The 50,223-nt window shown below is 69.0% G+C and carries 53 protein-coding genes, 2 tRNA genes and 2 pseudogenes; 30 read left to right on the forward strand and 27 right to left on the reverse strand.

Annotated features, from left to right (window positions below):
* Positions 1-186: 186 nt before the first annotated feature.
* From ASG32_RS15620 to ASG32_RS15645, 6 genes are all read right to left on the reverse strand, one after another.
* Entirely contained in the window at positions 187-441 is a 255-nt protein-coding gene (locus tag ASG32_RS15620) for a hypothetical protein (RefSeq protein ID WP_056527810.1), read from the reverse strand.
* Positions 442-452: 11 nt separating this feature from the next.
* Complete coding sequence (locus tag ASG32_RS15625; protein WP_056527813.1) at positions 453-746, reverse strand: hypothetical protein; 294 nt, start codon at positions 744-746, stop codon at positions 453-455.
* A 190-nt stretch (positions 747-936) separates the two neighbouring features.
* On the reverse strand, positions 937-2,211 hold the full coding sequence (locus ASG32_RS15630; RefSeq protein WP_082557909.1) for an AAA family ATPase: 1,275 nt from the start codon (positions 2,209-2,211) through the stop codon (positions 937-939).
* Complete coding sequence (locus ASG32_RS15635; protein WP_157861980.1) at positions 2,211-3,128, reverse strand: toprim domain-containing protein; 918 nt, start codon at positions 3,126-3,128, stop codon at positions 2,211-2,213. Before ASG32_RS15635 ends, ASG32_RS15630 begins: the two co-directional genes overlap by 1 nt.
* Positions 3,122-3,373: a hypothetical protein gene (locus ASG32_RS15640; RefSeq protein ID WP_056527819.1), complete on the reverse strand. Its 252-nt coding sequence runs from the start codon at positions 3,371-3,373 to the stop codon at positions 3,122-3,124. The genes ASG32_RS15635 and ASG32_RS15640 overlap by 7 nt, the downstream gene beginning before the upstream one ends.
* Positions 3,374-3,650: 277 nt before the next feature.
* Positions 3,651-3,965, reverse strand: coding sequence for a hypothetical protein (locus tag ASG32_RS15645; RefSeq protein ID WP_056527822.1), 315 nt, complete (start codon positions 3,963-3,965; stop codon positions 3,651-3,653).
* A 308-nt stretch (positions 3,966-4,273) separates the two neighbouring features.
* On the opposite strand from ASG32_RS15645, the gene ASG32_RS15650 reads away from it, so the two are divergent.
* Genes ASG32_RS15650 through ASG32_RS15670 form a run of 6 tightly spaced genes read left to right on the forward strand, consistent with a single transcriptional unit; the run spans position 4,274 to position 9,225 of the window.
* Positions 4,274-4,687, forward strand: coding sequence for a hypothetical protein (locus ASG32_RS15650; RefSeq protein ID WP_056527825.1), 414 nt, complete (start codon positions 4,274-4,276; stop codon positions 4,685-4,687).
* A gap of 31 nt (positions 4,688-4,718) precedes the next feature.
* Positions 4,719-7,124, forward strand: a complete 2,406-nt coding sequence (locus ASG32_RS15655) for a hypothetical protein (RefSeq protein WP_056527828.1) — start codon at positions 4,719-4,721, stop codon at positions 7,122-7,124.
* A 50-nt stretch (positions 7,125-7,174) separates the two neighbouring features.
* Positions 7,175-7,339 (forward strand): hypothetical protein, encoded by a 165-nt coding sequence (locus ASG32_RS33925; RefSeq protein WP_157861981.1) that lies wholly within the window; start codon positions 7,175-7,177, stop codon positions 7,337-7,339.
* Complete coding sequence (locus tag ASG32_RS15660; protein ID WP_082557910.1) at positions 7,305-8,246, forward strand: hypothetical protein; 942 nt, start codon at positions 7,305-7,307, stop codon at positions 8,244-8,246. The genes ASG32_RS33925 and ASG32_RS15660 overlap by 35 nt, the downstream gene beginning before the upstream one ends.
* The gene (locus tag ASG32_RS15665; RefSeq protein ID WP_157861982.1) at positions 8,239-8,859 is read left to right on the forward strand and encodes a hypothetical protein; all 621 of its coding nucleotides are present in this window, start codon (positions 8,239-8,241) and stop codon (positions 8,857-8,859) included. Before ASG32_RS15660 ends, ASG32_RS15665 begins: the two co-directional genes overlap by 8 nt.
* Positions 8,860-8,913: 54 nt before the next feature.
* Positions 8,914-9,225, forward strand: a complete 312-nt coding sequence (locus ASG32_RS15670) for a hypothetical protein (RefSeq protein WP_056527837.1) — start codon at positions 8,914-8,916, stop codon at positions 9,223-9,225.
* Here ASG32_RS15670 and ASG32_RS15675 read toward each other — a convergent pair.
* The 4 genes from ASG32_RS15675 to ASG32_RS32630 form a co-directional block, all read right to left on the reverse strand.
* Entirely contained in the window at positions 9,193-9,795 is a 603-nt protein-coding gene (locus tag ASG32_RS15675) for a hypothetical protein (RefSeq protein WP_056527840.1), read from the reverse strand. The two genes, ASG32_RS15670 and ASG32_RS15675, sit on opposite strands and share 33 nt — an antisense overlap.
* 96 nt (positions 9,796-9,891) lie before the next feature.
* Positions 9,892-10,179 (reverse strand): hypothetical protein, encoded by a 288-nt coding sequence (locus tag ASG32_RS15680; protein WP_157861983.1) that lies wholly within the window; start codon positions 10,177-10,179, stop codon positions 9,892-9,894.
* Positions 10,180-10,251: 72 nt separating this feature from the next.
* A complete protein-coding gene (locus tag ASG32_RS15685; protein ID WP_157861984.1) occupies positions 10,252-11,112 on the reverse strand; it encodes a hypothetical protein in 861 nt (286 codons plus the stop codon).
* A 107-nt stretch (positions 11,113-11,219) separates the two neighbouring features.
* On the reverse strand, positions 11,220-11,495 hold the full coding sequence (locus tag ASG32_RS32630) for a helix-turn-helix transcriptional regulator (RefSeq protein ID WP_348271893.1): 276 nt from the start codon (positions 11,493-11,495) through the stop codon (positions 11,220-11,222).
* Between the two features lie 92 nt (positions 11,496-11,587).
* Here ASG32_RS32630 and ASG32_RS15690 point away from each other — a divergent pair, with 92 nt between their 5' ends.
* The 5 genes from ASG32_RS15690 (at position 11,588) to ASG32_RS15710 (ending at position 15,414) form a co-directional block, all read left to right on the forward strand.
* Positions 11,588-11,878, forward strand: a complete 291-nt coding sequence (locus ASG32_RS15690; protein WP_056527849.1) for a hypothetical protein — start codon at positions 11,588-11,590, stop codon at positions 11,876-11,878.
* Positions 11,879-11,964: 86 nt separating this feature from the next.
* A complete protein-coding gene (locus ASG32_RS15695; RefSeq protein WP_056527852.1) occupies positions 11,965-12,528 on the forward strand; it encodes a hypothetical protein in 564 nt (187 codons plus the stop codon).
* A gap of 73 nt (positions 12,529-12,601) precedes the next feature.
* On the forward strand, positions 12,602-14,242 hold the full coding sequence (locus ASG32_RS15700) for a hypothetical protein (protein WP_056527854.1): 1,641 nt from the start codon (positions 12,602-12,604) through the stop codon (positions 14,240-14,242).
* Between the two features lie 78 nt (positions 14,243-14,320).
* Complete coding sequence (locus tag ASG32_RS15705) at positions 14,321-15,070, forward strand: hypothetical protein (protein ID WP_157861985.1); 750 nt, start codon at positions 14,321-14,323, stop codon at positions 15,068-15,070.
* A gap of 89 nt (positions 15,071-15,159) precedes the next feature.
* Entirely contained in the window at positions 15,160-15,414 is a 255-nt protein-coding gene (locus ASG32_RS15710; protein ID WP_056527861.1) for a hypothetical protein, read from the forward strand.
* Between the two features lie 313 nt (positions 15,415-15,727).
* Here ASG32_RS15710 and ASG32_RS15715 read toward each other — a convergent pair whose 3' ends face one another.
* The 6 genes from ASG32_RS15715 to ASG32_RS32635 all read right to left on the reverse strand — a co-directional run bounded on the left by ASG32_RS15715 (position 15,728) and on the right by ASG32_RS32635 (position 19,226).
* On the reverse strand, positions 15,728-16,024 hold the full coding sequence (locus ASG32_RS15715) for a hypothetical protein (RefSeq protein ID WP_056527863.1): 297 nt from the start codon (positions 16,022-16,024) through the stop codon (positions 15,728-15,730).
* A gap of 445 nt (positions 16,025-16,469) precedes the next feature.
* Positions 16,470-16,739, reverse strand: a complete 270-nt coding sequence (locus ASG32_RS15725; RefSeq protein ID WP_056527871.1) for a hypothetical protein — start codon at positions 16,737-16,739, stop codon at positions 16,470-16,472.
* Between the two features lie 267 nt (positions 16,740-17,006).
* A complete protein-coding gene (locus ASG32_RS15730) occupies positions 17,007-17,222 on the reverse strand; it encodes a hypothetical protein (protein ID WP_056527874.1) in 216 nt (71 codons plus the stop codon).
* Positions 17,223-17,376: 154 nt separating this feature from the next.
* A complete protein-coding gene (locus ASG32_RS15735) occupies positions 17,377-17,700 on the reverse strand; it encodes a hypothetical protein (protein ID WP_056527877.1) in 324 nt (107 codons plus the stop codon).
* Positions 17,701-17,911: 211 nt separating this feature from the next.
* Positions 17,912-18,115, reverse strand: coding sequence for a hypothetical protein (locus ASG32_RS33930; RefSeq protein ID WP_157861986.1), 204 nt, complete (start codon positions 18,113-18,115; stop codon positions 17,912-17,914).
* 841 nt (positions 18,116-18,956) lie between these two features.
* A complete protein-coding gene (locus ASG32_RS32635; RefSeq protein WP_082557911.1) occupies positions 18,957-19,226 on the reverse strand; it encodes a DUF1488 family protein in 270 nt (89 codons plus the stop codon).
* Positions 19,227-19,998: 772 nt separating this feature from the next.
* Between ASG32_RS32635 and ASG32_RS15745 the strand changes: the two genes are divergently transcribed.
* The 4 genes from ASG32_RS15745 to ASG32_RS15755 all read left to right on the forward strand — a co-directional run bounded on the left by ASG32_RS15745 (position 19,999) and on the right by ASG32_RS15755 (position 22,104).
* Positions 19,999-20,349, forward strand: a complete 351-nt coding sequence (locus ASG32_RS15745) for a hypothetical protein (RefSeq protein WP_056527882.1) — start codon at positions 19,999-20,001, stop codon at positions 20,347-20,349.
* Complete coding sequence (locus ASG32_RS33380) at positions 20,346-20,639, forward strand: hypothetical protein (protein WP_107351958.1); 294 nt, start codon at positions 20,346-20,348, stop codon at positions 20,637-20,639. The genes ASG32_RS15745 and ASG32_RS33380 overlap by 4 nt, the downstream gene beginning before the upstream one ends.
* Positions 20,629-20,886 (forward strand): hypothetical protein, encoded by a 258-nt coding sequence (locus ASG32_RS15750; protein ID WP_107351959.1) that lies wholly within the window; start codon positions 20,629-20,631, stop codon positions 20,884-20,886. The genes ASG32_RS33380 and ASG32_RS15750 overlap by 11 nt, the downstream gene beginning before the upstream one ends.
* 90 nt (positions 20,887-20,976) lie before the next feature.
* Positions 20,977-22,104 (forward strand): integrase, encoded by a 1,128-nt coding sequence (locus tag ASG32_RS15755; protein ID WP_244491992.1) that lies wholly within the window; start codon positions 20,977-20,979, stop codon positions 22,102-22,104.
* Positions 22,105-22,194: 90 nt separating this feature from the next.
* Here ASG32_RS15755 and ASG32_RS15760 read toward each other — a convergent pair.
* Positions 22,195-22,270 (reverse strand) — tRNA-Asn (locus ASG32_RS15760).
* 268 nt (positions 22,271-22,538) lie between these two features.
* Between ASG32_RS15760 and ASG32_RS15765 the strand changes: the two genes are divergently transcribed.
* Together ASG32_RS15765 and ASG32_RS15770 are read left to right on the forward strand one after the other, a co-directional pair.
* Positions 22,539-22,775 carry a hypothetical protein gene (locus ASG32_RS15765; RefSeq protein WP_056527886.1) on the forward strand — a complete coding sequence of 79 codons (237 nt, stop codon included), beginning with the start codon at positions 22,539-22,541 and terminating at the stop codon, positions 22,773-22,775.
* Between the two features lie 318 nt (positions 22,776-23,093).
* Entirely contained in the window at positions 23,094-24,773 is a 1,680-nt protein-coding gene (locus ASG32_RS15770; RefSeq protein ID WP_056527889.1) for a HAMP domain-containing methyl-accepting chemotaxis protein, read from the forward strand.
* A 48-nt stretch (positions 24,774-24,821) separates the two neighbouring features.
* On the opposite strand, the gene ASG32_RS15775 is transcribed toward ASG32_RS15770, so the two are convergent.
* The 3 genes from ASG32_RS15775 to rocF form a co-directional block, all read right to left on the reverse strand.
* Positions 24,822-24,895, reverse strand: a tRNA-Cys gene (locus tag ASG32_RS15775).
* A gap of 117 nt (positions 24,896-25,012) precedes the next feature.
* Positions 25,013-25,873 (reverse strand): urease accessory protein UreD, encoded by an 861-nt coding sequence (locus ASG32_RS15780; protein ID WP_056527892.1) that lies wholly within the window; start codon positions 25,871-25,873, stop codon positions 25,013-25,015.
* A complete protein-coding gene (gene rocF / locus ASG32_RS15785; protein ID WP_056527896.1) occupies positions 25,873-26,841 on the reverse strand; it encodes an arginase in 969 nt (322 codons plus the stop codon). The genes ASG32_RS15780 and rocF overlap by 1 nt, the downstream gene beginning before the upstream one ends.
* 415 nt (positions 26,842-27,256) lie before the next feature.
* Between rocF and ASG32_RS15790 the strand changes: the two genes are divergently transcribed.
* Positions 27,257-29,413: a methyl-accepting chemotaxis protein gene (locus tag ASG32_RS15790; RefSeq protein WP_056527899.1), complete on the forward strand. Its 2,157-nt coding sequence runs from the start codon at positions 27,257-27,259 to the stop codon at positions 29,411-29,413.
* 24 nt (positions 29,414-29,437) lie between these two features.
* On the opposite strand, the gene ASG32_RS15795 is transcribed toward ASG32_RS15790, so the two are convergent.
* Positions 29,438-30,847 carry an ATP-binding protein gene (locus tag ASG32_RS15795; RefSeq protein WP_056527902.1) on the reverse strand — a complete coding sequence of 470 codons (1,410 nt, stop codon included), beginning with the start codon at positions 30,845-30,847 and terminating at the stop codon, positions 29,438-29,440.
* Entirely contained in the window at positions 30,844-31,599 is a 756-nt protein-coding gene (locus ASG32_RS15800; RefSeq protein WP_020092151.1) for a response regulator, read from the reverse strand. The genes ASG32_RS15795 and ASG32_RS15800 overlap by 4 nt, the downstream gene beginning before the upstream one ends.
* Positions 31,600-31,723: 124 nt before the next feature.
* Here ASG32_RS15800 and ASG32_RS15805 point away from each other — a divergent pair, with 124 nt between their 5' ends.
* The 5 genes and pseudogenes from ASG32_RS15805 (at position 31,724) to ASG32_RS15825 (ending at position 37,407) form a co-directional block, all read left to right on the forward strand.
* The gene (locus ASG32_RS15805) at positions 31,724-32,968 is read left to right on the forward strand and encodes an acyl-CoA dehydrogenase family protein (protein ID WP_056527905.1); all 1,245 of its coding nucleotides are present in this window, start codon (positions 31,724-31,726) and stop codon (positions 32,966-32,968) included.
* Between the two features lie 126 nt (positions 32,969-33,094).
* Complete coding sequence (locus ASG32_RS15810; protein WP_056527908.1) at positions 33,095-34,960, forward strand: glycoside hydrolase family 15 protein; 1,866 nt, start codon at positions 33,095-33,097, stop codon at positions 34,958-34,960.
* 130 nt (positions 34,961-35,090) lie between these two features.
* Complete coding sequence (locus ASG32_RS15815; protein WP_082557912.1) at positions 35,091-36,107, forward strand: FAD-binding protein; 1,017 nt, start codon at positions 35,091-35,093, stop codon at positions 36,105-36,107.
* A pseudogene (locus ASG32_RS15820) lies at positions 36,104-36,886 on the forward strand (electron transfer flavoprotein subunit beta). Before ASG32_RS15815 ends, ASG32_RS15820 begins: the two are co-directional and overlap by 4 nt.
* A gap of 8 nt (positions 36,887-36,894) precedes the next feature.
* The gene (locus ASG32_RS15825; protein ID WP_056527911.1) at positions 36,895-37,407 is read left to right on the forward strand and encodes a prolyl-tRNA synthetase associated domain-containing protein; all 513 of its coding nucleotides are present in this window, start codon (positions 36,895-36,897) and stop codon (positions 37,405-37,407) included.
* Between the two features lie 35 nt (positions 37,408-37,442).
* Here the strand turns inward: ASG32_RS15825 and ASG32_RS15830 are convergent, their stop codons facing one another.
* The 3 genes and pseudogenes from ASG32_RS15830 to ASG32_RS15840 all read right to left on the reverse strand — a co-directional run.
* Positions 37,443-38,795 (reverse strand): L-serine ammonia-lyase, encoded by a 1,353-nt coding sequence (locus ASG32_RS15830; protein ID WP_056527914.1) that lies wholly within the window; start codon positions 38,793-38,795, stop codon positions 37,443-37,445.
* Positions 38,792-39,379, reverse strand: coding sequence for a sarcosine oxidase subunit gamma family protein (locus ASG32_RS15835; protein ID WP_056527917.1), 588 nt, complete (start codon positions 39,377-39,379; stop codon positions 38,792-38,794). The genes ASG32_RS15830 and ASG32_RS15835 overlap by 4 nt, the downstream gene beginning before the upstream one ends.
* Positions 39,372-39,833: pseudogene (locus ASG32_RS15840) on the reverse strand (glycine cleavage T C-terminal barrel domain-containing protein); the annotation flags it as partial. The gene ASG32_RS15835 and the pseudogene ASG32_RS15840, both read right to left, overlap by 8 nt.
* Positions 39,834-40,424: 591 nt before the next feature.
* Between ASG32_RS15840 and ASG32_RS15845 the strand changes: the two are divergent.
* Entirely contained in the window at positions 40,425-40,937 is a 513-nt protein-coding gene (locus ASG32_RS15845; protein WP_056527951.1) for a CYTH domain-containing protein, read from the forward strand.
* A gap of 14 nt (positions 40,938-40,951) precedes the next feature.
* Here ASG32_RS15845 and ASG32_RS15850 read toward each other — a convergent pair whose 3' ends face one another.
* Positions 40,952-41,767 carry a dienelactone hydrolase family protein gene (locus tag ASG32_RS15850; RefSeq protein ID WP_244491993.1) on the reverse strand — a complete coding sequence of 272 codons (816 nt, stop codon included), beginning with the start codon at positions 41,765-41,767 and terminating at the stop codon, positions 40,952-40,954.
* Positions 41,768-42,058: 291 nt separating this feature from the next.
* Between ASG32_RS15850 and ASG32_RS15855 the strand changes: the two genes are divergently transcribed.
* Together ASG32_RS15855 and ASG32_RS15860 are read left to right on the forward strand one after the other, a co-directional pair.
* Positions 42,059-44,734 carry an excinuclease ABC subunit UvrA gene (locus tag ASG32_RS15855; protein WP_056527926.1) on the forward strand — a complete coding sequence of 892 codons (2,676 nt, stop codon included), beginning with the start codon at positions 42,059-42,061 and terminating at the stop codon, positions 44,732-44,734.
* Between the two features lie 231 nt (positions 44,735-44,965).
* A complete protein-coding gene (locus tag ASG32_RS15860) occupies positions 44,966-45,259 on the forward strand; it encodes a hypothetical protein (protein ID WP_056527929.1) in 294 nt (97 codons plus the stop codon).
* A 173-nt stretch (positions 45,260-45,432) separates the two neighbouring features.
* Here the strand turns inward: ASG32_RS15860 and ASG32_RS15865 are convergent, their stop codons facing one another.
* Positions 45,433-45,705, reverse strand: a complete 273-nt coding sequence (locus tag ASG32_RS15865) for a hypothetical protein (protein WP_056527932.1) — start codon at positions 45,703-45,705, stop codon at positions 45,433-45,435.
* Positions 45,706-46,217: 512 nt separating this feature from the next.
* Between ASG32_RS15865 and ASG32_RS15870 the strand changes: the two genes are divergently transcribed.
* The 4 genes from ASG32_RS15870 to ASG32_RS35615 all read left to right on the forward strand — a co-directional run bounded on the left by ASG32_RS15870 (position 46,218) and on the right by ASG32_RS35615 (position 50,148).
* Positions 46,218-46,448 carry a hypothetical protein gene (locus ASG32_RS15870; protein ID WP_056527935.1) on the forward strand — a complete coding sequence of 77 codons (231 nt, stop codon included), beginning with the start codon at positions 46,218-46,220 and terminating at the stop codon, positions 46,446-46,448.
* A gap of 55 nt (positions 46,449-46,503) precedes the next feature.
* A complete protein-coding gene (locus tag ASG32_RS33935) occupies positions 46,504-46,737 on the forward strand; it encodes a hypothetical protein (protein WP_056527938.1) in 234 nt (77 codons plus the stop codon).
* A gap of 848 nt (positions 46,738-47,585) precedes the next feature.
* The gene (locus ASG32_RS32640; protein WP_082557913.1) at positions 47,586-48,632 is read left to right on the forward strand and encodes a glycosyltransferase; all 1,047 of its coding nucleotides are present in this window, start codon (positions 47,586-47,588) and stop codon (positions 48,630-48,632) included.
* A gap of 709 nt (positions 48,633-49,341) precedes the next feature.
* Entirely contained in the window at positions 49,342-50,148 is an 807-nt protein-coding gene (locus tag ASG32_RS35615; protein WP_157861987.1) for a hypothetical protein, read from the forward strand.
* Positions 50,149-50,223: the final 75 nt, after the last annotated feature.

Consider the following 50,223-nt stretch of genomic DNA (forward strand, 5'->3'; position numbering starts at 1 on the left):
CAATCTCTTCAGCCGTATGCTTCTTCCGTCCCATGATGACATCCTCCACATGGCTCAAAGCCATACCTTAGGGAGGACCACTTTTCAGGGGGCAGGCCACGTCGGCTCGTCGTCAACGTCGGGACCGAGCCGGTAGGGTTCTGGTGAGCGGCGGGACATGGGTGACCCTCGAAGGGATGGTCAACGTTAGGCGGCGTCGTCCGGATGGGGATGTTCGCCGGTGGGACCGAAGGCGTGCATCGGGAGCAGCATGGCCTTGTCCCGGCGGCTGATCCGGATCACCACGCGGCGAGCATCGTCTCGGGTCGGCATGCAGCTGCGTCTGGTGATGATGCCGTTGACCAAGCGCTCGATGCACCAGCGATCAGCGACGTAGGCGATGCGGACGCCGGAGGCTTGCGGTCGGCGGGACTCGCCGGGGTAGGGGATGACGGTTCCCATCGGGGCTCCTGTCAGTGGTCACGCCGCTGCGACCCAGCCCGGGCCGGCAGCATGGGGCGGTGGACCTGCGCGTAGCTCGCGAGCACGCGCCGGTAGTCGAGCGGTTCGAGGCGGGCGAGCGCCGCCGCCGCGGCCTCCAGGCTGGCGGGATCGGTCTCTGCCTGGCGAAGCAGAGCGCAGAGCGTGTCGCCCCGGGGACCGCAGGATAGACGCGCTATTGCCTGCATCGCGCGGAGCCGGGCGGTGCGCTCGATGGGTGTGATGTCGATGGCCCATGGGCCGAAGGCGTCGGCAGAGGCGATCATCGGGCCGCCCCCGCTGATTTCCCCACCTTGAGGCCGACCCCGCCGGACCCCACCCCACTTCCCCACTCAGCTCCCCCCCTAAAGGGGGGGTAGCTAACTGGGGGTGAGGTGGGGGGCGGGGGTTCCCCCACTTCCCCACTTCTCCCCACTTCGCATTTCAAGGTGGGGAAACCGGTCTGGATGACGGCGATCATGCCCGCGCTCCAACGACGATCAGGGGTTTGGCGCGGCCCTTCGCCTTGTTGTCGACACGGAGGATCTTGAGAGCGCCGCTCTCGATCCAGGTCCTCAGGATGTCCTTGATCCTGGTCTGGCCGCCCTTGGTCTCGGCATCGATCTCGAGGATCTCCGCGATCGCGTAGCCGGCCCAGTCGTTGGCCTGGACGCTCGCGGCCCAGGTCCCAGAGGCGATCTTGTCCTGTACCCGTCGGAGGTCGGCGACCTGCACGTCGTCGAACAGCCCTGGCATCGACCAGGGCGTGACCACGCCGATCTGGTCCTCGGGCATCTCTTGGTCGGCGTTGCCCAGACCGACGCTGACCAGCTCGCGCCATTCCGCCTTCTCAAGCGGCGGTGCCATGTTGGACTTGCCGTCATCGACCCTGAAGAACCGCCGGCGGTCGCTCGCCGAGACCTCAGCCCGCTCGGCCTCCTCGGACAACATCACGTTCAGCACCCGGGCGGAGCGCACGCCGCCGATCAGCGCCGAACCACCGCGGGCGTCCTCGACCGTGTAGGAGGCCTGCCCCGCGTTGGCCTTGCGGACGTGGTGGACGAACTCGAAGCAGCAGTTGCCGGCCTCTGCGATCCCGCCGCACTCCTTCACGATCCGATCAATCGCGCCGTTGTCGTTCTCTGGGACGGCATGGCAGGAGACGAACGGGTCGAGGATCACCACGTCGATCCGGTTGGCCAGGATCTCCGCCGTCATGGCCTCGACCACCGGTCGGTGGACCGTCGTACCCTCACCGAGCTTCTGGGCGATGACGATGGGGGTCTCGCACCCGCTATCGATGAACAGGCGACCGCCGATGTCCTCTGCCGTGACGCCGTAGTGGATGCAGGCGGCCGCGAGGCGGCGCTCAATCTCCTCGCGCGGATCCTCGCCGTTCCAGACCCAGACCCGCAGAGGTTCAGGGACGCGCACGCCGAGGAGTGGCTTGCCGGTCACCATAGCCAGCGCCTCGATGAGGATGAGGCTCGTCTTGCCGAGGCCGCCAGGGGCGACCGTGGCGGTGGTGAAGCGGCGGATGTAGTGGCGACCGTAGAGCCATCGCCGCGGCGGGATGCTGCGTGGGTCACGCCAGACGAAGGGTGTGGCGTGGATGGATGCTGGCGGAGCCGCATCGGTCGCACCTTCCGGTGGAGCGAACTGCCCCTCCTCGGGTCCCGTTTCGCGAGACGAGCGGCGGAACGGGTGGACGGTCGCCACCGTGGCGGGATCAATCGGGCTGGGGCTTTCCATCAGCGCATCGCCTCCCTGATCGCGTCGTTCAGATCGCTCCCGGTCTTCGGCGCGGCAATCAGCACCTCGCGACCAGCATCGCTCCAGCGGGTGCCGACCTGATTGACCGCGGCTTGGCTGGCCTCGCCGGTCTCGGCGCAGATGGTCAGGGCCTCGATGCCGCTCATCAGCGGGAAGGCCGCGATCCCGCCGACGCTGCCGAGGGCCCACATCGGCCGGAAGCCCAGCGCCATGCCGGCCAGTGCGGTCTCGACACCCTCGGCGAGATGCAGGCCCGTCATCACGTCGGCGTCTTGGGTGAGCTTGATCGCTGCCCCGCCGGCCCGGCCGAGCATCTTCCGATCGATCTTCGCCGCAGTCGCCGGGTCGAGACGGGTCCGGTGCAGGCCCACCAGCTCGTCGGTTGCGATGTCGCGGAAGCCGCAGAGCATCATGGGCACGCGCTCGCCCTCCCACGGTCCGGCGGGGTGGAAGCGGATCGCGTGACCGCACACATCGTGGGCGAGATCGAGATGGCGGTGTTCAGCGAGGTAGCGGGCAACGAGCGTCCCGCGTGGATCGCGCTCGGCCTCGTCCCAGATCCGGCGGACCCGGTCGACCTTGATCCTGGCCTCGGCCTCGCGGATGAGACGCTGCTGCTCGCGGGCACGCTCCTGGCGGGCGACCTCGTGCGGATCGGGGCGCCGCTGGCGCTCGTCCCACCGGGGCAGGCCGCACCGCTCGTCCACATAGTCGCGGACCTGGATGGCGTCGTCGCGCGGCGAGAGGCAGGTGATCCGGTAGCCGTTCCGAGCAGAGGGATCGAGCCGCAGGCGACCGGATCCATCGCGCGGGCCGTGGCCCGGCGGCGCGAAGCTGACACCGCCCGAGACCACCTTGCCACGTAGGTCGGCGGCAAATTGCTGGAGGGTCAGCATGCGCGCCGGCCCTCCCATTCCAGCCTGTCGACAATCCTGGCGAGATGGTCGCCCTGTCGGATCGAGAGGTTGCCGTGGAGCTGCGAGACGTTGTTGACGAAGGCGCGCTCCCAGGAGGTCAGGCGCCAGGACGGGCTCAGGCAGAAAGCGGCGCGGGCGCGGTGCTGCGCCTCCTGCCTCGGGGTGTAGGCCCGGCGCCACCGGTAGACGCCGAACTCGGACACCGCTGGCGCCGGTGCCATCATCGCGCGTCCCTCCAAGTCTCGGGGATCGCGTAGGCCAGCGCGGCGATCGCGGCTGCGACGGCCGGGGTCAAACCTCGCTCGACGAGGCGTCGAACTTGAAGGGCACTCGCCGTTGCGGCATATCCATCTGTGTCGACTTCCAGGAAGACACTTTTGGAGAGCCTGCGAGCGCCCGCGTTCGCGGGCTTCTTCATGTCGATGTTCCTGCTGCTGGTGCGCCGGCCGCCTCGGCGCGGGGTGAGCGGCCAGCGGGGCGAACCCCGCCGAGGGCGGGATCTCAGGCCGCCGCGGCCCCTGCCTCGACGCGGCGACGGCCGCGCAGGCGGGTCTTCGGCATGATGGCGTGGCGTCGCGAGACGAGCCACGCGAGCACGTCCCAGCACAGGTAGACCGGCGCGCACCCCCCGTTCGGGCTGAGCACGAAGGCCGGGCCGGTGCCTGCGAAACGGTAGCCGCGGAAGCGCGAGACGGACTCCCGGCAGAAGCGGGCCGCCTCCTCCTCGGTCATCACGACATTCCCGGGCATCGCCAGTCCCGGGGGCAGGCGGAAATCGCTGATCGCGGGAGGCAGGATCTCGTGGGTGGCGTCCATCGGCTCGGCCTCGTCGGTGGGGCTGAGCGGATGGTGGCGGCCGGGTTTTTCCCAATCTACTGGACCAACTTCGGAAATTGGCCGGGCCGGAATTTCCGAAGTTGGTGGGGTAGATCCGGAAACGGCGGCCGTTCAGGCTCGCGGCAAGGCCCCGGCCACTGGGGCGAACGGCCGATCCGAGCCCCGCCCATGGAGACCATCAATTCTCACAACAGCGACGGCATCTCCGCTGTGCAGGCATCTGCACTTGTGCACAGCGAAGTTTTCCACAGCACAAAGCGCCGTCGGCACAGTACTAGGAGAGTCCGGTGAAACTGTCCGAGATGAAGGTCAATTCCAGCGCCATCGAGGATGGCGCCTGGATCCGCGATATCCCCGAGATGGGCTCGCTCGCGCTGAAGGTCCGCGGGATCCAGAACGCGGCCTATCGACAGCTCCAGAACAAGCTGATTGAGGCGATTCCCCGGGCGAAGAAGCCAGGCGGCCGGATTGCTCCGGACGAGATGGACCGGGTGACGAACGAGTGCCTCGCGGCGACGGTCCTGTTGGACTGGTCCGGCCTGGAGGATGACGACGGCGAGCCGCTGCTGTTCACGCGCGAGACCGCGATGGAGCTGCTCAGCAACCCCGAGTTGCGCCGCTTCCGCGAGGCCGCGATCTACGCCGCCAGCATGGTCGGGGACCAGATCGCCTCCGCGGCCCCGACCGCGCCCGCCGCGTAGCCTACCCGTCCATCGAACCTTCGAGGTAGCCATGGCCGAGACCGTCCGCATCGAGAAGACGATCTTCGCCTACGAGTCGACGGGCATTTCCGAGCAAAAGGCGAAGGTCGAACAGCTCGCGGGTGCGCTCGACCGGCTGGCCGGCTCGACCGGGAAGGCGTCGGAGGCTGACAACAAGGCGGCCTCGTCGAACCAGGCAACGACCCGCACCCGGCTCACGGCGGCAGAGGCGATGCAGCGCTTGGAGCGGCAGAACCAGATCGCGATGATGAACGCTGCGGTCACGGCCAACGCCTACGATCAGTCCCTGAGCGCGCTCGCGGATCAGCAGCTCCGCGCCTCGCAGGCTGCGGCGCAGGCCGCGTCGCAACAGCAGCGGGCGGCTAACGACAACGCGGCTTCCCTGGAGAAGCAGAACGAGGCCTTCAAGGCGGCCGGGAAATTCGCCCTCGAACACCCGTTGCTCGTGATTGCCGCCAGCGTCGCGGCGGCCCGCGGGCTCGCGACCCTCGCCACATCGGCGGCTGGCTCGCTCGGCGCCGCGTCAGCCTCGACCGCGGCCTTCGCCGAGGGCGCATCAGCGATGGGACCTACGGTCGTCGCGGCCGCCACGATCGCGGCGCGCGGGCTCGGCCTCGCCTCGACGGCGGCCACGGCGGCAGCCGGCGGTCTAGGGGTCTACGCAGAGAAGGTCGCCGGGATCACCACCGCCACGGGCCTGATGAGCCGTCTGCTCGGCGGCTTGCCGGGTGCAATCGGGCCAGCCGTCGTCGCGTTCCTCGCCTTCGAGACCGCGCGCGCGGCGATCAGCAGCGCCGGTGCCGACCTAGAACGGTTGATCTCGTTGGGCGAGAAGGCCCGCAGCCTCGACCTCGCCGCCCCGTTCGTGAAGTCGTTTGAGGCGCTCGGCCCGAAGATCCAGGCGACCACGGATCAGATGGACCGGGCGCTGCAAACCGCCTCGAATTTCGTGAAGGACCGCTACGGGCAGGCCAACGGCGCGCTCTCGGCCGTGTCGAGCCTCTACACGTCAGGAGCGTTCGGCGCCGAGAAGCCCGCCGCCATGTCGGCGCTGGAGACCGCCACCACGACACAGGAGAGGATCCGCGCGACCCTTGATCTGGTGAAGGAGCTCTACGACCGCGGCCAGGAGGTCGCTGGGCTGGATCTCGCCGAGAAGCTGATGGGGCCCGACGTGGCCGAACGGCTTCGTAACGGTAGTACCAACATCTCGCAAATGGTGGCCGACTTTAATTCTCTCCAGGACAAGGAAATTCTGAAGCAGGATCAGGTTGATCGTGCGCTAGAGCTCAACAAGAACATCGCGGACACGAAACAAGCCATCAGCGATGCGGTGGCTGTGACCTTCGACTTCTCGGGCGCAGCGTTGGCTGCCAACGAGGCGTGGCTCAAGGTCCTCCAGACCGTGTTGCTGGTCATCCAGAAGGTGAACGAGGCCAATCAGGCGAGTTCGGATTTCGTCGGTACTGCCACCACCACGATGATCGATGGGCTGAAGTCGGCTGGCGCCGCGGCCGTGGATCTTGCTGCGAAGTATGGCCTCGTTGCGAAGGCGCAGAAGGAAGCTGAGGTGCAGGGTCCGCCGGAGGTGCAGGGGCCCGAGTTCAAGATCACCGGCCGCTCCTTCCCGTACAACTTCGGGCCGACCCTCGCGGATCTACCAAAGGCAACCTCGGGCGCGAAACAGGCGAAGCAGGCCGCGCAAGAGGCGGCCTCGTCCTACGACCTCCTGATCAAGCGGACCGAGGACCGGATCGACGAGCTGAACCTGGAGGCCGAGAGCGTCGGGAAGACGACGGACGCGGTGATCAAGCTCAAGTTGGCGCACGATCTGGAGCGCGCCGCGCAGAAGGAAGGCACCGAGGTGACCGCGCAGATGCGCGAGGAGTGGGACCGGCTCGGCGATCGGCTGGCCGCCAGCACCTCGCGCCTCGCCGACAACAAGCGGGCGTTCGAGCTGCTGAAGGAGGGCCAGCGCGAATTGGCTGACGGCTTCACCAGCTTCGTCGACGACATCGTGCTCGGCGGCCAGAAGATGGAGCAGGCCTTCGCCTCGCTGTCGAAGTCGCTCGGCAGCAGCACGCTCAAGGCGCTGATCAGCGGAGAAGGACCGCTCGCTGGCATCCTCGGTACGGCCTCCAATGAGCGCGGACAGCTCGGTGGCCTCCTCGGCGGGAAGTTCAACTTCGGCGCCTGCTTGGCGGGGGCTCGAACGAGGCCGGCTCGCCGCTGCCCGGCGCTCAGGGCCCATCCCTGCCGACGGCCAGCATGTTCGGGAGCCTGTTCAACACGGACAAGATCGCGTCCGCCCTCGGCCTGGGCGCCGAGACCGGCCTCGGGAGCGCGGTTTCGGGGTGGCTCAAGGAATCCCGCCAGGGCGGCGGCATCCTCACCTCGCCGCTCGGCCAGGGCTTGACCTCAATCGCGGCCGGCGCCTCGGTTGGCTACTCCTCGCAGAGCCCGCTCATGGGCGGCCTGAGCGGCGCCTTGGCCGGAGCAATGACGGCCAACCCGCTTCTCGCCGTCGCGGGCGGCGTCGCCGGCATCGCTGGCGGCTCCTACGGCCACAAACCCTCACGGAAGAAGGATCGCGACCATGAGCGCCGTCAACGTCATCTGCGGTTCGCGTAGAGCCTGCGTCCTCACCGACGCCAGCCTCTACGACGCGGCCGGGACGATCGTCGGGTTCGAGCTGAAGGCCTTCGCCATCGAGAGCTGGACCGGCGTCATCACCGGCCGTGGCAACTGGTGGGGGCCGACCTTCGTGCGGACCCTGGCCGAGACCTTCGCCAGCTTCGACGAGTTCTTGACCCGCAGTGCGTCGGCGATCGAGCGCGAGCACCGGGCGGCGATGGCGGCGGGCGATCTCGCCGGGCAGACCCTGATTGAGGTGCACGCGGTCGGGTGGAGCGAGCGCCGTGACCGGCCCGAGGCCTACGTGCTGCGCTCGCCCTCGGCCTTCCTCGACGTGGACGAGCTGCCCTACGTCTGGCGCAGCCTGGAGGATGAGGGCGGCACCTTCCACTGCGCACACCTGAACGCGGGGGAGCTGTGGAATCTGCACCGCCAGGGTGCCGAGCCCGACGTCGACTGGACGGTCGAGACGTTCGATCCGGTGCGGCACGGCATTCCGCTCATGGAGTTTCAGCGCCGCCAGCCCTCGGACGAGAGGGCCGGGCCGGGCGTCGCTGGCAAGCACGTGATCGGCGGCGCGCTGTGGCTTACCGTGATCAATCGCGAGGGCGTCCGGCAGGGCGTGATCCGCGAGTGGCCCGACCAGGTGGGCGCCCCGATCCGTCCCGAGCCGCTCGACGTAGCGGCCCTCCCGAAGGTCCCACCCTCCGGCTTCTCAGTCGCGTGGCCGTTCGAGCGGTTCGACCGCGCGGTGCGGGCCGGCGTGATCGACTTCGCCACGTTCGATCATGACCCGGCGGCCCTCGCGCGCCTGGAGGCTACCGCGCCGGCTGGGGCCGGTCTGTCTCGTCAGCAGCGCCGCGCCGCCAAGGCGCAGGCCAGAAAGGTCACCGCCCGTGCCTGAGCGTGAACTGATTCTCCGGCTTCGCAGCGATGAAGAGCGCACGCTGCACGCGGCTCACCGCGACAGCCCCGAGGCGGAAAGCGCCGCCCTCAGAGGGATCGTGTCGGCCGAGGACCATTGGGTCCCGAGGATCCTGGCTGGCCAACTCGGTCGAACCGCCGAGGAGATCGAGCGGCGCGTTGAGGCCGGCCACCGGCTCGCTGAAGCGGACGTGCGAGCCCAAGGCACCACGCTCTCCGATGTGGAGTTCCTGTTCTGGCGCCTCGCTTCGGAAGCCCGGTGCCGCGAGGCCTGCGCCGACTTCATCGCGCATCAGGCGGCCGCCGCGAAGGGCATCGAGGCGCTGTTCCTGCTGATGGCTGGCCTCAAGGCCGCTGAGGAGGCGCAAGCGCTAGTGGTGAAGTCGGCGCTCCCGCGTGCGCATGCTTTGGCGGTGCCTGTGTCGCCGGCACGCCGCCCGCTCCGGCCCGAGGATTTCGGCGCGCTGCCTGGTTGCCCGCAATCGGCTGCGATGCCTTGGGCCGATCGGGTGCGCCGAGTCGCCAAGCATCCGGGTCACGGGGTCGGCCCAATCCATGGAGCTGGCGAGCCGCCTCAGAGGCCGCAGCGGTGACCGCATCGGACGAGATTTCACGCAGATCTAGCGATTGAGCAGGAGGGAACAGGCATGACGCTTCGCATCATCGGGACGGGCGATGCTCGCGGCTACGATGTGATCGACTCCCAGACCGGCGCCAGCGTGCTCGCCAGTCTCGCCGCGCTGCAGCTGCGCCTCGTGCTCGGGAATGACGGCGCGCGCTTGGAAACGGATCACGCGGTCGAGTTCGACTATGCGGTGCCCGGTGCCGTGCGCGCATTCGTCGGGTGTCCGGAAACCGGGCGGCGGCGCGAGGTGCGGGCGATACAGTACGCCGACGGCGACGATCTCACCTTCCCGCGAGACTTCTCAGCCAGCGGTGAAGTGGAAGGCGCTCGGTAGCTGTTCCCACAAGGCGCTGCCGCCGCGCTTCAGCAGATCCACTAGGCCGGCAGCGAGAAGCCTGCCCCCGGCCTTGGCGCCTTCTTCGCTGACCACCTTCCTGAGCGTGGTGAGAATGCCTTGCGCTTCATCCTTCTCGGCCGGGGCGAGGTTAAGGGACGGGATCTCCTGCTCAATCCTGTTCAGCAGCAGCGTGATCTGTGATTGGTCCAAGGTCTGTGAGGCTACCTGCGAAGAGCCGACGCCGCCTACCTGCACGATCCCGTAATTCGCGCCGACGTGCACGCTGGTCGGCGCCGGCGGGTCGCGCATCGGCACCAGCGGCCCAAGGCGCTCAGCCTCGCGCTGTCCTTCCTCGTTCAGGCAGACCGATCCGATCTGCCCGCGCGTGTTGAAGAGGCCTTGGTTGCTGAGCAAGCCGGCGACCTGCCCGAGCTGCTCCATCGTCAGCCCGCACCCGTTCGCTACCTGATCCTGCGGGACGCAACACGCCGGGCGGCTCATTCCATGATGGTAGACGTAGAGCAGCACCGCATCTCGCGCCCGACGCAGGGCCGCAGATTCCATCATGGCAAAGCCTCCCGATCCGTGGGCATCCTACACGCTCATCGCAAGGCATCACTCAGGTTCGCTGATCACCACCAGCCGGTGAGTGGTCCAGATAGGTCACGGGATCGCGTCGATGCATTCCTGAGCGTCGCGGGCGATCGCCTTGGCGATCTTGGCGCGCTCGACGCCGGTCACCAGGCCGGCCTCATCGAAGGCGTTCAGCCACCGACGATCGATGTCCCCGGCGAACGAGATGTACAGGTGGTCTCGCAGGGTATCCAGCGCCGGGCCGCCTTTCGCCAGTCTGGCCACAGTCTGCGCGTGGAACAGCTTCGCATCCATCAGCCTGCCCGCGGCCCGCGGGGCGTCAGGCTCGGCGGCGACCCTCTGGGCGAGATCGCGCACGGCGCTCAGCAGGGTCCGCAGGTGGTCGTGATCAACCGGCATCTATCGAGGCTCGCGCGTGGAGCGGGATCTCTACCTCTCGCTGCCGTCCTCGTCCGAACCGTCGGCGTGTGCTTGGGCGGGCAGGGCCGCGAGGACTTGAGCGGTCAGATGCTTCTCGATCCTCGATCCCTTCGGAAGATCGAACGTGACCGCCCCGTCCTCCTCCAGCCGATAGTAGAGCCGGTGCGTGTTGGCCTTGAGCGCGTCGTATGGGCTCGGGACCCAATGCATGTTGCTGATGATTTTGGCTGCCGCCTCAACCGCAGCCTCGGCGGTCGGGCTGTGCGCAAGCAGCATATCCCTAGTCCGCGTCGAGGCTTGTTGCAGATCGTCGGATGGTTCGTCGCACAGGTGGCGCAGGCTCTTCTCCGACTGGCAGGCAGATGCGAGGGCCGGGTTCGAGAGGACGGTGCCGATGGCGCTGCTGAGGCTGATCGGGGTAGGCCTGTCTCGGGAGCTCAGGTCTCGGACTGCGTAGACGCATCCGACCAGGACGCTTCGCACGACGCGGTCTTGCTGAGGTAGGCGCACCCGGCCTTCCACATCGCCGACCCCTCGGAAAAACGCCTCGATTGGGTGCCGCCGCTTGTTGATGATGTCGAGGATCATTCCCTGTGCAAATAGCGCTATCGGGAACCGCGGATCACTGACGTCCGGGCAGGATTTCACGAACTCGTCCGCCTGTGCACCGAGGAAGGCCAGGAGTGATGCGAGCCGGGTGGCCTCGCTTGATACAGACTCTGGGATGTCTGCTTCAGCCTTCATCGCGTCGAAGACGGTGAACACCTCTCGGGCGAACTGACGATCGGCTTCGAGGCCATCGCCAGCGTTGCGGCTGCTGCGCCGCTGGCGGGCATCCTGATGCTTCCGCCTCTCCGAACCTCGCGGCATTGAACACCTCGCTTCATCAGAAGCCGGAGGCTGCGCCCCGACATCTTGTTCGCCGTTTAGTCCCCGGCGGCTTTTCCACTACCGAACCGTCGCGGGATGGCAGTCGGCTAGTGCTCTTCTCGGGTGCCGTCTTCGCGAAGACGGAAACGCACCCCGGCCCCGCCGCCGTTCTCGGGCGTGAAATCTATGCCGGCATCGCGCAGGGCTCGCTCTATGCCGGCCAAGTTGTTGTGGCTCGGCACCCGACGCCCACGCTCGAAATCTCGGATTGTTGACAGACCAAGATGCGCCGCCTCCGCCAGCTGCTCCTGTGACCAATCCAACAGGGCGCACGCTGCGCGAGACAAGGCAGGTGTGAGCATGCCGAAACGGTAGCATGTCATATTTTTTCGTCAATGGACCTGCAAATGCGTTGACAGGTGGTGGTCATATCTCCAATCTGAATTTCAACGAATTGATATGACGGAGGTAGCAAATGCCCCATCGCACCGTCTCTTGGACACGCATCTCCCGCTCGCTGCACGACAGCCGGCCCGCGATCCCCGCCGGCATGCTCGGTGCCCGCGCCCTGGTGCAGCTCGGCGCCCGCACTCGCCCCCTCGTACTCGCCGGCCGCTACGACCGCGCCGCCATCATGGCCGCCGCCTGCAAGGCCGCCGCCGGCATCCAAGAGCGCTGCGGCGTCTCCCGCGCCGAGGCGATGTCCGCCGCCCTCAAGGCCACGTGGCAGGTCGCCAAGGCCGCCCGCCGCACCACCGCGCACTGATCTTCTAGCCTCGCTGGGCCGATCCGGCCCGCATCCCCTTCGCCACCGCCGTCCCACCGCCACGAGCCCTCACCGGAGCCCGAACGATGACGCACGCCCGCATTCCCGATTTCGCCATCCTGCCTGCCGTTCTCGCGATCACGACCCGCACCCCGGCGGCCGATCCGGTGTTGTCGGCGATCGACGCACACGCCGAGGCCTGGGCCGTGTTCCAGATCGCCGAGGCCGGCCGCCCTTCCGAGATCGCCGAAGACGCCATGAGCCTCGCGCTCGAGGAGCTGCTGGCTACCCCGTGCGGCTCGCACTTTGGTGCCCTGGCCCTGGTCCGGCATCTGCGCTGGCTGATCCGCGAGGAGGCCATCACCGTCGAGGCTGACAGCATGCTCGACCGGTTCATCCTGGCCCGCGAGGCGGACCTATCGCGGTTCGCCGGGTCGGACCTGCCGCCCGACCTGCTGCCCATCGCGTCGCCGCTCGGCCGCCTCGCCCCAAGGGTCGTGCCGAGCCTGCCGCCGGTCCTGGCCGCCCCACAGGGCGAGCCGATCCTGCGCCGGGTGCTGCGCGCCTCTGGCCTCGCCGGCGAGATCTTCGCGGCCGCCGTCATCATCGGCGGTGGTGCCGTCCTCACGGGCCTCGCCAGCCTGCTCTGACCTGCAGTGGCGGACCGCCCCGCCGCGCCTCCGTCCCCTGACCTTGCGATCCCGTGATCCCTGGAGGCCTTTGATGTCCTCGTCCAACCGATCCCATCGCCCGCAGTCCGACCGCCCCTCCCTGAAGCAGCGCGCTGCCGAGCTGGAGGCGGGTCTCGCCCGCGTCACCCACCGGCCCGCGCCCGCGCCCGAGACCATGGAAACCTTGGATCCCGCGTTCGAGGTCGCCGCCAGCTATCGGGCCGCCTGGGACGCGCTCGGCGAGGCGATGGAGGCCAAGAACGGAGAGGAGGCTCCGGAGGCTGAGGACGCCTGCGCTGCCGCCTATGCCCGTCTGCGCGCCGTGCGCCCGACTACGCCGGCCGGGTTTCAGGCGCTGGCCGAGACCTGGGCGTGGCGGCTGCGCGCCGAGCGCGCCACCCCCGCGACCGGTAGCGACGGCACGCATACGGTGGGTGCTGACGCCGCCGAATCGCTGATTGCCGGGGCCGGGGTGTGCGTGCCGACCGTCGCGTCCGGTGGCGGTGACGATGCCGTGCATGTCCTGATCGCCGAGCATCGGGCCGCCTATACCGCTTGGGATCAGGACGCCAAGGTCTACGATGGCATCGTGCCGGGCTCGGCCGGGTACGAAGCGGCTGGTGCTGCTGAACGCGCCTCTGGCCAGCGCGAGCGCGCCGCCTACGAGGCGCTGTTTCTGACGCGGCCGAGGACGCTGGCCGGTGTGCTGGCGTTGGTAGACTACCTCTCTGAGGCTGTGCCGAAGGTCACTACACATGTCGGCCCGACGGAAGGTGGCCGCGCGCTCGGCGCTGTGGCCGCAGCTCTCCGCGGGCTCGAACCGGCACGAGCGGCGCTTACCGACGTCGGCCTGACCAGCGAGGTCTCGGAGGACGTCTTTGCGGCGATCGAGGATCACCGGGACGTCATGGCGGCGACGGCCGCTCTGGCCGAGGACAATGAGGAGTTCGACCGTCAGGGCCAGATGCAGAACGCGGCTGAGGCTGCCGTGGCCCATGCCCCGGTCCGGTCACTCGCTGACTTGCGGGCGAAGCTGACGTATCTCCTGCCCATCATCGCGCCCGACATGCTGGACAAGACGCACGTCCGGCACCTCGAAGCGATCCAAGCCGACATGGATCGGTTGTGCCGCGAACGGTCCCGTCCGGCCGACACCCACGAGGACGCCGAGCTGCTGCTGCTGGGCGAGCGACTGGACCGGGCCCATGCCCGGTGGCGCATCACGACCTGGCAGTATCGCGAGCCTGAGGCGCGCCTCAAGCGAGCCCTGGAGGATGCGCGAGCCCGCGGCGGTCCGACCCTTCGGCAGCTTGAGGCCGCCTGGAGCCTGCCTGGCGTGGAAGCGGCCCACGAGGCGGAGGAAGCCGCCTTCGGTGCGCTCGGCCCCATCTGCGATGCGATCTGGCTCATACCCGCCTGCACGCCGGCTGGCCTCGCCGTGAAGGCCCGCGCCGCCCTCGTTCACATCTGGGCCCGCGGGCAGTTCGAGGAGGACGCTGCCCTCGGTGAGGAAGAGGGGCTGACCAAGGAGGCCGCGCGCCGCCTGATCGAGGCTTGCTGCACCCTGGCCGGTGTCGACTGGCGCGGCGACCCGATCGCGCCGCCTCTGCCGGATCCAATCTTTTCCGCCATCGAGCGGCACCTTGCGGCCCGCGCCGCATGCGTTGGGCTCGATGATGGTGTCGACGAGTAGCGATACGAGGCCGCGCACGACAGGCGGGCTGCCGCCCTCGATGTGGTTGAGGACACTCGCCCGACCACCGTCGCTGGCTTGCTCGCCCTCGCCCGCCATATGCAGTCCTACCTCACCGAGGATGGCGAGCCGCCGGAGCACAGCCTCTCCGGCAAAGAGCACGCTTTCGCGGGCCTAATGCGGGCCTGCCTCAGCCTGTACGAGGCGCGCTATCCCGGTATGGGCCGGGACTGGGCGGCAGATGCAGCCTACCATCCCGGGTTCCTGCCAGTGCCGCAGCGCCAGCCGGCGGCCCTCATGGCGCTCGACTATGCCATCCCGCAGGAGGCCGCCTACCTGCTTACGTTGGCAGAGGCCGAATTCGAGCGACGCCGCGAGGCTTATGCCGGGTTTCATGACCCGACCGTTTGGCCCAGCGTGGCGGCCGAGTTGCGCCGCGACATGCGGATGGATGCTCTCGCCACCGCCGCCGCGCCCCCGCGAAGCAGCGGCCCGGGAGTAGTAGCCGACGTCAGCGGGCTCGTTTGCGACATCCTCGACGGCTGGGCAGCGTGGGGTGTTGCGATCAGCAAGCCCGAGGGGGACCCGGAGACGGACGCCGCCTATGAGCGTGCTGTCGGCCGTTGGGATGAGTTGCTGGACGCAGCCGAGGCGCTGCCGGCGACCTTGGAGAGCCTCGTCGCGAAGGCGCTGGCCATCTCGTGGGTAGAGTTCGTGTCGGAGGAGCGTCCCATGGTGCCGCGGTCCAGGCACTCGTTCACCGGCCGCATCGCCTTCGACATCCATGCCGCGGTCATGGGCCGAGCGGCCCGTCAGGCAGAGCGCTGAAAGGCGCCCACCGACCCTTTGCGTACCGCGTACCACCCCGGCCGGGTCCCGCCGGCGGACTATCGGTTCAACCCAATCCGAGACCTCCCATGAGCAAGATCGTACCCTTCCCGGGCCATCGCCAGTTGCCCGCCGCCCAGCCGATCCCGCGCGAGGAGTTCGAGCGGCTGGCCGAGCTCGCCCTCGATATCGTCGACCGCATCGTTGCCATCCTGGACGATGGCGACGGCGACCCCGACCGCGAGGACGGCGGCGATGCCGAACCCAGCCTCGGCGCGCCCGAGAACCATCACGGCAGTCAGGTCGTGTGGTTGCGCGGCACCGACCGGGACCTTGAGGCCTAGTCATGCCGATCGCTTTGCCGGATCCGAGTGCAATGCGCCGCGGCCATCGAGCGCGGGCTCTTCGCGGCCGGCCTGCTAGTCGAGGTCCGCAGGTTCGGGCCGCCGCTGCCCGGCTAGCCCCTTTTCGGCGCTGTCGGCATCTCGCCGTGGGCCTGCGCGGGCTGGCCGACCAGATGGACGCCGGAAGGATCGAGACCGCGCCGCATTGGTCCGCGAGGCAGGCCAGAGAGCGTCGCGAGGCGTCGTGCGACATGGTGACCGGGAGTTCCGGAGGGCGGGCGAGCGCGGAGGAGCGGGTTTGAGCGCGCTATCGCTACGGGTTCAGCCCCGCGTCGAGCCTCCGCACTGCGCGGATTGGACTTCCGGACTCGGCCTGCGACCGCGCCTCGACCCGGTGGGACATGCGACCAACTCCCATCATGGATCGCAACTTCGCGGTCACGCCGATCATCACCAGCAGGCCGATCACCAAAGCGAAGACCGTCAGCGTGTGCTGGATTGCGTCGTCGTACTGCCGTCCGGCGTGGATGATCAGCCAGCCCACGCCAACGAAGGCGGCAGCCGAGATCAGCGGGATCATCGGATCGGACATCGTGCGGTCAACGATCATGCGTCGGCCGGGTTCAGAGGCACCTTGCCGCGCCACTCCCTTCGGGTGGCGAGGAAGCGCGGCGATGACGCGATCTCACCCCGTGCTCAACCCGAGAACGAGCTGCTGCGCGATGAGCATCAGACCGGCAAGCGCCCCACCGACTACGAGCACATCGGCGAGGCCGCGCTCCGGCTCAGGCCGGCTCCGAGCGACAGCACGGCTCGGTGCGCTCGGGGGACGAAGCTGCACGACGTTGTCTGACCGATCCATGACCGCCTCCAGCATCATTGCTGGCTCGTATCTGGGTCGGGTGGTGATCGCTCGGCATGCGCCAGCGCACATGCTCGACTGCCTCTACGACGAAGTCGACTCCGGCGTGCTGGCGCTGGCCACGTGCAGGTGCGCGATGGTGGGGCGGTTCGTGCCCGAGGCGGAGAACCGCCCACCCATTCTGAAGCGGGGCTCAGGCCTCTTGCGCTTCGCGGAGCACGCTTCGAACGCGACCGGCAGCCAAGGCGAGCGCACCCTCCTGCGTGGAACCGTCTGGGCAATCCTGCCCAACAGAAGAGCCGAGCCGGTACACAATCCGGTGCTCTACAGCGCGCAGCAATTCGTTTGCGGGCTCCATCTCGATACTGCGCAACGTCCGCGCGAGATCGAGATAGGCACTGCGCATGAGGCCAAAGGCCAAGCGTGTCGCGGCTTCATCCGCGATCGGTGTCATATCAGTCATGGCGTGTTCCCTACAAAACACGCTCCCCAGAACGCGGAGTCTATATGTCAGCCGATTAGGATTGTAAATACAGCATTCGACAAGTCTCCGCGGGCAGCCCTCCGGCCGCTGTACGGCTGGGGATTTAACATAGGACAATCATCAAGAGGCTTGGCCGCTAAGCCTATCTTGGGGGCAGGAACGAAGGGGCGCGCCCCGGCGAGCGGCGATGAGGGCGGCGGCATGAACCGGCCGCTCGTCATCGACAGCTTCGCGGGCGGCGCGCCCTTACCTGGAAACGCGTCGTCCGATCTGCCGGATCACGATAGCTGCGAGCAGATACCAAACGCCGGGATGCAACACCGCCGCGATGCTCAGGATGAGCGAGCCACCAGCGGCAGGCGGCACGGTGCTGATGTCGCCGAAGATCAGCCAGGCGCCGAACACGCCGAGAGCGGAGGCAGCCGCGAAGGCCGCGACGCGGATGAGCTCAAGCCGGTCCATCGCCAAGCGTCTGACCGGCTTTGGTTCGGCTGCCCAGTGCCATCCGGACACAGGGGCGCATCCTTCACCAACGCGGAGTAGCCCCTTGGCCGAGTCCAGCACCTTCACGCGCGAGATGATCGGAGCCCCGACCGCTCGCGGCCAGACGGCCGAGTTACTGGAGGGATCGTCCCTCCGGGGCCATCGAACGCCCAGCATCGAGCAGAACGCGAACTTTGCGCATCGCATGCAGAATGATGTCGGGCTGGGCCACATCGTTCGGATGCTCAGCAGCGAAGCTGTCCATCGCCTCCGAAATCTGATCCTCGATTGCATCCATCAGGGCAAGGCCGTCCGATCCCTCGCGACGCAGGTGAGCTCCTGCCAGCGTCAGGTAGGCAGCACTTGCGAGGAGAAACGCAATGCCATTGGCCTCCTGCGCGGCGGCAGAAGCATTCTCACCGCAACTTGCGATGCTGTCCGAGCGCTCGTCGATCATCAGTGTGCGCCTCTGAGTTTCACTCAACGCATGTATGAACTGATCTTGTGGCGCGGATCATCGCTGAATAATGCGCACTATTTGAAAAATTGCGCCCTTGATACAATACAGAGATGCGAAGCGGCCATCAAAGTTCACTCTGGAGTTGCAGCGACGCCAATGCCGTTTCGGACGTCGATCTTCGCGACGGGAGGCGCGCGTGGCTGAGATGCTACTTGCCCTCGAGCGGATCGTTGAGCCCAGGTCCCTCGATTTCGGATACGATGCCAGTCGGACGATCGCCGCCCGAGAGGTGGCCGTCCGGAGGCTCCTGCAGCGGGCCGCCCTCCTCGATGAACTTCTCCCTACTGGCCTTCTCACCTGCAGCAACGTCTTTCAGGGACGGAGAAACGCCGTCGTTTTTGCCCTCGGTCATCGCGCTCTCCCTCGCCAGCATGGAGGCGTCGGACAGCTTCAGCCACGGCGTGGTCAGATGCCGCCCGTGGACAGCAGGTTAGCCATCCGCTCCATACAGATTGAAGTAATCAGCGGCTTCATGCGTTCCGGCTTCGGCCGGTCGACAGAGGCTGCCGATGCCGAGGGCGTGACAAGGGATCTGTCAGGCGGGGTGATGGAGGCGCGCCATGATTGAACCCTCACAAATCGACACTGCCGGCGTCACGCGTTCACCGATCTGGTTCTGTTTAATTACTGCTCGCTCCGCCCAGAAAAGCGCCGACTACTGCGACGCACAAGACTATAACGATGATGCCCAGTGCCGCAGTAATTGCGCGCTGGTGCCGGCGCGCCGCAAACAGAACAAAACAACCCGTCAGAAATGTAGCTGTCAGAACTATAGGCGAGTCGAAGATCTGCATGGACTGGTATACCGTCGGGTAAACGTGCGCTCCCGTCTCGCACTGATCCAGCTCGGCGGTGACGATCGCGGAGGAATCCGAGCGCCATGGTGCATCCTGACGCTCCTAGAAGGGCTCCTTCGGTACAGGGACAGTGGGGGGCGGCTCTGGCTGATCTGCCAGGTCACTGCGCACGCGAAGGCCTTCTGGAGAGCCGTCGTCCGGCGTTCGAACCCGGTCGGGGATCGTAGCAGTCGTTTTGGGCATATTCGACAAGCCGTCCTGAGTACCGATGGGAGGATCGGCAACAGTTTGTGCGACAGCAGGAATGCTGATTGCCAGAGCTGCTACAGCAGAAAATTTGTAAAGGGAGTACATTTCAATCTCCTCCGCACGGGGTCAAATGTTGGTATCAGACAATTAATCGAAATCTCGATCATCAAGATCGATCACACCATTAGCGATGCCATCGCGCGCGTACCTCCTACCAGCAGCGTCTTCGATTTCGCCTTGGCAGCTTTCAAAAAGATCGATTGGCTCGGAGTCCTCGTCGCCGAAGCAGTCTCGCAGTGTGGCGATCGGAATTCTGCAAGGGAGAAGCCTGCGCCCGTCCGACATCGCGAAACGAACATGCTCTCGCGTGTTCGCATCAATAACCGGGGGCCATCCCGGGTAACCAACGATCATCATGGCACGCCTCAGCGGTTTTTTTCAGCCCCCCAAAAATACCTGTTTCATAGACAACGGGCCATCGACACAAAACGAGCCGCAAACGGCAAGCTTTATTTTAGATCCGCCGACTTTGACCCTAAGAAAATCCGGAGCCTTCGGGGCCTTATCGAAACGAAACGAGTTGACGTCTCCCCCGCTCGCGCCTTCCGCAGCCCCCTGATTGGCCGGCGGCCGCTCGCCCCGGCCGACGCGCTCGAAATCGCGGGTGCAGCATGACGAACCATGCACTGAAGCGCTTCCCGCTCCCGATCGCCGAGCGCCTCCAGGTCGGTGAAGCGACCCGAGCAATGCGGGAAATTGATGCTGACTCGTCCCTCGCCAGAGGGGCCATGATGGCGGGCCGGAATTTCGCCATGAGCGAACGTGTGGCTCAGCAGCTGAACTTCAGCTCCAACTTACGACCATCTCGCCAGACCACCTCGCAGAGTTGGTCCAGGCACAGACCTTCCGAGATCAACCGGAGAACCGTCGGAACAATGGCGCCCGGATCCACCTCAATCGTCGCGCCGGTCTTATCAAGGTCCCAGACGAGGCAATCGCGACATACCTGCGGTTTTCCAAAATATATTCGTCCAGTTTTGAGGGCCGCTTTTCGCGGCGGCCTCGCGAAAAATCCGTTCAATAAAAATCCAATCTTCGAAAATAGCCCCATCGATATAGTAATTTTGGAGCGATTAGGTTCCGAAGCCATCATTTGTTCTGTAGCCGCCACATCTGCGGAGAGCCCCGTATGGCCCGTGCTCCTAAGCCCCTCCCGCCGCCGACCGACGACGAGCGCCGCCGCGCCGGTGAAGCGGCCCGGGCTCTGCGCGAGGCCATCGCCGACCCGTCGACTATGGGCGCGAAGACCGCGGCGCACGTCGACCTCGCGCGACCGCGCCGCGGCGAATGGTGGGAAAGCTGGGCCAACCTGGCCGGCTTCCACCGGATCAACGGCAAGGCCGGCCGCTACATCCACGCGCTGCTGCCGCGATGGAGCTTCGCGCGAGCCGAGATCGTCGCCGAGATGATCCCGGACCTCGAGGCGCTGGCGGAGCGTGGCGTGCGGCCGACCGAGGACACGAGCGGGAGGGCAGCGTGAGCGTCGGTGGTCGACTGATCGAGATCCTACCCATGCGCTTGCCGGACAGCGGGACCGACGTGCTGCGGCTGTGGGTTGTGGCAAAGAATGCCGGCGGCCCCGGGGTGCACGACGAGATATGCGTCTACGCCGAGCCTCAGGAGAACCTGCCAAAGCTCGGCGACGAAGTGTGGTGGCAGGGTCGGCGCATCTACTTCGACGGAGACCGGCAGCACCTCGTCCGGATTGGCTACTCGTTCCCGGCGCCGGTGGCTGTCGAGCAGGATCGGGGAGGGAGCAGTGCCGCGTAACGTTCGGGCGGTCGAGCGAGCAGAGCCGACCTGCCTCTATCCGGATGAGAAGGAACTCGCCGAGATCATCATGGGGCCGTCCCGCTCGAAGGGCTGGACCGGGCTTGCTGTGGTTCTGGAGCGCGGCGGCTTCCCTCGGATCGATCCGCAGTTCGGCGGTCGCTACTGGCCGGCCGTGAAAGCCTTTCTGGACCGGCGGAATCATGTCGGCGACGATGCCGGCGCTCGGCGGCCGCGCCGGGAATAGGAGATCCACATCATGACAGCCGAGGATGCGCTCTACAGCCCAGGGCTGAAGCGCATGAAGCGCCATAACGGGCGCATCGATCTCTACTGGGTGGCCGACGAGAAGCTCGTCGCGAAGGGCTACCCGACCAAGACAGTCCGGATCCCGAGCGACATGCCGCCTGAAGGCATCGCCGCCCGGTGCCAGATCCTGCAACAGGAGATGCTGGAGTGGGCAGGTGGCTTCGCGCCGTCCAAGAACTCTGCCGTCCCGGGCACCCTCGAGTGGGTGTGCCGCGCGTTCGAGACCGACACGGACTCGCCCTATCACGACAGGCGCCAAGCGACCCGCGTCTTCTACTCGAAGTACATCCGCACGTTGGTCGACACGGCCGGTCACATGCACCTCGCCAACATTCTGGGTCGGGACGTGCGCCGCTGGCACAAGGACTGGAGCGCCTCGACGGGCGAGCGGAGCGCTTATGCCTGCATCCAAACACTGCGCCGGGTCGTGAGCTACGGCTGCGAGCTGCGGAACGCCGACGCGATTGAGTTGGCGGCCGTGCTGGAGCGGACCGAGTTTCCGATGCCGCGGAAGCGCAAGCACCGGCCGACCTTCGAGCAGATCGTGGCGCTCCGCAGAGCCGCGCATGCGGCGGACCGGCCGAGCATCGCGCTTGCCGTGGCGCTCCAGTTCGAGCTCGGCCTGCGTCAGAAGGATGTGATTGGGGAATGGGTGCGGCCGACCCCGGCCGAGCGGGCGGCGATCACCGGCGCGATCACCGACGGCGTCTGGGTCTGGCAGTGGGGGCTGACCTGGAATCACATCAACGCCGAGCAGCTCCTTGAGAAGCCGACGTCGAAGTCGAATGGGCGAGAGGTCGCTGCGCACGATCTGCGGCTGCACCCGGAGATCCTCGCCGAGCTGCCGGCGCGCGGGGTCGGGCCGGTGGTGATCGACGAGCGGTCCAAGCTGCCCTGGAAGGCGACGCACTTCTCGCACACGTTCCGGAAGATCGCCCGCGCTGCCGGCTGGCCGGATGACCTCTGGAACATGGACAGCCGAGCCGGCGCCGTGTCGGAGGCCTTCGAGGCGGGAGCAGACGCGACCGACGTCATGCGAACGGCCACACACACGCAGATGTCGACGACGATGATCTACAACCGCGGAGGGGTGGTCCAATCAAGCCGCGTCGCCGAATTGCGAGCTGCCCGGCGGAAAGGACGCGAACAGGGCTGAAACAAGCCTCGGTAACAGGGGGCCAATTCGCGGTAACGCGAAGCTATCGCCCCGGCTGCTCTAAGCGCCTGATTGTATTGGGAGAAGTGTTGGCTCCCCGAGCAGGACTCGAACCTGCGACAAGGCGATTAACAGTCGCCTGCTCTACCAACTGAGCTATCGGGGATCACGAGGGGGTCTCTACACACCGGGATGGCGGGACGCAAGGGCCTCGATGCACGATCCGCGTCCAAACCGACGCGCTGCGCCCCCCGACACAGCGCGTGGCGCCTCCCGCGGAGGTCGGGAGGCCCGGAATGTGACTGATCGGCAACATCGTCGCCGAGGCCCGTCGCCTGCTCTGCCGGTCCGCGGCCGGTGGAAGTCATCCGTCTGTCGTCTCCCGCTCCTACGGGGACCGCTTGCCGGCGCGCCGGTGTGACGACCCTGCCGCAATGCCGACCCATCGCTGCCTCGACCCACAGGACCCCTACGCCGAACGCGAGGTGCGCGTCGCCTTCGAGTGGAGCGCCGACCATCCCCGCCTGATCGCGGCCCTGGACGAGCACGAGGCCGATATCCTCCCCGACCTCGTGGAGGCCCAGCGCGACGATCTCCGTCGCGAGATCGTGGCCGCCCTACCGCTTCCGGAGCCGTGCATCCCAGGTCGGACCGAGATCCGCCTGCCGTGATCGCCGACCTGTGCCCCGCGCGGTCGGGCGCGCGGCGATCCAGCTTCGTCCGGGCGAAACAGTCCTCCTGCCTGCCGGCGCATCTGCCGACAGCGCTCGCGAGACTGAACTGACAATCCGGCACCGGCCGAGATCCACGAATTCTTCCTCCGATGAGCCCCTGGATGCTGAGGTTGAGCCGGGCTGCGCGATGGCAAAAATCTCGGAGCTTCGGAGTATAAGTTAAATGTTTTTGCCGGCTATATTTACCTGTTCAAAAAGATTTGCTTCGATATAGCTGCGGTCACACGAATCTCCGGCCAGAAGCGGCTCGTCGCCATGCGCATCTCACTCGGCCTGAAGCTCTCCGCGGTGATCGGGCTGCTGGCCCTGGTGGCGATCGGCATCGCTGCCTTCGCGGTTCGACAATCGAACTGGGAGCAGGAGCGGGCGGCCGCCACCGACCGGATCTGGAACGCCGGCCTTCAGGCGGGCGCCCTGGGGCAGGCGATCGAGCACGCGGTCGTGCAGGCCACGGCCCTCTACACCGCGGAGGACACGACGGAGGCGCGCACACGGCTGTCGGCGCTCCACGACGCCCTCGCCACCGTGGAGCAGGTGCGGGTGCCCTTCCTCGAGGCCATGGAGGATCAGCTCCCCGCCGACCGACGGCGGCGGTTCGACCTCTTCGTCAAGGAATTCGTCGCCTACCAGACCGATACGGCCGAACTCGGCCTGACGGTCTCGCCCAAGGCCGCGCTGATCCAGGCGACCGACGAGGCGACCGTGAAGAACCGCGAGCGCATAGTCGCCGAGATCGGCATTCTCGGACGGGAGGTGCTGAACCGCCTGAACGCCCGTCGCGCCGCGGACGCGGCCGACCGCCGTCGGGCGCGGATCACCCTGGTGGCCGTGCCGGCTGCGGCGCTGGCGTTCGGCCTCCTCGCGGCGATCTGGATCATCGTGAGCCTGGTGCGGCGGCCGCTGCATCGGCTCAAGGACGGGATGACGGCGCTCGCCGCCAACGATCTCGGCCGCGCGATCCCGTTCACGCACCGCCGCGACGAGATCGGCGAGATGGCCGCCGCCATCGCGGCGTTCCAGACGGCGCTGATCGAGAAGCGCGACCTCGACGCCGAGGCGCAGGCGCGGCGCGACCGCGACCGCAGCCGGGCGGAGGCCCTGGCCGCGGCCACGCGCACCTTCGAGGCCGAGACGCACCGCGCCGTCACCGATCTCGCCGACTCGGCCGAGGCGATGCAGGCGGCGGCCGACACGCTCTCGGGCAACGCGGGCGCGATGGCGGCCGAGTCGGCCGTCGTCGCCGGAGCGTCGCAGCAGAGCGCGGGCCTCGTCGACAGCATCGCCAGCGCGGCCGAGGAGCTCTCGGCCTCGGCGCGGGAGATCGAGGCGCGGGTCCGTCACACCAGCGCGATCGCCACCTCGGCCCTCTCCGACACGCAGGGGCTCAAGGAGACGGTGATGAGCCTCTCGCAGGCGGCCGAGGAGATCGGCGCCGTGGTCACGCTGATCCGCGAGGTGGCCGAGCAGACGAACCTCCTCGCGCTCAACGCCACGATCGAGGCGGCCCGCGCGGGCGCCGCGGGGCGGGGATTCGCGGTGGTCGCCGCGGAGGTGAAGGCGCTGGCCGGCCAGACGGCGCTCGCCACCGACCGCATCACCGGGCAGGTCGGGGCGATCCAGGGGGCCGCCGGGCGCACGGTCGGCGCCATCGGCACGATCGGCGAGACCATCGCCCGGATGAGCCTGATCGCCTCCGAGGTCGCGGACGCCACCGACCAGCAGGGGCAGGCCAGCCAGGAGATCGCGCGGGCGATCTTCGGCGCGGCCGCGGAGGCCCGGCAGGTCTCCGAGAGCGTGGCGGGCGTTCAGGCCGCGGCCGCGTCCAACGAGGCGCAGGCCGGGCAGGTGCGCGGCAGCGCCGCCCGGGTCAATGCCGGGACCCACAGCCTGCAGCGGGCGATCGAGACCTTCATGGTGGAGGTCCACGGCGCCTGACGGGCGCGCACCGGCCCGTCACGGCCGGCACAATCTGTCTGGGAAGGATGGAGGCCTCGCCCGGAATCGAACCGGGGTGCAAGGATTTGCAGTCCTCTGCGTAACCACTCCGCCACGAGGCCTTCCCGAACGGCGCTGCCGTTCCGTCCGGAGCTTGGCGGACAGCTCCGGGTGCGCGTCTCTAGCAGAGGTCGGCGGTCGCAGGCAACGGCCCCGAGGCCCGGATCGCGCGGACCGCGTCAGCTCTGCCAGACCCGCGGCATCGCCAGGCCGCGGTAGCCCGCGAGGAAGCGGGCGACGAGCCCGCGCAGGGGCCCGACCGCGTCGCCCAGCGCGCGGACCGCCAGATGGCCGTTCCAGGCGCTCGCCGCCGCCGTCGTCCCGGGCGACGCGGCCTCGGCCAGCCGGGTCCGCGCCTCCTCGAGGCGCGCCTCCGCCCCGGTGGAGAGGTCGAGGATCGTCGCGCAGGCGCGGGCGCCGCCGCCGATGGCCGGGCGAGCGAGGTGGTCGCTGATCGGCCCCTCCAGCAGGAGGTCGTCGGCGTAGGCGAGGCGCCCGCCCCGGCGGATCCGCCAGGAATCCGCGAACAGCCCGTCGCCGATCCGCTCGCCCCGGGCGGCGCGGCCGAACGCCACGACCTCCACGGCGAGCAGCGCGGCCCCCTCGGCGAGATCGGCCACGAAGCGCCGCCGCACCCGGGCCCGATCGAACAGGATCGTCTCCTGCGGCAACCAGGCGAGGCCGGCCCCCTCCCCCAGATGCAGCGTGTTGACGATGCGGCTCACGGGGCCGTCAGAGCGATAGATCTTCTCGGCCGCCGTCGTGGTCAGAACCAGCTCGGCCCCCGGTTCGAGCGTGAGGTCGATGGCGAAGGTGTCGCCGCAGGCGACGCCGCCCGCCGTGTTGACGAGGACCGCCTCCGGCGCGCCGGTCCCCCGGGGGAAGCGCAGCCGCGACGGCCCGGCTTCTGCCAGATCCAGGATGCGCGTCCCGCCGCCCGGACGGGCCAGTCCGACACGCAGCTGGACGCGCCCGTCCGAGCGCTGGCGCGCGGGCGCGGTCATCTCGGGCGCGGATGAGGGTGCGAGAGGGCCGTGCATCAGGCGCGCCCGGCCGGCTCTGCCGGCACGGCCTCGATCGGCAGGGTCGGCCGGTCGAGGATGCGCCGGCCGAACAGGCTGGCTACCAGCTCGACCAGCACCCGGGCGCTGCGGCCGCGCTCGTCGAGGAAGGGGTTGAGCTCCACCACGTCGAGGGAGCGGACCAGACCGGAATCGTGGAGCATCTCCATGATCAGATGGGCCTCCCGGAAGGTGGCGCCGCCCGGAACGGTGGTGCCCACGGCCGGGGCGATCGACGGATCGAGGAAGTCGATGTCGAGGCTGACATGGAGGTGCGCGCCCCGCGCGGCGACGCGGTCGAGCACCCGCCGCAGGGGCGCCACGACGCCGAACTCGTCGATCGTGCGCATGTCGGTGACGCCGACCCGGCGCGCCGTTACGAGGGCGCGCTCGCCGGCATCGATCGACCGGAGGCCGAACAGGTGGACGTCGGCGGGCGGCAGGGGCGCCGGCGCCGGCTCGGCGAACAGCGGCGGGAAGCCCGGCTCGCCGCACAGGGCGGCGAGCGGCATGCCGTGGACGTTGCCGGAGGGCGAGGTCGCCGGCGTGTTGAAGTCGGCGTGGGCGTCGAGCCAGAGGACGAAGACGGGCTGGCCGCGCCGCGCGCAGTGCCGCATCACCCCGTCGACGGAGCCCAGGGACAGGCTGTGGTCGCCGCCGGCGGTCAGCGGCAGCGCCCCCGCGTCGAGGGCGTCCTCCACGGCGCGGGACAGGGCCCGCGTCCAGGCGGCGACACCGTCCAGCCCGCGCGTCCCGGCGGGTCCGTCCGGGGCGACGTCGCCGCGATCCGCGATCGCGTGGCCGAGTTCGGCGAGCGCCCGCACCAGCCCGGCCGTGCGCAGGGCCGCCGGGCCCATGAGGGCGCCGGCCTCGCTGGTCCCGACCTCGATCGGGGCCCCGATCAGCGCGATGCTGCGCGCCCGGTCCGGCTGGTCTTCGCCGCTCATCCCACCTCCATCGCCGTCACGAAGCGACCGTTCTCCGCGGCCGCTCTACCACCCGGACTCATAACCGGCCGATGACGCCGACCGCGAGACGGGATCGGTCAGCAAGATCCGTGACGGTGTGTCCGGGGCGGCCGCGGGACGACGGGCTGCCCGAAACGGGCTGGCCGAAACTTGGCCGGATGCCGCGCATCCCTCAACGCCGCGCGGGCGTCCGTGACGACCCGCGCAGCGAAATCTTGCCGGAACGGGCGCTCGACCATTCACAACTTGGAATCATGGTGCTCAGACTGTTCTTTAAGTTGTATGTTCCGCGTTTGCTCAAGTTTTGAGCGGTGTATCGGTGTTTACGAGATTTTTATAAGGATTGGGCGATTGGTTCACGTCAAACCAATCTTCCAAAGAATACAGGGGCATCATGATCTCGCTATCGCGGCTGAGCACGCGCCTTCCCGCGACGACCGTCGGCCTGGCGCTCCTGAGCGCCACCGCCATGGGCGGATTCAGCTGGTACTCGGCGCGGGCGGGTCTGATGACCGCGGCCCACGAGCGCCTCGAACTCGCCGCGGCGGCGCGCCGGGACGCGATCGAGCTGGTGGCGGATCGGGCGCAGGCCGACTTCCTGGCGGTGGCGGCCCACCCGCAGATCGTCTCGAACTTCCCCGACCTGCTCGAGAACCTCGACCCGGCGAAGCCCGACACCGAGAGCGTCATCGCGGCGTTCCGCGCGCCGCAGACCGCCGAGGCGCGGGTCGCCCTCGACGGCAGCGGCATGTCGTCGATGTATGCCCGCCGGCACGTCAAGGTTCAGGAGGTGGCGCGCAAGCTCGTGGCCCAGCCGGGCTACGCCGACCTGATGTTCATCGATGACAACGGCCGGATCGACTACACCACGACGAAGGGCGCCGATTTCGGCAAAGCGGTCACGGAGGACGGCTTGGCGGGGACGGCGCTCGCGCGCCTCGTCGAGCGCCTGAAATCCGCCGACCCGGGCGCGGTCCTGTACGAGGATTTCGCCGCCTACGCGGTGGACGGGGTCCCGGCCGCCTTCCTCGGCCGCGCCATGACCAAGCGGGCCAACGTCGCCATGGGCACCGCGCAGGCGGCCGAGCGGATCGGCTTCATCGTCATGCGGGTCACGCCGGCCCTGTTCGACCAGACGCTGTCGAAGCGGACCGGTCTCGGCGACACGGGCCAGATCCTGGCGGTCGGCGCGGACGGCCTGCTGCGCAGCAACCCGCCGCTGAACCCCGGCGTGCGTGCCGGCGCGGGCCTCGCCGGGATCGGCCTCGCCGCCGACCGGGTCAAGGCCGGCGGTCCCGTCGACTTCGCGGCGGAGAACGGCACCCACATGGCGGCCGCCTCGCCGGTGACCGTCCTGGGCGCGCCCTGGACGGTGGTGGCGGAGCAGACCCAGGCCGAGGCGATCGACGCGGTCCAGGCCCTGTCGCGCACGCTGATCCTGACCGGCCTGTTCGTGCTCGCCGGAACGGCCCTGCTCGGCCTGCTGCTCGCCCGCTCGATCGTGGCGCCGCTCGGTGCCCTCACCCGCGCCCTCAAGGCCCTCGCCGATCGCCAGGCGCTGACCGACGTGCCGGGCAGCGCGCGGCGGGACGAGATCGGCGACATCGCCCGCGCCGTGGTCACGATCCGCGACATGTCGCTGGAGGAGGCCGCCCAGCAGCTCCAGACCACCGAGGCCGCGCGCCTGCGCGAGGAGCAGAGCCGGCGCGCCATGCTCAAGCAGCTGGCCGACGGCTTCGAGCACTCGGTCGGCGGCATCGTCGAGGGCCTGACCGGCGCCGTCACGGAACTTCAGGGCGCCTCGGACACGATGCGCGCCGCGGTCTCCAGCACCTCCGAGCGCTCGACCAGCGTCGCCGGGGCTGCGCAGCAGACCTCCGACAACGTCAACACCGTGGCGGCCGCGGCCGAGGAACTCGGCGCGACCGTCCAGGAGATCGGCCGGCAGGTCGAGCAGGCCGCCGGCATGTCCGCCACCGCCGTCGGCGAGGCCCGCCGGGCCGAGCAGACCATGACCGACCTCGCCGCCGCCGCGACGCGCATCGGCGACGTGGTCGGCATGGTCTCGACCATCGCCGGGCAGACGAACCTGCTGGCGCTCAACGCCACGATCGAGGCCGCCCGCGCCGGCGAGGCGGGCCGCGGCTTCGCGGTGGTCGCCGCCGAGGTCAAGGAACTCGCCGCGCAGACCACCCGCGCCACCGAGGAGATCAGCCGTCAGGTCGCCTCGATCCAGACGGTCACGGGCGACGCGGCCGGGGCGATCCAGGGCATCACCGCTCAGATCGAGGCGATGAACCAAGTGTCGACCAGCATCGCCGCCGCGGTGGACCAGCAGGGCGTCACCACGCAGGACATCGTGCGCAGCATGGGGCAGGCGTCGGCCGGCACCGGCACGATGACTCTGGAGATCGCCGAGGTCGCGCGGGTCGCTGGCGATGCCGGCGAGGCCGCGGACTCGGTCGCGCAGGCGTCCGACTCGCTGGCGACGCGCTCGGAGCAGCTCCGCGCCGAGGTGGCGCAGTTCCTCCGCAACGTGCGGGCGGCGTAGAAGCGAACGGGACCCGAGGCGGCCTCAGGCCGCCTCGGCCGGGAGCGGCGCGGGCTTGTGCGCCGCGCGCCCCGCGAAGGCCTGGGCGGCCAGGGGCAGCTCGATCGCCGCGCAGAGCCCGCCTTCGGGGCGGTTCTCCAGCCGCAGGCGCCCGTTATGGGCCTCGACGATGGCCTGCACGATCGAGAGGCCCAGGCCGAAGCCGCTGGCCTCGTTGAGATTGCGCGCCCGGTCGCCGCGCACGAAGGGCTGGAGCATCGCCTCGCGCTCCGCCTCCGGGATCCCCGGGCCGTTGTCCAGGATGCAGACCCGGACGCCGCGCTCGGAGGCCTCCATCTGCACGTCGGCCCGGCCGCCGTACTTCACGGCGTTGTCCACGAGGTTGGTCACCGCCCGCTGGAGTTCCTCGGGCCGGCCCTGCACCAGGACGTGCCGGCTGCGGCTGACGCTGACCGGGGCGCCGAAATCCGAGAAGTCGTCGCAGACCGTCTGCACCACCGAGGCGAGGTCCACGAGGCTGTGGCTGTTCGCGTCGCGGATCTGGCCGTCGCGCACGAAGGAGAGCGCCGCCTCGACGAGGCCGTTCATCTGGTCGAGGTCGCGCAGGGTCGAGGCCCGGGCGTTCTCGTCCTCGATGAACTCGGCGCGCAGGCGCAGCCGGGTGATCGGCGTGCGCAGGTCGTGGCTGATCGCCGCCAGCATCTGCGTCCGGTCGTCGATCAGGCGGCGGACGCGCGACCGCATCCGGTCCAGCGCCCGCGACACGGCGAGCACCTCGCGCGGCCCCGCCTCCGGCAGCGCCACGTGGTCGTCGCGGGCGCCGAAAGCTTCCGCCGCGCCCGCGAGCCGCTTCAGCGGCGCCGTGAGGGCGCGCGTGGCCCAGACGCAGAGCAGCGCCAGCGTCAGCGCCAGGAACACCACGGTGAAGATCAGCGCGCCCTGGCGAGGTCCCCGCAGAGGATCGTTCGGCAGCGTCGCCTGGACCCGCACACCCGCCGGCGTGACGATGCCGATATGGAGGCGGCCGTCCGACTTGTCGCGCGCCGGATCGGCCGCGGCGAGGTCGGTGATCGTGACCGGCCGGCCGGCGCCGTAGCGCAGCTTGCGGATCACCGGCAGGTCGGGGGCCGGCTTCGCCCCCGGCGGCACCGTCCCGTCCCAGGGCTCGACTTGGATCAGCGGCAGGCTGCGGCCGCTCGCCAGCAGCGCCGGTCGCGCCGCCGGGTCGGCGGCGTCCATGAGCCTCACCAGAACGCCGAGGCGGCTCGCGGCCACGCCCGGCAGCGTGTCGGGATTCTGCGACTCGTGCAGCATCAGGAACGCCGCGGTGGCGACCACGTGCGCCACCGCGATGCCGGCGACCACGAGCAGCGCGATCTGGCCCGCGATGGTCTTCGGACGCAGCCGCGCGCGGAGCCGCCCCAGCCCGCTCATGACCGCGTGACCTCCGGCGTGAACAGGTAGCCCCCGGAGCGGATCGTGCGGATGAACTCGGGGTTGCGGGTGTCGCGCTCGATCTTCTGGCGGATCCGGGAGATCAGCACGTCGATGCTCCGCTCGAACGGGCCCGCGGCCCGACCCTGGGTGAGGTCGAGGAGCTGGTCCCGCGACAGCACCCGCCCCGGCCGGAGGCAGAGGGCGTGGAGGAGGTCGAACTCCGCACCGGTGATCGAGATCCGCGCACCCTCGGGCGAGAGGACCTGACGCAGGGAGACGTCCAGCGTCCAGCCCGAGAAGTGCAGGCGCCGCCGCTCGTCGGCGTCCGGCGCCTCGGCGGCGACCCGGCGCAGGATGGCACGAATGCGGGCGAGCAGTTCCCGCGGGTTGAACGGCTTGGCGAGGTAGTCGTCGGCGCCGAGTTCGAGGCCGAGGATCCGGTCCACGTCCTCGGATTTCGCGGTCAGGATCAGGATCGGGATCTGCGAGGTACCGCGCAGGCGCCTGCACAGGCTCAGACCGTCCTCGCCGGGAAGCATCAGGTCGAGCACGATGAGGTCGATCCGCGCCTCCGCCAGGACCCGGTCCATGTCGGCGCCGTCGCCGGCCAGCGTGACGCGGCAATCGTTGCCGCGCAGGTAGCGCGCGATCAGCGCCGAGATCTCCCGATCGTCCTCGACGACGAGGATGTGGGGTGTTGCGGGTGCGCTCATCGCGAAGGAATCGGTCTGCGGTTCGGCCTGCATCATCAAGCTATTATGACCCCGTCCGCCGATTATTCGAAGATGGGGCACGGAACCATTTTGTAAGCGCGTGTTTCCCGCACGGACCTGAACTGAGTTGCCGCACGGCGTCACATCACAGGGGGGAACGATGACCGGAACCGAGGATCGGAAGGACCTGATCGCGCCGAAGCCGCCGGAACTCGCCTCGCCCTGGCGCACCGAGGCGCGGGCGGCGCTGCAGGAAGAGGCCCGGGCCTTCGCCCGCGACACCGTCCTGCCGCTCGCCGACGAGCTCGACCGTCACAAGGCCGAGATGCCGCGTTCGCTCATCGACGCCATGGCGGAGAAGGGCTGGTTCGGCATCACGATCCCGGCGGAGCACGGCGGCCTCGGGCTCGGCGTGTTCGAGTACTGCCTCGTCTCGGAGGAGCTGGCCCGGGCCTGGCTCTCGGTGGGCAGCATCCTGGCCCGCGGTCAGGGCCTCGGCACCCAGACCCTCGACCCGGACCGCCGGGCGGAGCTGATCCGGCGCTCGGCCCGGGGGCAGTGGATCGGCTCGATCTCGCTGTCGGAACCCGATGCCGGGTCCGACCTCGCCGGCGTGCAGACCCGCGCGGTGCGCGACGGAGACCGGTGGCGGATCACCGGGACCAAGCGCTGGGCGGGATTCGCCAAGGGCGCCGACTTCATCGAGGTCCTGGCCCGGACCCGCGACCCGGAGCCGGGTGAGTCGCGCTCGGCCGGCCTCGAGCCGTTCCTCGTGCTCAAGGAGCGCGACAGCTTCCCGCCCGGCGTGACCGGCCGGGTGATCGACAAGATCGGCTATCACGGCTTCCAGACCTTCGAGCTGAGCCTGGAGGACGTGTGCGTGCCGGAGAGCGACCGGCTCACCGGGCTCTACGGCGACCAGGGGGCGGACGCGGATTCCGGAGGGTTCGCCGCCGTCCAGCGCGGCCTCAACATCGCCCGGGTGCACACGGCGGCCCGGGCCGTCGGCGTCGCACGCGCGGCGGTCGAGGATTGCCAGAGCTACCTGCAGGAGCGCGTCCAGTTCGGACACCCGATCGGCGACTTCCAGGCGCTGCGCTTCGCGCTGGCCGACATGGCCGCCGAGGTCGCGCAGGCGCGGGCCTTCTGGCATCAGGTCGCCCACCTCCTCGACCAGGGCGAGGCCGCCGAGAGCGAGTCGGCGATGGTGAAGCTCTTGGCCACCGAGATGGCGGTTCGGGTCACCAACCAGGCGATGCAACTCCACGGCGGCAACGGCTACACCACCGAGCGCCGGGTCGAGCGCTACTGGCGCGACGCGCGGCTGACGACGATCTTCGAGGGCACGAGCGAGATCCAGCGGCGGATCATCAGCGACCGCATGCTGCCGCGGCCCGGGGCCTGACCGAACGGGAGCGATCGCGCGCGGCCGTGCGGCGAATCGTCGATCGGGACTCCCCGCCCGGCGCCGCCCGGCTACCTCAGGACTCTGTCCTGCCCGGCGGACCGGGTGCCGCCATCCGGAAGCCCCGTGTCGAAGCCCATCAGCGATTACGCCCTCATCGGTGACACCCATTCCTGCGCGCTGATCGCCCGGGACGGCTCCATCGACTGGCTGTGCTGGCCGCGCCACGATTCGCCGGCGCTGTTCGTGAAGCTCCTCGACGACGAGAAGGGCGGATCGTGCAGCCTCGCCCTCGACGGCCCGACCGGGAGCGCGCGCCGCTACCTGCCGGACACCAACATCCTGGAGACGACCTTCACCACGGAGACCGGCCGGGCGCGCCTCGTCGACCTGATGCCCGTCAACCCGCCGAGCCCGGAGCCCGACGAGGGGCCGGACGGCGAGAGCGAGAGCCGCCTGATCCGGCTGCTGACCTGCGAGCAGGGCCGGGTCTCGGGCGTGTTCCGGATCCGTCCGACCTTCGACTACGCCCGCCGCCCCTGCACCCCGCTGGTCGAGGGCGGGTCGGTCCTGTTCGAGGCCGGTGACTGGCGCGTGCGGGTCAACGCGCACGCGTGCCCGACCCTCGCGGGCGACGCGGCCGAGGTCCGCTTCGACCTCGCGGAGGGCGAGACCGCCTACCTGGTCCTGACCCACGGCGAGGACCAGGACGAGGCCTGCATCGAGGATTTCGCCGGCGCCCAAAGGCGGCTGGAGTCGACCGCCGATTACTGGCGCCGCTGGTGCGCCCGGAGCACCTATCGCGGCGCCTACCGGGACGCGGTGATGCGGTCCGCCCTGTGCCTGAAGCTGCTGACCTACTCGCCCTCGGGCGGGATCGTGGCGGCGGCCACGGCCGGCCTGCCCGAGGCGGTCCCGGGCAACCGCAACTACGATTACCGCTTCACCTGGATGCGGGACGCCGCCTTCACGGTCACCGCCTTCGTGATGCTGGGCTACGTCCGCGAGGCGTCCGAGTTCCTGCGCTTCCTGCGCGAGCGCGACGGCACCTTCGGGCGGGAGACGCGGCTCATGTACGGCATCGCCGGCGACATGCCGCCGGAGGAGGCATTGAGCCACCTCGCCGGCTGGAACGGCGTGGGGCCGGTGGTGATCGGCAACATCGCCGAGTGCCAGGACCAGCACGACATCTACGGCGAGCTGCTCCGGGCCCTGTGCGTCTTCCTCGAGGCGGTCGATTACGACCCGCCCGAGAAGGTCAACGACCGGCTGCCGGAGGTGCTGGACAACCTCACTGCCCGGGCCATCCGTCACCGCCACGACGCGGATAACGGCATCTGGGAGCTGCGCACCGGGCCGCGCCAGCAGGTCCACACCAAGGCGATGATCTGGGTCGCCCTGCGGGACGCGGCCCGGATCGCCCGCAACATCGCGGGCGTGCCGGAGGCGAAGATCGCCGAGTGGGAGCGGATCGCCGCCGAGGTCCGGTCGGAATACCTGGAGAAGGGCTGGAACGCCGAGAAGCGGGCCTATGTCGGCGCCTACGATTCGCACCACCTCGACGCCGCGGTCCTGCGCGTCGCCCTGTTCGGGGCCCTCGACCCGCGGGAGCCGCGCATGCGCGAGACCCTGGCGGCGGTCGAGCGCGAACTGGGCGTCGGCGACCTGATCTACCGCTACCGCATGGAGGACGGGCTGGAGGGCGACGAGGGCACGTTCACGGCCTGCGCGTTCTGGCGGGTCGGCTGCCTCGCCCTCGACGGGCGGACCGGCGAGGCCAGGGCCGCCTTCGAGCGCCTGATCGCCCGGTGCAACGATGTCGGGCTGCTCGCCGAGGAGATCGACCCGGCCACCGGGGCGCAGCGCGGGAACACGCCGCAGGGCTTCTCCCACATGGCCCTGATCAACGCCGCGCTGCGGCTGGAGGACAGCATCGCGCGCTTCGGCGTGGACGACGGGGCGGAGACCGTCACGCGGTCGGCCGCCGAGTAGCGGCGCCCCGGCCCCCGGCACGGGCCGGTCCGCGCCACGTCGCCGTTGACCAAGCGAGTGTCGCTGGCGTGGCAGCGGGCGGCCGGTCCGGCGACGATAGTTTCGGGGCCTGAATGGCTCCGGAGGTCCCATGCTCGACGTGACGCCGACCCCTCTGCAGCGTCTCTGGTGCGAGCGCCGTCGCGGCTACAGCCTGCCGGCCGAGTTCTACCTGAGCCCCGAAGTCTTCAAGGCCGACATGGCGGTCATCTTCGGCCGCCACTGGATCTACGTCGGCGTCGAGCCCGACGTGCCGGAGGCCGGCGACGTCATGGTCGTCGACATCGGCAAGACCTCGGTGGCGATCGTCCGGGACGACGACGGCGCCGTGCGGGCCTTCCACGATAGCGCCTACGATCCCGCCGGCCGGGCCGCCCGGATCGCCGCGGCCCTGACGGCGCTCGATCCGCGGCACGTCCTGTTCCCGGAATCCATAGACGGCGGCGACGTCGCCCGCCGGGTCGCGGTCCGGCTCGGCGCGCTGCTGTTCACCCAGGCCGAGGGCGTCTCCGCCTCCGGGCTGGTCCGCCCGGCGCGGGGCCGCAGCGTCGAGCAGCGGGCCGCGCCGGGCCTGCTCGCCACCGTCGCCCCGGACGCGGTGGCCGAGTATGCCGGGCCGCCCCGGGAAGCGCGGCCGCTGGCGGTCGCGGTGGCGAAGCCCGCGCCCGCCGGGACGGCGGTCCTCTCGGTGCGGCACGTCCCGGCAGACCCCGCCACGGTGCCGCTCGCCCTCGCCGCGTTCGTCACCGCGGCGGGCAGCGGCGTCACCGACCTCGACGCGTTCCGGCAGCTCGTCGCGGCGCTCCGCGCGACCCCGGGCGCGAGCCGGGTCCTGTGCGATTCCGGGCAGATGCCGCGCCGGACCCAGGTCGGCGCCTCCAGCACCATCCTGGCGGCGACCTGCTACCTCGCCCTCGGTATCTCGGGCGCGCCGCAGCACCTGCAGGGTGTCGCGGGCTGCGAGCACGTCGTGGCAGTCAACACCGACCTGCACGCGGCGATGATCGAGCGGGCGGGCCTCGCCATCGTGCAGGACGCGCAGGCGGTCATGCCCGCCCTGCTGCGGCTCCTGGCCGAGGAAGCCGCGTGCCCGGTGGGCAGCCCGTGACCAGCGTCGTGCTCCTCTCCGCGGGACGGCATCCGGTCTCGGGCGCGACGGCCCTGCCGCGGCTGGAGGCCCAGGCGATCCGCCTCGCGACGGGCCTCGGCGAGGCCGTGAGCCTCCACGCCGGGCCGGCCGCGGCCGCCGTCGCGGACGCGCTGGGCCACGGCCTGTCCCGGATCGTCCACGTCCGCGTGCCGGCGGGGGGCAGATCCGGTGCCGGCCCTCTCCGCGCGCCTCGCGGGGATGGCGCCCGGCCTGATCCTCGCGGGCCGTCGCGGGCAGGGGGCGACGAGACCGGGATGGTTCCCTACGCGGTCGCAGAGGCCCTCGACTGCCTCCTGATCCCCGATATCGTCGCCCTCGCGCCCGGCGACGCGGGCGAATTATCCCTCGACCAGACCCTCGGCCGCGGTGCCCGCCGCCGCGTGCGCCTGCGCGGTCCGGTCCTGGCCACGATCCATCCCGACGCGCCCGCGCCGCTCCCCTTCGCCTACGGGCAGGCGCCGCACGGCGTGATCGAGACCGTTGCGGGAGACCCGGCCGCGGCGGCGGCCCCCGTCCCGGTCTTCGAGGAGCGCCCCTATCGCCGCCGGCCGAAAATCGTGAAAGGTGCGCCGTCCGGCGGCTCGGCGGGGGAGCGGCTGAGGGCGGCGACCGGAGCGGCCGCGTCCGGCGGCGGGCGCCTTCTCGTCCGTCCCGAGCCCGACGAGGCCGCCCCGGAGATCCTGGCTCACTTGCGCCGGATCGGCGTCCTCGGCCCGCCGGCCCGCAAATCCCGATGAGGAACCCGATGGCTATGACCTCCGACGATCTCCTGGCCCGGCTGCGCGCGCTCGGGGTCGCCTACAAGCTCTACGAGCACGCGCCGGTCCTGACCGTCGAGGCGATGATGGCGGCCTGCGGCGACATCGTCGGCGCGCACACCAAGAACCTGTTCCTTCGCGACGGCAAGAAGACGTACTTCCTCGTCACGCTCCGTCACGACGCCCAGGTGGACCTGAAGGCGTTCCGGGCCGTCCTCGGCGCGCGGGGCGGCCTGTCCTTCGCCAGTGCCGAGGCGCTCGGCGCGCAGCTCGGCGTCGCGAGCGGCGCGGTGTCGCCGCTCGCCGCCCTCAACGCCGCGCCGGGCAGCGTGCGGATCTTCGTCCAGGACAGCCTGCTCGCGGAGGCGCGGATCAACGTCCATCCCCTGGTGAGCACGCGCACCCTCAACCTCGCGCCCGACGACCTGCTGGCCGCGCTCCGCGCGGAGGGTCACGCGCCGGAGCCGTTCGCGCTGCCGGGGGCGTCGCAGGCGGCCTGACACGGTCCCCTGCGAGGCCGCGCGGGACGTCGCGCTCAGCAGGCGGCGACGTTGACCGCGAGGCCGCCGAGGGAGGTTTCCTTGTACTTGGCCTGCATGTCGTGGCCGGTCTGGCGCATCGTCTCGATGACCTGATCGAGGCTGACGAAATGCACCCCGTCGCCGTGGAGGGCGAGGGATGCGGCCGCCACCGCCTTGTTGGCACCGAAGGCGTTGCGCTCGATGCAGGGGATCTGGACGAGCCCCCCGATCGGGTCGCAGGTCATGCCCAGATGGTGCTCCATGGCGATCTCGGCGGCGTTGGCGACCTGCCGCGCGTCGCCCCCGAGGACGGACGCGAGCCCGGCCGCCGCCATGGCGGCCGCGGAGCCGACCTCGCCCTGGCAGCCGACCTCGGCGCCCGAGATCGAGGCCCGGCGCTTGATCAGACCGCCGATCGCCGCGGCGGCGAGGAGGTAATCGCGGCCGCGCGCCTCGCTCCAGCCGGGATAGAAGTCGACGATGTAGCGCAGCACCGCCGGCACGATCCCGGCCGCACCGTTGGTCGGCGCCGTGACGATCCGGCCGCCGGACGCGTTCTCCTCGTTCACCGCCAGGGCGAACAGGCTGATCCAGTCCATGATCTCGTGGGCCGGCCGGCTGTTCGTGAGGCGGTTCGCCTCGAGGGTCTCGTGCAGGCGCTTCGCGCGCCGCCGGACCCTGAGGCCGCCGGGCAGCTCGCCGTCCATGCGCAGGCCACGACTGATGCAGGCCAGCATGGCGTCGCGGACGGCGTCGAGCCCGGCCTCGATCTCCGCCTCGCCGCGCAGGGCGCGCTCGTTGGCCATCTGGACCTGCGGGATGGTGAGGCCGGTCTCGGCGCAGATCCGCAGCAGGTCGGCACCGCTCTCGAACGGGTGGGGCACCGCGACGGCGCCGCGGCCGCCGGTCTCCCCCGCCCCCTCCTCCTCGACGAAGCCGCCGCCGACCGAGTAGCAGACCACCTCGTCCAGCACGGCGCCGTCGGCGTCCAGGGCGCGGAAGCGCATGCCGTTGGTGTGGCGGGGCAGGACCTCGGCGAAGTTGAAGACAAGGTCCTTCGTCGTGTCGAAGGCGACGCCCGGCAGGCCGATGGCGCCGGTCTCGGCCAGGGTTCGCGTGTAGCCCGTCACGGCGTCCGGATCGACGGTCGCGGGCTCGTGGCCGAGCAGGCCGAGGAAGATCGCCACGTCGGTGCCGTGGCCGCGCCCGGTCCAGGCGAGGGAGCCGAAGATCTCCGCGGACACCCGCGCGACGCCGGCCCGGCCGGAGACGCGGTCGCGGAAGCGGCGCGCGGCCACCATGGGCCCGATCGTGTGGGAACTCGACGGGCCGATCCCGATCTTGAACAGATCGAAGGCGCTGATCATCGCGCGGCGGCTCTCTCCAGCGGGCCGGCCCCGAAGGCGGCTTCCTGCAGCAAGCCATACACGTAGGTCGCGAAGGACCGCCAGCACTCAACCCGGTATGTCGGGACCGGGCCGGGGCGACGGATCAGCACGATCTCGGCTTTGCCGAGGAGCGTGCGGGTGACGCTGCCCGCCGGGAAGGCAGCGTCGCCGAGGTCGAGGGGGCAGCCGGCGTTGAGGGCGATCGCGGCCGCGTCCCCGCGGACGTCGATCCCGACATTGCGGTGCGACACGTCCACGAGGGCGTGCGTCCGGCCGGCGAGGTCGGTGCTCACGGCGGCGGCCAGGATGTCAGCATCGGTCTCGGGCGCGTCGATCAGCCACTCGTCGGGGCCGAGGCGGGCGATCCACCGAGTCTCGTCGCCCGACAGGGTGTTGATCGGGCGGTCGAGGGGGAAACCGGCCGCCGACGTGCGGGGACCGCGCAGGCGCAGGGAGAAGCGCGCCTCGGCTTCGGCCGGCCGGATCAGGAGTCCGGCGCCGGCCGGCGCCTCGGTGCGGCCGAGCGGGAGCGCCCGGGCGGTGCGGTAGCGTGCCTCAAGCATGGATGCGCTCCCCCTTGGGATCGAAGAACACTGGCTCGGCCACGGTCGCGGTGGTGAAGCCGTCCGGGGTCGTGACGTGGAGGGTCCGGCCGAGCAGGTCCCGCCCGCCCGTCACGAGGGCCAGCGCGATGGAGCGGTCGCAATTCGCGCTCCAGTAGCTCGAGGTGACGTGGCCGAGCATCCGCATCGGGATCGGCTGGTTCGGGTCGGCGACGACCTGGGCGCCCTCGTCGAGGACGCATCGCGGGTCGTCGGTGACGAGCCCGATCAGCTGCTTGCGGCCGGAGGCGACCCCGTCGGGCCGGGCGAGCGAGCGCTTACCGACGAAATCCGTCTTCGCCTTGGCGATCATGCCGGCCAGCCCGACAGCGTCCGGGGTGACGGTCCCGTCCGTCTCCTGACCGACGATGATGTAGCCCTTCTCGGCCCGGAGCACGTGCATCGTCTCGGTCCCGGGTCGCGAGGCCCTCGCGCAGCTCCAGCCGAAGATCTTGCTCACGCTCGCTAAGGTAATACGACCCATATGGTTACGATCTCTGCGATCTATTGCATTTTACAGTCGTCGATTATTACCCTGAGCTGAGCGAGCTTTTTATCAATGACAATGAAAAGCTACCGGCGGCCCCCTCACGGGCTTGCCTTTCTGCGACGCTTTCTGGCGGGAAGACGACACCTCCGGAATTTTACCGTCATGAATTCACAATGCACTGCAGCATTGGTGCCGATTTAGACAGCGATGAGAACATATTGTGCAGGAACGGCCGCGTTCCTTTGCAGGCGTATCGTTCGCGGCGCCGCCGCTTGTTCTTCACGCTCCCGCGATCATCGACTCGGTCACGCGGACCGCACGGTTCGCGCCCGGGCACGACGTCGCCGGATCGACGGCGATCCGAGAGGCTGACGATCGTTCTGCCGCAACGGTGAGCGGCACATCTGCGTCGAGGCCGAGTCCCGTTCCCGCGCGTCCGCACCGGATGCCCCAGTCCGCCTGACTCGGCGGCCCCGATGGGCTACGAGGCGTCCGGCCGAAGCAATGGACGCGTGGATGCGGTTAGAGATCGAGCGGAAGTTCCTCGTGGCAGGCGCGGGCTGGCGCGACGCGGCCACATCCATTCGGCACCTGAAGGACGGCCTGGTCGGTCATTTCGCGCGCGGGAAGGTCCGGGTGCGGCTCGACGGCGAGCGTGCCTGGCTGACGGTCAAGGGCGCCCGCGAAGGCATCGCCCGCGCGGAGTTCGAGTACGAGATCCCGCATGCCGACGGCGCCGCCATGGTCGATCAGGTGTGCACCGGCAACGTGATCGAGAAGTTCCGCTACTGCGTGCCGCACGACGGGCTGACCTGGGAGGTCGACGTCTTCCAGGGGTCGCTGGCCGGGATGGTCCTGGCCGAGGTCGAGCTCGCGCGGGCCGATCAGTCCTTCAGCAAGCCCGCTTGGCTCGGCGAGGAGGTGACCGGCGACCTGCGGTTCCGCCAGTCCACCCTGCTCCATCTCTGCTGCGAGGCCGGCCGGCCGATCACGATGGACGACGTGCTGCGGCTGCCGGTGGCCGCTTAGCGACGCGGCCGCGCTCAGCCCGTGCTGCGCAGGGCGCGGTCGAACAGGGCGCCAATCGCCGCCCAGCCGCGCTCCGCGCCTGCGCGATCGTGGACGGGGAAGTCCGGCATCATCCAGCCGTGCGCGGCGGGATAGGTCTCCGCCGCATACCGGACACTGGCTCGCGACAGCGCCGTCTCCAGCCGCTCGGCCATCGCGGACGGGTAGCTTCCGTCGTTCTCGGCGGCCGCGATATACACCTCGGCCCTCAGCGTGGGTGCCAGACGATGCGGGCTCGCAGGTTCCTCGGTCGCGAGATTGCCGCCGTGGAAGCTGGCGACGGCGGCGAACCGGTCCGGATACGTGCCGGCCGCCGTGATGGCCATGCGGCCGCCCATGCAGAAGCCTACCGCCCCGACCGCGCGCCCCGCGACGTCGTCGCGCGTGTCGAGATAGGCGAGGAGCGCCGCTGTATCGGTCGCGGCCTTGAGATTGTCCGTCGTCGCCATCAGCGGGCCGAGGATCGCTCGGAAGTCGCCTTTGAACACGTCCGCGGGGACGAAGGGGCCATAGGGCCCGTAGCGGTAGAAGAGGTCCGGTAACAGAACGAGATAGCCGCCGGTCGCGAGCCGCCGCGCCATGTCGACGAGGGCCGGTCGGATACCGCCGGCATCCATGTACAGGATCACGGCCGGCCAGGGCCCCGCGCCGTCCGGCGCGACGACGTGCGTCCCGCATACGCCGTCCTCGGTCCGGATCGCGACGTGCTCGTTGACCATGCTCGGTTCCTCGACGGGGCGCCCACACGTTCTGCGCCCGCCTTCGGAAAATCGCCAGGCCGTCGACCGCACCCCACGTCTCGGGCCGCCGGTCGCCATGAGCGAGGAGAAGGCCCGTGACCTGATCCGGTCCGGTGGTGCTGCGGCGACGGTCCTCGCCTGCGACCGAGCTATCCCGGTCGCTCCGCCGCGAAGCCAGCTGTCTGACGCGTTCCCGGCGCGGTCCGGTTTCGGTTTGTGGGCCGGACGGTATACGGGTCGCCACGGCGGCCCGCGCGGTGACGGCCCCGTCGCCCGCGCCGGTCTCCGGTCTCCCGATTTCACGATCCGCGGGGGCGCCGGCCTCCTTCGAGAAGGCTGCTCATGGACCAAGCGAAACCCCGGCGCGACACGACGATCGCGCGGGCAGGTGCGGGGCGGACGGGCTACGTCACGGTCCGGGGCGCGCGGGAGCACAACCTGCGCGACATCGACGTGGAGATGCCGCGCGACGCGCTCGTTGTGTTCACGGGCGTCTCCGGATCCGGCAAGTCCTCGCTGGCCTTCGGCACCCTCTACGCGGAGGCGCAGCGCCGCTACTTCGAATCGGTCGCGCCCTACGCGCGGCGGATGATCGACCAAGTCGGCGTCCCCGACGTCGACGCGATCGAGGGCCTCCCGCCCGCTGTCGCGCTCCAGCAGCAGCGCGGCACCCCGAGCGCGCGCTCGTCGGTCGGCAGCGTCACGACCCTGTCGAGCCTCGTGCGCCTGATGTACTCGCGCGCCGGCACCTACCCGCCCGGCCAGCCGATGCTCTACGCCGAGGATTTCTCGCCCAACACGCCGCAGGGCGCCTGCCCGTCCTGCGGCGGCCTCGGGCGGGTCTACCAGGCCACGGAAGCCTCGATGGTGCCGGACCCGTCCCTGACGATCCGCGAGCGGGCCGTCGCGGCCTGGCCGCAGGCCTGGGGCGGCCAGAACCTGCGGGACATCCTTGTCAGCCGGGGCGTCGACGTCGACACGCCCTGGAAAGCGCTGCCCCGGATGCTCCGGGACTGGATCCTGTTCACGGACGAGCAGCCGCAGGAGCCGGTCTATGCCGGCCTCACCCCGGAGCAGACGCGGCTCGCCCGCCGCCGTGGCCTGGAGCCGAGTTACATGGGCACCTTCACCAGCGCCCGCCGCCACGTGCTCGGCACCTTCACCAACTCGCAGAGCGCGCTGATGCGCCGCCGCGCCGCGCGCTACCTCGTGAGCGAGGATTGCCCGGCCTGCCACGGCAAGCGGCTGAAGCCCGAGGCGCTTTCGGTCACGTTCGCCGGGCTGGATATCGGCACGCTCTCGCGCATGCCGCTCTCGGCGGTCGCCGAGGCCCTAAGGCCGGCGGCCGAGGACCGGCAGCCCGAGGCCGACGCCGCATCCGCCACCCTCGACCGCGCGGTGGGCCGGAAGGACCGCGCCGAGCGTGCCGCGTCCGGTGGCTCGGCCCATGCGGGCGCGCCGGACGTGCGCGTCACGCCGAACCTGTCGATCGAGAAGCGCCTCGCCGCCCAGCGCCTGGCCTCGGACCTCATCGCGCGCATCGGGACGCTCGCGGATCTGGGCCTGGGCTACCTCTCGCTGGACCGTGTGACCACGACCCTGTCGTCGGGTGAGCTGCAGCGCCTCCGCCTCGCGACCCAGCTGCGCTCGCAGCTGTTCGGCGTCGTCTACGTGCTCGACGAGCCCACGGCCGGTCTGCACCCCGCCGACGGGGACGCCATGCACGACGCGCTGGCCGGGCTGCTCGCCGCGGGCAATTCGCTCTTCGTCGTCGAGCACGACATCGGCACCATGCGCCGCGCCGACTGGCTGGTCGACGTCGGGCCGGAAGCGGGCGAGAACGGCGGCACGATCCTCTACAGCGGGCCGCCGGAGGGCCTGCGTGACGTCGCGGCGTCCCGGACGCGGCTCTACCTGTTCGGGCTGGTGGAGGCGCCCCCGCGGCCGTCGCGGGAGCCCGCGGGGTGGCTGCGCCTCGAAGGCATCGTTCGCAACAACCTGAAGGGCGTCTCGGTCCCCTTCCCGATCGGGTGTCTCACCGCCGTGACCGGCGTCTCGGGCTCCGGGAAGTCGAGCTTGATCAGTCAGGCCCTGCTCGAGCTGGTCGGCGAGCGTCTCGGCCGGCCGGTGAAGACCGAGGACGAGCCGGACGATCCCCTGGACGAGGTGCCGGGCCCGTCGGAGGGCCGCATCGCCGGCGGCATGGACGGGATCGGGCGCCTGGTGCAGGTCGACCAGAAGCCCATCGGGCGCACGCCGCGCTCGAACCTCGCCACCTACACGGGCCTGTTCGACGCCGTCCGCAAGCTGTTCGCCGCGACCCCGGAGGCTCGGCGGCGCCGCTACGATGCGGGCCGCTTCTCCTTCAACGTGGCCAAGGGGCGCTGCCCGGCCTGCGAGGGCGAGGGCTTCGTCAGCGTCGAGTTGCTCTTCATGCCGAGCGTCTACGCCCCCTGCCCGACCTGCCACGGCACGCGCTACGCGCCGGAGACGCTGGCGGTGACGTGGAACGGGCTGAGCATCGCGGACGTGCTCGCGCTGACCGTCGACCGGGCCTGCGCGGCCTTTGCGGACGAGCCGTCCGTGCTGCGGCCGCTCACCGTGCTGCGCGATCTCGGCCTCGGCTACCTGCGGCTCGGCCAGCCGGCGACCGAACTCTCCGGTGGAGAGGCCCAGCGCATCAAGCTCGCCACCGAGCTGCAGCGCGGGCAGCGCGGCGGCACGCTCTACGTCCTCGACGAGCCGACGACCGGCCTGCACCCGACCGACGTCGACCGCCTCATGGTCCAGCTCAACGGTCTGGTCGACGCGGGCAACACCGTCGTCATTGTCGAGCACGACATGCGCGTCGTCGCCCGGGCCGACCACGTGATCGACATGGGCCCTGGCGGCGGCGACCAGGGCGGCACCGTCGTGGCCGCCGGCCGGCCCGAGATCGTCGCCGCGGCCGCGGCCGGCCGCACGGCGCCCTATCTGCGCGAGGAACTCGCGACGGTCCGCACGCGGCCGCCGGGCTGAGGTCACCCACCGCGGCCGGCACAGGGCTCAAAGGACGAAGGCGTGCCGCGCGCACACGTCACGCGCCGGGTTGCCGGCAGTGGTCCGACGGTCTGGCCGGTCGATCGTGTTCCGCGTCTTGCGCGCCGGAGAACGCGCTGCGGTGCAGTATCGATTAAAGTGAGGTTTGCGGGATCAGTACTGAGCCGCCGGAGTTTCAACCGTTACTGCTAAATTCTCCGGAGGATCGCCATGGGCCTCACCGCGTTCGCCGTGTTCGTCATTCCGTGGGTCCTGCTCGCGGTGTTCCTCACGCGGTCCCCTTCAACGCTTCGCCTGGGGACCGCTTCCGCGCCGTGGCGGTCTATCCCGACCCACAAGGAGATGGCCCGCGCCGACCGTCACGCGCTGCACCCGCATGGGCAGCGGGCGGGCGAGACGGACGGAGTCTCGGGCCGGGACCAGCGCGGTCGGACCGATCCGCCCGCGGGCGGTGCGCTGGGCACGAGCGTGGAGCCCACGGAGCCCGACGACAAGCTCAGCTAGCAGATCCGCGCCGGGCATTCCGGCCGGACGTCAACGGCCGATCCAGCGCCGTCGGCGTGCCGCGCGGCGGACGGATGATCATGCCCTGACCCGTACCGCGCCGCCGCAGACCCGACTTTCAGGGTGGCCCCCGTGCGGGCCACGGCACCCCGCCGAACCCGGAGAAGCGCCGGTCACGCGCCCACGGTCGCCTGCGGCCTGCAGACGCTGTCGCGCACCGCGGGAATGTCGTCGTAGCCGTCGACGGTGCAGAAATACGTGCACACCAACCAAGCGGCCAGGGCGAGGCAGAGAACGCCGTTGTAGACCCACAGGCCGATCACGCGCCGGCTCGGCAGGTTCGGCAATCCAACGACGGAGCCCGGTACCCAGTCGACCGCGAACACGATCGTGCAGAAGGCCCCCAGCACGCCGGCCATCATCACGGCGAGAGCGGTGGACGTCATGTGCCCTCCCGATCCCGCTCTCGGCCGGACATGCAGGGCGTTACGCCGACGCGACCGGCGCGGGCACGACACCTTGGGGCGGACACGCGCAGCCGAACTCCTGTCACAACTCCCTCCTGACCCTCCGATCCGTGCCACACCAGCTAACCGGGACGGCGCCCCCACGTCGAGATCGGAAAACGCGCCGCACCTTCGTAGGACGCGCCGAAGGCAATAAAGGTTGGCGGAGTACGCTGCCGAGCGGTTCGGCCATGGCCCTCGAAGGCTCGGTAGGCGCGCTGGGGTTCGAACCTGGGACCCGCTGCGTTAAGAGGACGACGCTCCGGGCGCCGAGACGCGCATGTTCTGCTTACCGGCGTCGCCGACAGCTTGAGCGCGTTCCCGAAATCGATGGACCCGCCGATTGTCCAACGCGGGGCACCGCCGAAGTCGCTCTGCGTGCTTGCCGGAAGTCGCCTCGCCGAACAGACCGCTGCCGCCGCGAATTCTCGGCCGGGAAAGAACGCCTGGTCGTGTTCGACGACTTCCCTGGCTTCGGCCTGCGCGTCGGCGCGGGCGGCTCGCGGCAGCGGATCGTCCAATGCCGCAACGCGATCGATCAGACAGAGCGGGACACCGTCGGCCGGGTCTTGCTGCTCTCGTCGACCGATGCCTGGCGAGCGGCGAGCGAGCGGCCGGTGCTGGCCAAGTCAGGTTGGATCCGCGCGCCGAGGAGCGACGCGCCAAGGCGTGGGCCGTCGTGACGTCCGGGTCGAACACTGAGCAGCCACCTGGAAGCTGCGCGAGCCGCTCCACGCTATGAGCCGGGCGACAGTCATCGAGCGCCTCGGGGTGATCTTGAAGAGGAACGAGCCGGACGCGGCGAAAAGGGCGCGGGCCACGCTCTCAGCCATCTATGCGTGGCTGATCGAGAACGGCAGGGCCGAGCCCAACCCGGTAGTCGGCACGATCGAGACGGCCCAGGAGGAGAAGCGCTGCCGGGTTGCTCTCGCCCGACGAGATCAAGGCTGCGTTGAAGGCTTGTCGGGATGACGACTTCGGCCGCATCGTCCGCTCGCGAACGCGGACCGGTCAGCGCCGCGAGGAGGTGGCGGGCATGACGCGGGCCGAGCTCGATCTGGCGAGCGGCATCTGGCGACTACCGGGCCGGCGGACCAAGAATAGTCTGCTGCTCGACGTGCCACTGTCCCGCGCCTCGACCTGCTCGCAAAGGTCCAGCCCAGTGCTGGCTGGCCGCTCCTGTTCGGTGGAGGCGCCGCCAGGTTCTCGGGATTCTTGAACGCGAAGGCCGCGACAAACAAGCGGTCTGGCGTCACGGAGTGGCGGTTGAACGATCTGCGGCGGACGGTGTCCACCCGCATGAACGAGCGGGGCGTGCTGCCTCACGGTGTCGATGCTTTGTTCGACCACATCTCGGGATCCCGAGATGTGGTCGATGTCTACAACCACACCCTCTATAACGTTGAAAGGAGGGTGGCGCTCGATCAGGAGTCGAATTTCTCTCGGTCACACAGTCGTTGCGGACCGTTCAATCAGGTATTTCGTAGCTAAATTATCAAATGAGCGTAGCACTGTTTCCGAATCTAAAGATTATTATGGCTCGATTTCGACTTTTTGTTACGTAGAGCCGAACATTCGACGGCAATTGGGAAATAATAAAAAAATTTGTCTACGCGATGGTGTTTGATCGAGTCGAAAATGGAGAGCTTAGATCGGAATTTACTTTGCTTTATCTGAATTGGCCGTCAACAAATCTTCAGTGAAATTACCCGTATCCGTATGGGTGATATTTGCCGTATTTGCAGTCGAAGATAGATTCAGATGCGAATGATTCGCGGCTGGGCCCCCGGGGTTTCAGTGGCTGAACTCGGAGCCGACAGATGGGTACCAAGAAGCTCGCGATCATTGTCAACTGTTATAATTACGAGAGATATATAGTCGAAGCGATCGAAAGTGTGAGTTTTCAACTCCATGATGACTGTGAACTGGTCGTCGTTGACGATGGATCGACAGACAATTCGTGGACTTTAATTCAGGGTACTGGTGTAAAATGTCTGCGTAAGGAAAACGGCGGTCCTGTAAGCGCCTGCGTACTCGGCTTAGATAATACGACAGCGAGGCACGTTCTGTTCTTGGATGCTGATGATAAGATTTCTTCAGGTGCTTTACAGAAAATTGTCGGGGCATTAGATGACAAATACTCTAAGCTCCAATTCCCCTTGTCAATAATCGATGAAAAAGGGGATGAACAAGGTAGAATTTTCCCTGATCTGAGCGCCCAGAAAACAAAAAATTCCTACATTCAGGACATATCTGAAACAGGAGTATATGTTTCACCTCCGACCTCGGGGAATATTTTTCGAAGAGACGTGTGCGATCTTCTTCGAGAGGCATCCTATGATACGGTGGACGGTGTAATCCTTATTGCGGCTCCGTTCATGGGCGAAATCTACACGTTCAATGAGGCGCTGGGCTACTATAGGGTTCACGATAAAAATATGTCCTCGACCGGGCGCTTGCCTTCAGTCGAGCGGCTTCAATACAGTCAAGAACGATTTTCCAATCGTTTGGAACATTTGAAGCATATACTTTCCGTCAGAAAAATTGATCATGACATTATTGGGAGTCGCAGAAATTATATATACTTGAGAGACCAGATATACATCAATATTGTCTCTGGGGAAAAGCTCACGTTGAAACAGGTAGTCGAGCTGGCGGAATATTTTCCGAAATGGTATGGTTCCGCGAGGAGATTGATAACCTTGAGCGCGGCGATCTCCATGATCTTCTTACCTAATCGTGTAGCAAAACTGATACTTCGTGTCAGGTTGAATGGTAGAACACTGCTCGCCAGAACCGCAAAATCTATCCTCAGTTACGCCCGTGGCGCCATCATCAGGCCGGGGCGCAAGGCTCTCCATGAGTGAAACTGAGCTAAGGTTTCGGCCTTCGAGCGTCCTGTCGATATCGATTGTGCATGGGTCTTCGACGTCGCAACCCAGGCGTCAAGGTTGCCGCAGCGGATGCCGGACCAGCGCACACTGAGCTGTCGCGGCGGTGGCGCATTGCCTGCCCGGCCGATCCGGCGGCGCGTGGTCGCGCTCAAGCCTGACTCCCGGCACAGGCGCTCTTCACGCCGATGGTCAGGATTATCATCGGCAGTCGCACCGCGCCGAAGGTTCCGCCCGCGCCCCCGGCTGACAGGTGCCGCGCCACCCGCGCGCAGACTAAGCTCCCAGCCCTGAGCCGACCTCAGCCTTGCCGGCATTCGTCGCTCGGGACTTCGCCGAAGCCATTCTGAGATATGTCGCACTGCGGACGGGCCACATCCGGATCGACCCCTGCGCTGGGGCGCATGAGTGGCGTGCGAACCAACCTGTCGACTTGTTGATAACTATTCTTCCCAGCAGAAGAGCATGAAAGGCCATAAAATCAGTTTCCGTGCCAGATCAGTCTGACCTCCTGTCGCGGAGAGAGCACAACGGATCAAAAAGCGCTGTCTCGAGCCCGGCAATCACCGATTAGGCGACGCTGCATCCTCGACTCCGAGGGCCTACAGGCGCCACGCTGACGGCAAGCACCCGCCCGCGCAAGATTGCGGATGACGGGTCGATACGGATGGTTGGGAACGCGGCGATGTCGGGCGGTCAGGGCGGGAGCGGCGCAGATCCGGTCAACGGCACCGGCGGTCAGCCCGGGGCGGACGAGGTGGCGAACGGCACCGGCGCGGCCGGTGGAAACGGCGGCGCTTCTGCCCAGGGGAGCGGCGGAGGTGCGGGCGGTGCCGCAGGCTCGGTCGGAGGCGCCGGCGGCAACGGGGGCGCGGCGGCTGGTGGAACTGTCACCAACACGTCGGGAACGGGTGGCGCCTACTCGACCAACACGGGCTCCAGCTTTTTCGGGGGGGCTGGCGGGGCTGGCCTTGCCGGTCCGAATCCCGGCGACGGCGGCGGCGGCGGCGGCGGCGGCAGCCACGGCCAGTACCTCTCCAACACCGGGAATGGCGTAGGCTTCACCTTTTCGCGGACAGGCGGCACCGGTGGAGCGGGCGGTGCCGGCAACGGGACGGGCGGAGGTGGTGGCGGCGGCAGCGGTGGTTACGGCTTCGTGGAGCCCGGCCCCGGATCCTTCATCGCCAGCGCTCAGATCACCGGCGGGAACGGCGGTGCCGGCGGTGCCGCCGGCGGTCCCGGCGCTTTCGGCGGTTCCGGCGGTGAGGGCGGCATCGGACTTTTCCTCTACGGGAGCACGGGCACCAACACCGGCCAGATCACGGGCGGAAACGGTGGTCTGGGCGGGGCCGCGAATGGTGGCACGGCGGGTATCGCGGGCCAGGGGGGAGCCGGTCTGTCCGGCGCGAACATCGCCATCACCAACACCGGCACGATCTCGGGCGGCTTCACCGGGGACTGTCAGGAATTCCGTGTGCGGGCGGCGGGTTGAACATCAGGCCGCCATGGCCCGGGTGAAGCGCTCGCCGAAGATGACGGCGAACTGCGCCTTGGCCATGACCCACTC

Source organism: Methylobacterium sp. Leaf361, assembly GCF_001424445.1.
GTDB lineage: Bacteria > Pseudomonadota > Alphaproteobacteria > Rhizobiales > Beijerinckiaceae > Methylobacterium.

Bases quoted from the DNA above. Each gene is read 5' to 3' on its own strand.
- ASG32_RS15620 (WP_056527810.1), bottom strand. From the start codon at position 441: ATGGGAACCGTCATCCCCTACCCCGGCGAGTCCCGCCGACCGCAAGCC.
- ASG32_RS15625 (WP_056527813.1), bottom strand. From the start codon at position 746: ATGATCGCCTCTGCCGACGCCTTCGGCCCATGGGCCATCGACATCACA.
- ASG32_RS15630 (WP_082557909.1), bottom strand. From the start codon at position 2,211: ATGGAAAGCCCCAGCCCGATTGATCCCGCCACGGTGGCGACCGTCCAC.
- ASG32_RS15635 (WP_157861980.1), bottom strand. From the start codon at position 3,128: ATGCTGACCCTCCAGCAATTTGCCGCCGACCTACGTGGCAAGGTGGTC.
- ASG32_RS15640 (WP_056527819.1), bottom strand. From the start codon at position 3,373: ATGATGGCACCGGCGCCAGCGGTGTCCGAGTTCGGCGTCTACCGGTGG.
- ASG32_RS15645 (WP_056527822.1), bottom strand. From the start codon at position 3,965: ATGGACGCCACCCACGAGATCCTGCCTCCCGCGATCAGCGATTTCCGC.
- ASG32_RS15655 (WP_056527828.1), top strand. From the start codon at position 4,719: ATGGCCGAGACCGTCCGCATCGAGAAGACGATCTTCGCCTACGAGTCG.
- ASG32_RS33925 (WP_157861981.1), top strand. From the start codon at position 7,175: ATGGGCGGCCTGAGCGGCGCCTTGGCCGGAGCAATGACGGCCAACCCG.
- ASG32_RS15660 (WP_082557910.1), top strand. From the start codon at position 7,305: ATGAGCGCCGTCAACGTCATCTGCGGTTCGCGTAGAGCCTGCGTCCTC.
- ASG32_RS15670 (WP_056527837.1), top strand. From the start codon at position 8,914: ATGACGCTTCGCATCATCGGGACGGGCGATGCTCGCGGCTACGATGTG.
- ASG32_RS15675 (WP_056527840.1), bottom strand. From the start codon at position 9,795: ATGATGGAATCTGCGGCCCTGCGTCGGGCGCGAGATGCGGTGCTGCTC.
- ASG32_RS15685 (WP_157861984.1), bottom strand. From the start codon at position 11,112: ATGCCGCGAGGTTCGGAGAGGCGGAAGCATCAGGATGCCCGCCAGCGG.
- ASG32_RS32630 (WP_348271893.1), bottom strand. From the start codon at position 11,495: ATGACATGCTACCGTTTCGGCATGCTCACACCTGCCTTGTCTCGCGCA.
- ASG32_RS15690 (WP_056527849.1), top strand. From the start codon at position 11,588: ATGCCCCATCGCACCGTCTCTTGGACACGCATCTCCCGCTCGCTGCAC.
- ASG32_RS15695 (WP_056527852.1), top strand. From the start codon at position 11,965: ATGACGCACGCCCGCATTCCCGATTTCGCCATCCTGCCTGCCGTTCTC.
- ASG32_RS15700 (WP_056527854.1), top strand. From the start codon at position 12,602: ATGTCCTCGTCCAACCGATCCCATCGCCCGCAGTCCGACCGCCCCTCC.
- ASG32_RS15710 (WP_056527861.1), top strand. From the start codon at position 15,160: ATGAGCAAGATCGTACCCTTCCCGGGCCATCGCCAGTTGCCCGCCGCC.
- ASG32_RS15715 (WP_056527863.1), bottom strand. From the start codon at position 16,024: ATGATCGTTGACCGCACGATGTCCGATCCGATGATCCCGCTGATCTCG.
- ASG32_RS15725 (WP_056527871.1), bottom strand. From the start codon at position 16,739: ATGACTGATATGACACCGATCGCGGATGAAGCCGCGACACGCTTGGCC.
- ASG32_RS15730 (WP_056527874.1), bottom strand. From the start codon at position 17,222: ATGGACCGGCTTGAGCTCATCCGCGTCGCGGCCTTCGCGGCTGCCTCC.
- ASG32_RS15735 (WP_056527877.1), bottom strand. From the start codon at position 17,700: ATGATCGACGAGCGCTCGGACAGCATCGCAAGTTGCGGTGAGAATGCT.
- ASG32_RS33930 (WP_157861986.1), bottom strand. From the start codon at position 18,115: ATGACCGAGGGCAAAAACGACGGCGTTTCTCCGTCCCTGAAAGACGTT.
- ASG32_RS32635 (WP_082557911.1), bottom strand. From the start codon at position 19,226: ATGATGATCGTTGGTTACCCGGGATGGCCCCCGGTTATTGATGCGAAC.
- ASG32_RS15745 (WP_056527882.1), top strand. From the start codon at position 19,999: ATGGCCCGTGCTCCTAAGCCCCTCCCGCCGCCGACCGACGACGAGCGC.
- ASG32_RS15765 (WP_056527886.1), top strand. From the start codon at position 22,539: ATGCCGACCCATCGCTGCCTCGACCCACAGGACCCCTACGCCGAACGC.
- ASG32_RS15770 (WP_056527889.1), top strand. From the start codon at position 23,094: ATGCGCATCTCACTCGGCCTGAAGCTCTCCGCGGTGATCGGGCTGCTG.
- ASG32_RS15780 (WP_056527892.1), bottom strand. From the start codon at position 25,873: ATGCACGGCCCTCTCGCACCCTCATCCGCGCCCGAGATGACCGCGCCC.
- rocF (WP_056527896.1), bottom strand. From the start codon at position 26,841: ATGAGCGGCGAAGACCAGCCGGACCGGGCGCGCAGCATCGCGCTGATC.
- ASG32_RS15790 (WP_056527899.1), top strand. From the start codon at position 27,257: ATGATCTCGCTATCGCGGCTGAGCACGCGCCTTCCCGCGACGACCGTC.
- ASG32_RS15795 (WP_056527902.1), bottom strand. From the start codon at position 30,847: ATGAGCGGGCTGGGGCGGCTCCGCGCGCGGCTGCGTCCGAAGACCATC.
- ASG32_RS15800 (WP_020092151.1), bottom strand. From the start codon at position 31,599: ATGATGCAGGCCGAACCGCAGACCGATTCCTTCGCGATGAGCGCACCC.
- ASG32_RS15805 (WP_056527905.1), top strand. From the start codon at position 31,724: ATGACCGGAACCGAGGATCGGAAGGACCTGATCGCGCCGAAGCCGCCG.
- ASG32_RS15815 (WP_082557912.1), top strand. From the start codon at position 35,091: ATGCTCGACGTGACGCCGACCCCTCTGCAGCGTCTCTGGTGCGAGCGC.
- ASG32_RS15825 (WP_056527911.1), top strand. From the start codon at position 36,895: ATGGCTATGACCTCCGACGATCTCCTGGCCCGGCTGCGCGCGCTCGGG.
- ASG32_RS15830 (WP_056527914.1), bottom strand. From the start codon at position 38,795: ATGATCAGCGCCTTCGATCTGTTCAAGATCGGGATCGGCCCGTCGAGT.
- ASG32_RS15835 (WP_056527917.1), bottom strand. From the start codon at position 39,379: ATGCTTGAGGCACGCTACCGCACCGCCCGGGCGCTCCCGCTCGGCCGC.
- ASG32_RS15845 (WP_056527951.1), top strand. From the start codon at position 40,425: ATGCGGTTAGAGATCGAGCGGAAGTTCCTCGTGGCAGGCGCGGGCTGG.
- ASG32_RS15855 (WP_056527926.1), top strand. From the start codon at position 42,059: ATGGACCAAGCGAAACCCCGGCGCGACACGACGATCGCGCGGGCAGGT.
- ASG32_RS15860 (WP_056527929.1), top strand. From the start codon at position 44,966: ATGGGCCTCACCGCGTTCGCCGTGTTCGTCATTCCGTGGGTCCTGCTC.
- ASG32_RS15865 (WP_056527932.1), bottom strand. From the start codon at position 45,705: ATGACGTCCACCGCTCTCGCCGTGATGATGGCCGGCGTGCTGGGGGCC.
- ASG32_RS33935 (WP_056527938.1), top strand. From the start codon at position 46,504: ATGAGCCGGGCGACAGTCATCGAGCGCCTCGGGGTGATCTTGAAGAGG.
- ASG32_RS32640 (WP_082557913.1), top strand. From the start codon at position 47,586: ATGGGTACCAAGAAGCTCGCGATCATTGTCAACTGTTATAATTACGAG.
- ASG32_RS35615 (WP_157861987.1), top strand. From the start codon at position 49,342: ATGTCGGGCGGTCAGGGCGGGAGCGGCGCAGATCCGGTCAACGGCACC.